This window comes from Pseudomonas sp. S3_G06, from assembly GCF_054667565.1.
On the sequence record NZ_CP162738.1, the window covers coordinates 2,329,811 to 2,387,481 of the forward strand.

At 60.9% G+C, this 57,671-nt stretch carries 42 protein-coding genes (2 of these 42 running past the window's edge); 27 read left to right on the top strand and 15 right to left on the bottom strand.

Going from position 1 to position 57,671, the window contains the following annotated elements:
- From AB4N47_RS10460 to AB4N47_RS10505, 10 genes are all read left to right on the top strand, one after another.
- Positions 1 to 569, top strand: partial view of a malto-oligosyltrehalose synthase gene (locus AB4N47_RS10460; RefSeq protein WP_341637604.1) — the 3' portion only. It extends 2,206 nt beyond the left edge of the window; 569 of the gene's 2,775 nt are visible here — the last part of the coding sequence; its start codon lies beyond the left edge, outside the window; the stop codon is at positions 567 to 569.
- A gap of 21 nt (positions 570 to 590) precedes the next feature.
- Complete coding sequence (locus AB4N47_RS10465; protein ID WP_336352695.1) at positions 591 to 929, top strand: DUF2934 domain-containing protein; 339 nt, start codon at positions 591 to 593, stop codon at positions 927 to 929.
- A 238-nt stretch (positions 930 to 1,167) separates the two neighbouring features.
- The gene (gene glgX / locus AB4N47_RS10470; protein ID WP_341637605.1) at positions 1,168 to 3,327 is read left to right on the top strand and encodes a glycogen debranching protein GlgX; all 2,160 of its coding nucleotides are present in this window, start codon (positions 1,168 to 1,170) and stop codon (positions 3,325 to 3,327) included.
- 1 nt (position 3,328) lies between these two features.
- Entirely contained in the window at positions 3,329 to 4,327 is a 999-nt protein-coding gene (locus AB4N47_RS10475; protein ID WP_136493399.1) for an acyl-CoA dehydrogenase family protein, read from the top strand.
- Positions 4,324 to 5,082 (top strand): PIG-L deacetylase family protein, encoded by a 759-nt coding sequence (locus AB4N47_RS10480; protein ID WP_016774641.1) that lies wholly within the window; start codon positions 4,324 to 4,326, stop codon positions 5,080 to 5,082. The genes AB4N47_RS10475 and AB4N47_RS10480 overlap by 4 nt, the downstream gene beginning before the upstream one ends.
- On the top strand, positions 5,079 to 5,678 hold the full coding sequence (locus AB4N47_RS10485; protein WP_341637607.1) for a class I SAM-dependent DNA methyltransferase: 600 nt from the start codon (positions 5,079 to 5,081) through the stop codon (positions 5,676 to 5,678). Before AB4N47_RS10480 ends, AB4N47_RS10485 begins: the two co-directional genes overlap by 4 nt.
- Positions 5,675 to 6,334 carry a glycosyltransferase family 2 protein gene (locus AB4N47_RS10490; protein ID WP_341637608.1) on the top strand — a complete coding sequence of 220 codons (660 nt, stop codon included), beginning with the start codon at positions 5,675 to 5,677 and terminating at the stop codon, positions 6,332 to 6,334. The genes AB4N47_RS10485 and AB4N47_RS10490 overlap by 4 nt, the downstream gene beginning before the upstream one ends.
- Before the next feature lie 178 nt (positions 6,335 to 6,512).
- Complete coding sequence (locus tag AB4N47_RS10495; RefSeq protein WP_122601767.1) at positions 6,513 to 7,271, top strand: PIG-L deacetylase family protein; 759 nt, start codon at positions 6,513 to 6,515, stop codon at positions 7,269 to 7,271.
- 198 nt (positions 7,272 to 7,469) lie between these two features.
- Positions 7,470 to 8,252, top strand: coding sequence for an endonuclease/exonuclease/phosphatase family protein (locus AB4N47_RS10500; protein ID WP_460154501.1), 783 nt, complete (start codon positions 7,470 to 7,472; stop codon positions 8,250 to 8,252).
- A gap of 379 nt (positions 8,253 to 8,631) precedes the next feature.
- Positions 8,632 to 9,684 carry an autotransporter outer membrane beta-barrel domain-containing protein gene (locus AB4N47_RS10505; protein WP_123442548.1) on the top strand — a complete coding sequence of 351 codons (1,053 nt, stop codon included), beginning with the start codon at positions 8,632 to 8,634 and terminating at the stop codon, positions 9,682 to 9,684.
- Positions 9,685 to 9,799: 115 nt separating this feature from the next.
- Here AB4N47_RS10505 and glgB read toward each other — a convergent pair whose 3' ends face one another.
- The 3 genes from glgB to AB4N47_RS10520 form a co-directional block, all read right to left on the bottom strand.
- Positions 9,800 to 12,031 (bottom strand): 1,4-alpha-glucan branching protein GlgB, encoded by a 2,232-nt coding sequence (gene glgB / locus AB4N47_RS10510; protein WP_460154502.1) that lies wholly within the window; start codon positions 12,029 to 12,031, stop codon positions 9,800 to 9,802.
- A 2-nt stretch (positions 12,032 to 12,033) separates the two neighbouring features.
- Entirely contained in the window at positions 12,034 to 15,375 is a 3,342-nt protein-coding gene (gene treS / locus AB4N47_RS10515; RefSeq protein ID WP_341637609.1) for a maltose alpha-D-glucosyltransferase, read from the bottom strand.
- 186 nt (positions 15,376 to 15,561) lie between these two features.
- The gene (locus AB4N47_RS10520) at positions 15,562 to 17,559 is read right to left on the bottom strand and encodes an alpha-1,4-glucan--maltose-1-phosphate maltosyltransferase (RefSeq protein WP_122507282.1); all 1,998 of its coding nucleotides are present in this window, start codon (positions 17,557 to 17,559) and stop codon (positions 15,562 to 15,564) included.
- A 218-nt stretch (positions 17,560 to 17,777) separates the two neighbouring features.
- Here AB4N47_RS10520 and AB4N47_RS10525 point away from each other — a divergent pair, with 218 nt between their 5' ends.
- On the top strand, positions 17,778 to 17,936 hold the full coding sequence (locus AB4N47_RS10525) for a hypothetical protein (protein ID WP_016774632.1): 159 nt from the start codon (positions 17,778 to 17,780) through the stop codon (positions 17,934 to 17,936).
- A gap of 150 nt (positions 17,937 to 18,086) precedes the next feature.
- Here the strand turns inward: AB4N47_RS10525 and AB4N47_RS10530 are convergent, their stop codons facing one another.
- Positions 18,087 to 18,599, bottom strand: a complete 513-nt coding sequence (locus tag AB4N47_RS10530) for an MgtC/SapB family protein (RefSeq protein WP_016774631.1) — start codon at positions 18,597 to 18,599, stop codon at positions 18,087 to 18,089.
- A gap of 123 nt (positions 18,600 to 18,722) precedes the next feature.
- On the opposite strand from AB4N47_RS10530, the gene AB4N47_RS10535 reads away from it, so the two are divergent.
- The 3 genes from AB4N47_RS10535 to mapR all read left to right on the top strand — a co-directional run bounded on the left by AB4N47_RS10535 (position 18,723) and on the right by mapR (position 22,245).
- Positions 18,723 to 18,971 (top strand): DUF3203 family protein, encoded by a 249-nt coding sequence (locus tag AB4N47_RS10535; RefSeq protein WP_016774630.1) that lies wholly within the window; start codon positions 18,723 to 18,725, stop codon positions 18,969 to 18,971.
- A gap of 195 nt (positions 18,972 to 19,166) precedes the next feature.
- Complete coding sequence (gene ccoG / locus AB4N47_RS10540; protein ID WP_341637610.1) at positions 19,167 to 20,597, top strand: cytochrome c oxidase accessory protein CcoG; 1,431 nt, start codon at positions 19,167 to 19,169, stop codon at positions 20,595 to 20,597.
- Between the two features lie 238 nt (positions 20,598 to 20,835).
- Positions 20,836 to 22,245, top strand: a complete 1,410-nt coding sequence (gene mapR, locus AB4N47_RS10545) for a GntR family transcriptional regulator MpaR (protein ID WP_460154503.1) — start codon at positions 20,836 to 20,838, stop codon at positions 22,243 to 22,245.
- A gap of 131 nt (positions 22,246 to 22,376) precedes the next feature.
- Here the strand turns inward: mapR and AB4N47_RS10550 are convergent, their stop codons facing one another.
- From AB4N47_RS10550 to tpx, 7 genes are all read right to left on the bottom strand, one after another.
- Positions 22,377 to 23,123, bottom strand: a complete 747-nt coding sequence (locus AB4N47_RS10550) for an SDR family oxidoreductase (RefSeq protein ID WP_024012870.1) — start codon at positions 23,121 to 23,123, stop codon at positions 22,377 to 22,379.
- 119 nt (positions 23,124 to 23,242) lie between these two features.
- A complete protein-coding gene (locus AB4N47_RS10555) occupies positions 23,243 to 25,324 on the bottom strand; it encodes an EAL domain-containing protein (RefSeq protein ID WP_122603675.1) in 2,082 nt (693 codons plus the stop codon).
- 299 nt (positions 25,325 to 25,623) lie between these two features.
- On the bottom strand, positions 25,624 to 27,096 hold the full coding sequence (locus AB4N47_RS10560; RefSeq protein ID WP_460154504.1) for an efflux transporter outer membrane subunit: 1,473 nt from the start codon (positions 27,094 to 27,096) through the stop codon (positions 25,624 to 25,626).
- Entirely contained in the window at positions 27,093 to 30,200 is a 3,108-nt protein-coding gene (locus AB4N47_RS10565; RefSeq protein ID WP_071172349.1) for an efflux RND transporter permease subunit, read from the bottom strand. The genes AB4N47_RS10560 and AB4N47_RS10565 overlap by 4 nt, the downstream gene beginning before the upstream one ends.
- A 112-nt stretch (positions 30,201 to 30,312) precedes the next feature.
- Positions 30,313 to 33,405 (bottom strand): MdtB/MuxB family multidrug efflux RND transporter permease subunit, encoded by a 3,093-nt coding sequence (locus tag AB4N47_RS10570; RefSeq protein WP_281881321.1) that lies wholly within the window; start codon positions 33,403 to 33,405, stop codon positions 30,313 to 30,315.
- Entirely contained in the window at positions 33,402 to 34,706 is a 1,305-nt protein-coding gene (locus tag AB4N47_RS10575; protein WP_024012866.1) for an MdtA/MuxA family multidrug efflux RND transporter periplasmic adaptor subunit, read from the bottom strand. Before AB4N47_RS10575 ends, AB4N47_RS10570 begins: the two co-directional genes overlap by 4 nt.
- Positions 34,707 to 34,880: 174 nt before the next feature.
- Entirely contained in the window at positions 34,881 to 35,381 is a 501-nt protein-coding gene (gene tpx / locus AB4N47_RS10580) for a thiol peroxidase (RefSeq protein ID WP_016774621.1), read from the bottom strand.
- A gap of 512 nt (positions 35,382 to 35,893) precedes the next feature.
- Here tpx and AB4N47_RS10585 point away from each other — a divergent pair.
- The 10 genes from AB4N47_RS10585 (at position 35,894) to AB4N47_RS10630 (ending at position 48,757) form a co-directional block, all read left to right on the top strand.
- The gene (locus AB4N47_RS10585) at positions 35,894 to 36,844 is read left to right on the top strand and encodes a SphA family protein (protein WP_341637613.1); all 951 of its coding nucleotides are present in this window, start codon (positions 35,894 to 35,896) and stop codon (positions 36,842 to 36,844) included.
- Positions 36,845 to 36,866: 22 nt separating this feature from the next.
- Positions 36,867 to 37,847 (top strand): AAA family ATPase, encoded by a 981-nt coding sequence (locus AB4N47_RS10590; protein ID WP_341637614.1) that lies wholly within the window; start codon positions 36,867 to 36,869, stop codon positions 37,845 to 37,847.
- Complete coding sequence (locus tag AB4N47_RS10595) at positions 37,844 to 38,779, top strand: DUF58 domain-containing protein (RefSeq protein WP_341637615.1); 936 nt, start codon at positions 37,844 to 37,846, stop codon at positions 38,777 to 38,779. The genes AB4N47_RS10590 and AB4N47_RS10595 overlap by 4 nt, the downstream gene beginning before the upstream one ends.
- Positions 38,776 to 39,375 (top strand): DUF4381 domain-containing protein, encoded by a 600-nt coding sequence (locus AB4N47_RS10600; protein ID WP_341637616.1) that lies wholly within the window; start codon positions 38,776 to 38,778, stop codon positions 39,373 to 39,375. The genes AB4N47_RS10595 and AB4N47_RS10600 overlap by 4 nt, the downstream gene beginning before the upstream one ends.
- Entirely contained in the window at positions 39,362 to 40,354 is a 993-nt protein-coding gene (locus AB4N47_RS10605) for a vWA domain-containing protein (protein ID WP_016774616.1), read from the top strand. Before AB4N47_RS10600 ends, AB4N47_RS10605 begins: the two co-directional genes overlap by 14 nt.
- A gap of 1 nt (position 40,355) precedes the next feature.
- Positions 40,356 to 41,936: a VWA domain-containing protein gene (locus tag AB4N47_RS10610; RefSeq protein ID WP_341637618.1), complete on the top strand. Its 1,581-nt coding sequence runs from the start codon at positions 40,356 to 40,358 to the stop codon at positions 41,934 to 41,936.
- A complete protein-coding gene (locus AB4N47_RS10615; RefSeq protein WP_341637619.1) occupies positions 41,933 to 43,339 on the top strand; it encodes a hypothetical protein in 1,407 nt (468 codons plus the stop codon). Before AB4N47_RS10610 ends, AB4N47_RS10615 begins: the two co-directional genes overlap by 4 nt.
- Entirely contained in the window at positions 43,336 to 44,358 is a 1,023-nt protein-coding gene (locus tag AB4N47_RS10620) for an HAD family hydrolase (protein WP_341637620.1), read from the top strand. Before AB4N47_RS10615 ends, AB4N47_RS10620 begins: the two co-directional genes overlap by 4 nt.
- A gap of 71 nt (positions 44,359 to 44,429) precedes the next feature.
- Complete coding sequence (locus AB4N47_RS10625; RefSeq protein ID WP_016774612.1) at positions 44,430 to 46,004, top strand: arylsulfatase; 1,575 nt, start codon at positions 44,430 to 44,432, stop codon at positions 46,002 to 46,004.
- Between the two features lie 248 nt (positions 46,005 to 46,252).
- The gene (locus tag AB4N47_RS10630) at positions 46,253 to 48,757 is read left to right on the top strand and encodes a fused MFS/spermidine synthase (RefSeq protein WP_341637621.1); all 2,505 of its coding nucleotides are present in this window, start codon (positions 46,253 to 46,255) and stop codon (positions 48,755 to 48,757) included.
- Positions 48,758 to 49,236: 479 nt separating this feature from the next.
- Here AB4N47_RS10630 and AB4N47_RS10635 read toward each other — a convergent pair whose 3' ends face one another.
- Positions 49,237 to 49,914 carry a DUF3313 domain-containing protein gene (locus tag AB4N47_RS10635; RefSeq protein WP_016774611.1) on the bottom strand — a complete coding sequence of 226 codons (678 nt, stop codon included), beginning with the start codon at positions 49,912 to 49,914 and terminating at the stop codon, positions 49,237 to 49,239.
- A gap of 211 nt (positions 49,915 to 50,125) precedes the next feature.
- Here AB4N47_RS10635 and AB4N47_RS10640 point away from each other — a divergent pair, with 211 nt between their 5' ends.
- Positions 50,126 to 52,492 (top strand): tetratricopeptide repeat protein, encoded by a 2,367-nt coding sequence (locus tag AB4N47_RS10640; protein WP_460154505.1) that lies wholly within the window; start codon positions 50,126 to 50,128, stop codon positions 52,490 to 52,492.
- Between the two features lie 133 nt (positions 52,493 to 52,625).
- Here the strand turns inward: AB4N47_RS10640 and AB4N47_RS10645 are convergent, their stop codons facing one another.
- The gene (locus tag AB4N47_RS10645) at positions 52,626 to 53,600 is read right to left on the bottom strand and encodes a hypothetical protein (protein WP_122612274.1); all 975 of its coding nucleotides are present in this window, start codon (positions 53,598 to 53,600) and stop codon (positions 52,626 to 52,628) included.
- A gap of 232 nt (positions 53,601 to 53,832) precedes the next feature.
- The gene (locus AB4N47_RS10650; protein WP_341637623.1) at positions 53,833 to 54,324 is read right to left on the bottom strand and encodes a hypothetical protein; all 492 of its coding nucleotides are present in this window, start codon (positions 54,322 to 54,324) and stop codon (positions 53,833 to 53,835) included.
- Between the two features lie 197 nt (positions 54,325 to 54,521).
- Here AB4N47_RS10650 and AB4N47_RS10655 point away from each other — a divergent pair, with 197 nt between their 5' ends.
- On the top strand, positions 54,522 to 55,217 hold the full coding sequence (locus tag AB4N47_RS10655; RefSeq protein WP_341637624.1) for an aspartate/glutamate racemase family protein: 696 nt from the start codon (positions 54,522 to 54,524) through the stop codon (positions 55,215 to 55,217).
- 1 nt (position 55,218) lies between these two features.
- Here AB4N47_RS10655 and AB4N47_RS10660 read toward each other — a convergent pair whose 3' ends face one another.
- On the bottom strand, positions 55,219 to 55,737 hold the full coding sequence (locus AB4N47_RS10660; RefSeq protein ID WP_460154506.1) for a GNAT family N-acetyltransferase: 519 nt from the start codon (positions 55,735 to 55,737) through the stop codon (positions 55,219 to 55,221).
- Positions 55,738 to 56,040: 303 nt separating this feature from the next.
- Between AB4N47_RS10660 and AB4N47_RS10665 the strand changes: the two genes are divergently transcribed.
- Positions 56,041 to 57,671, top strand: the 5' portion of a protein-coding gene (locus AB4N47_RS10665) for a hypothetical protein (protein WP_341637626.1). 715 nt of this gene lie beyond the right edge of the window; the window shows 1,631 of its 2,346 coding nt (coding positions 1-1,631); the start codon lies at positions 56,041 to 56,043; the stop codon falls past the right edge of the window.

Sequence of the window (57,671 nt, forward strand, 5' to 3'; positions counted from 1 at the left end):
TGGCGCAAACCTTGCTGCGCATGACTGTGCCGGGTGTGCCGGATCTGTACCAGGGCAACGAGTACTGGGACTTCAGTCTGGTCGACCCGGACAACCGCCGCCCGGTAGATTACGCCGCCCGCGAGCAAGCGTTGCAGGCATCCGTGCCGGGTACCGAACTGCTCAAGGATTGGCGTGACGGGCGCATCAAACAGGCGCTGATCAGTGAGGTGTTGAACCTGCGCAAGGAACACAGCGAGCTGTTCCGTCGTGGCGATTACCAGCCATTGGAAGTGCTGGGCAGTCAGGCACACAACGTCTTGGCATTCGCGCGTGAACACGAGGGCGTGCGAGCCATCGTGGTAGTGCCGGTGCGTTGCGCGACGTTGCTGGAAAACAGTGCCATGCCGCAGGTCGATGCGCTGCGCTGGGGCGATACGCGGGTGGTTTTACCGTCTGCCGCTTCGGATGCAAACCTGAAGGGACTTTTTGCCAGCAGCGTAGTCACACAAAACAGGGAGCTGAATGTCAGCGAAGCGCTGGGGGATGTCCCGGTCAATCTCTTTATCCAACACTTAACACAAGCATGAGTTCAGTTCAGGAGCATTGCGATGAGCACCGACGATAAACGCATTCGCGAATTCGCCTATCAGATCTGGGAGTCGGAAGGGAAACCTGAAGGCCACGAAGAACGTCATTGGGAAATGGCGCGCAAGCTGGCCGAGGCCGAAGCGCTGGCACCCAAGAAGCCACCGAAAGCGGCGGGCAGCAAAGTGGCTGGCAAGACTACAGCCGCTGCAGCGAAAAGCACCGACGGCAAAACACCGGCAGCCGCCAAAGCCAAACCGGCAGCGAAAGCCAAGCCGGCGGCCACGCCCAAAGTAGTCCCGCCGGGCGAAAAGGCTACCGAGAAAAAGCCGCGAGCAGCGAAGAAGCCTCCGGCGAACTGACCCGATCCATTTTTGAACTGAATGACTGTGTGGCGAGCGTGCTCGCCACAGGGGTTCTTGCGCCCCGAAGAAAGCCCATTTTTGGGAACAACACACAACCCTGTGGGAGCGAGCCTGCTCGCGAAAGCGCTAGGTCAGTTGGTGAAAATGTCGAATGTACCGACGCTTTCGCGAGCAGGCTCGCTCCCACAAGGAAATCTCATTGCCTGAACTGTCCCGTTTTTTTGCAGGAGCAATCATGACCCGTCCAAAGAAAGCCGAACCCGCTGCGCACGCCGAGCCGTCGAGAATCCGTGAAGGCCTGCCCTTCCCGCTCGGTGCGACCTGGGATGGTCTGGGGGTGAACTTTGCTCTGTTTTCCGCCAACGCCACCAAGGTCGAGCTGTGCATTTTCGACGATGCCGGCGAGGTCGAGCTCGAACGCATCGAGCTGCCGGAATACACCGATGAGATCTACCACGGCTACCTGCCGGATGCGCATCCTGGCTTGATCTACGGCTACCGCGTATATGGTCCTTATGACCCGGCCAATGGTCACCGCTTCAACCACAACAAACTGCTGATCGACCCGTACGCCAAGCAATTGGTCGGCGAGCTGAAATGGTCGGAGGCGCTGTTCGGCTACACCATCGGCCACCCCGACGCCGACCTCAGTTTCGACGAGCGTGACAGCGCGCCATTCGTGCCCAAGTGCAAGGTCATCGACCCGGCGCACACCTGGGGCAACGACCATCGCGTCAGCGTGCCGTGGGACAAGACCATCATCTATGAAACCCACGTGCGCGGCATCAGCATGCGGCACCCGTCGGTGCCGGAAAACCTGCGTGGCACCTTCGGCGGTCTGATGGTCGACGACGTGCTCGAGCACATTCGCAAGCTCGGTGTTTCGTCTGTCGAATTGCTGCCGATCCATGCTTTCGTCAACGATCAGCATCTGCTGCAAAAGGGCATGACCAACTACTGGGGCTACAACAGCATCGCGTTCTTCGCCCCGGACCCGCGTTATTTGGCCAGTGGCAAGATTGCCGAATTCAAGGAAATGGTCGCGCATCTGCACGATGCCAACCTCGAAGTGATTCTCGACGTGGTCTACAACCACACCGCCGAGGGCAACGAGCAAGGCCCGACCCTGTCGATGCGCGGTATCGACAACGCCTCCTACTACCGCTTGATGCCCGACGACAAGCGCTACTACATCAACGATTCCGGCACCGGTAACACACTGGACCTGAGCCACCCGTGCGTGCTGCAAATGGTCACTGACTCTCTGCGCTACTGGGCCAGTGAGATGCACGTCGATGGCTTCCGCTTCGACCTGGCAACCATTCTTGGCCGCTACCACGATGGTTTCGACGAGCGCCACAGCTTCCTCGTCGCCTGCCGTCAGGACCCGGTGCTGCGTCAGGTGAAAATGATCGCCGAACCCTGGGACTGCGGTCCCGGCGGTTATCAGGTGGGCAACTTTCCGCCGGGCTGGGTTGAATGGAACGACAAGTTCCGCGACACCGTGCGCGCGTTCTGGAAAGGCGACGACGCTCAGCTTGCGGATTTCGCCAGCCGCATGACCGCTTCCGGGGAGATGTTCAACCAGCGTGGGCGCCGGCCGTATTCGTCGGTGAACTTCATCACCGCCCACGACGGTTTCACCCTCAACGATCTGGTCTCGTACAACGACAAGCACAATGAAGCCAACGACGAGAACAACCAGGACGGCAGTAACAACAACCTGTCGTGGAACCACGGCGTCGAAGGTCCGACCGACGATCCTGAAATCAATGCACTGCGTCATCGGCAGATGCGCAATTTCTTCGCCACCCTGCTGCTGGCCCAGGGCACACCGATGATCGTTGCCGGTGACGAGTTCGCCCGCACCCAGGACGGCAACAACAACGCCTATTGCCAGGACAGCGAGATCGGCTGGGTCAACTGGGATCTGAGCGAAGACGGCAAGGCCCTGCTCAAGTTCGTCAAACGCCTGATCAAGCTGCGCCTGACTTATCCGATCCTGCGTCGCGGACGCTTCCTGGTCGGCGAGTACAACGAAGACATCGGCGTCAAGGACGTGACCTGGCTGGCACCGGACGCCACCGAGATGACCACCGAGCACTGGCACGATGCGCACAATCGCTGCCTCGGCATGCTGCTCGACGGACGCGCGCAGGAAACCGGCATCCGTCGTAAAGGTGCCGACGCGACGCTGCTGCTGGTGGTCAACGCCCATCACGACATCGTCAACTTTACCCTGCCGGAAGTGCCGAATGGCGGCTTCTGGACCTGCATGATCGACACCAATCAGCCGTCGATTCGCGGTCAGGAACGCTTCGACTTCGGCCATGAATATTCGGTGACCGGGCGTTCGTTGCTGCTGTTCGAACTGCAACGTGACGAAGAAGATTGATATGGACTTTCAACATTATCTGGCCCGCCGTCCGCCAGATTACGCCGACACCAATGCCCTCGGCCGTTGCCTGCGGGCAATGGTCGAGGCCGGCCTCGACCGCTTGCCGTTGCCCGGCAGCGGTCACACGCTGGAGCGCTTTCAGCGTCTCTCGGAAGTCGGTGGACACGATTTAGGCCTGTGCAAACTCTATGAAGGCCACACGGATGCGCTGGCGATCATCGAGCAACTGGGCGGTACGCCAACCCCGGGCAGTACGTGGGGCATGTGGGCCGCCGAACCGCCGCAGGCACGGGTGAAAGTCACGCCGTCAGGGCATATGGTGACGCTGAACGGACGCAAGGCCTGGTGCTCTGGCGCTGCGGTGCTCAGCCACGCCTTGCTCACCGCATGGGACGCGGACGGTCAGCAGCAATTGGTTGCAGTCGCACTCGATCAACCTGGCGTGACCATCACCGATCAAGGCTGGCAAGCGGTGGGCATGGCGGCCACCGGCAGCGTTGAAGTGCTGTTCGACAACGCTGAAGCGCAGGCCATTGGCAACCCCGGTGATTACCTGCAACGACCGGGGTTCTGGCAGGGCGGGATCGGTATCGCGGCTTGCTGGTATGGCGCTTCACGGCGGATTGCCGAAGGGCTGCGTCAGCATTGCGCGCAACGCGATGAACCGCACGCCCTCGCCCATCTCGGTGCGACTGACACAGCACTGCAAGCGGCAGCCGATGTGTTGCGCTTCAGCGCGCTGCAAATCGATGCGCAGCCCGAGGCCGACGCTGAATTGCTCGCCCGCCGCGCCCGCGCCGTGGTCGAACAGTCTGCCGAACAGGTGATGCGCGAAGTCGGTCGCGCGTTGGGTGCCGGGCCGTTTTGTCAGGATCGGCATTTCGCCCGGTTGAGCGCCGACCTGCCGGTGTTTCTGCGCCAGAGTCACGCTGAACGCGACCTTGCTGCATTGGGCCAACAGATTGCTGGTCAGTCCTGCGAGGTCTGGGCGTTATGAAAGCCAACCCGATCGTTGGCCAGGGCACTTCATTGCAGCAATGGCAGGCTTCGCGGCGTCTGGCCGAGCTGCCCGCCATCGATATTCTTGACTTGGTACCGCTGGGTTCGCGAGCGGTGATCATCGCGCCGCACCCGGATGACGAAGTACTCGGTTGCGGCGGCATCATGCAGTTGCTGGCGGCAGCCGGAAGGCCGTTGCAGTTGATTTCGGTCACCGATGGCAGCGCCAGTCACCCCGGCTCGCAGCGCTGGACAGTCGAGCGTTTGAGTGTGGTGCGTCCGCAGGAGTCTGCCGAAGCCTTGCGGCGCCTCGGTCTGCCGATGCACAGTCTGAAATGGCTGCGCGGCGGTTTTACCGACACCCAAGTGGCGGCGCAAGAAACCGAGTTGAGCGAATTCATCGCCGGTTATCTGCATGCCAGTGACGTGGTTTTCACTACCTGGCGCCAAGACGGTCACAGCGATCACGAGGCCGTCGGCCGCGCCAGTGTCGAAGCGGCGCGACGCGTTGGTGCGACCTGCCATGAACTGCCGGTCTGGACCTGGCACTGGGCAACCCCGGAAGACGCTTCCGTACCATGGGAGCGGGCGCGCAAGATTCTCCTTTCACCGACGCACATCGCACGTAAACGTCACGCCGCGCACGCGTTCGCCAGCCAGTTGGAAGGCGACCGCGACGTCGGCCTCGGGCCAGTGCTCGCGCCCTATGTGCTAGATCGTTTGCTGCAACCTTTTGAAGTGGTGTTCCTGTGAGCGTCGATGACCGCTATTTCGACGGCCTGTTCGCGGGCAATGACGACCCATGGGCGTTTCGCCAGCGCTGGTACGAACAGCGCAAGCGCGCGATCACCCTCGCCGCCCTGCCCCGTCCGCGCTATAGGTCGGTATTCGAACCGGGTTGCGCCAACGGCGAACTGAGTGCAGAGCTGGCTCCGCGCTGCGACCGCCTGTTGTGCTGCGACACGGCGAGCGCGGCGGTGAAGCTGGCGCGTACGCGCTTGAGCGTGTTCGAGCATGCCGAAGTCCGTCAGGGCCGCCTTCCGGCTGACTGGCCCGAGGAAAAATTCGACCTGATCGTATTCAGCGAAATCGGCTACTACCTCGACGAAAAAGATCTGACAGAAATGATCCGCCGGATCAGTGAATCGCTGACCGCCGGCGGCCAATTGCTGGCCTGCCACTGGCGCCCGCCGATCGAGGGCTGTCCGTTGAATGCACGTCAGGTCCACGATCAGATCCACGATCAATTGGCTTTGCCGCGTCTGGTGCTGCATCAGGAAGCGGATTTCATTCTCGAACTGTGGAGCCGCGAGCCACGCTCGGTGGCGGCCCTGGAGGGCTTGCGTTGATCGGTATCGTGATTCCCGCGCACAACGAAGAGGCGCTGCTTGATGAATGCCTGCGTGCAGCGTTGCGCGCCAGCCAGCATGCACAACTGGCCGGCGAGCCGGTGGAAATACTGGTCGTGCTCGACAGTTGCAGCGATGGCTCGGCGCGGATCGTCAGCGCTTATCCGGTGCTCAGCTTGCAGATTGATGCACGCAACGTTGGCGAAGCCCGCGCCGCCGGTGCGCGCCTGTTGCTCGAGCGTGGTGCCCGCTGGATCGCCTGCACCGACGCCGACAGCCGCGTCGCCGATGACTGGCTGGCGGCGCAACTGGGACTGGAGGCGGACGCAGTGTGCGGCACGGTCACCGTCGAGCACTGGCACGAGTCGATTGATGAGGCGGCGCAGATTCGCTATCACCATCATTATCAGGCCCGCGATGGCCATCGACACATTCACGGCGCCAACCTGGGTGTCAGTGCCGAGGCTTATCGTCTGGCCGGCGGTTTCAAGCCGCTGACCTGTGACGAGGATGTGCAACTGGTGCTTGCACTGGAGCGCAGCGGCGCGAATATCGCCTGGAGTCACCGTCCGCAAGTGCACACCAGCGCCCGAATCGACAGCCGGGCCAAGGGCGGGTTCGGTGACTTTCTGCGCAATCTGGCACAGCTGGAATAAAAAATTACGGATCAGATTGATCTGTGACGCGACGAATCGGCTGTCTTGAGCAATACTCTGCCTCGCAGTAATCCAAGGGTTGGAGCACTGCACCGTTGCTATTCATTTGCCTTCACGGGCCGCGATCAGCGTTGGCTGCTCACGACTGAGGGCGAGATACCACAAGGACGTCGCACTCATGAAATCGTCATTACTCAACGAACACGGCCTGCCGGCACAGATCTGGAACAGCGCGCCGCAACTCGACAATATTCCCGTCATCAACACCCACAGCCTGGTACCCGCCGGCGCCCGCGCCGTGGTCATCGCCCCGCATCCGGGCGATGAAGTGGTCACTTGCGGCGGTCTGCTGCAACTGCTCTCCAGCCTTGGCCATCCCCTGCAATTGCTCTCGATTACCGACGGTAGCGCCAGCCACCCCGGCTCGCGCCAGTGGTCGGAACAGCGCCTGAGCGTATTCCGTCCGCAGGAAAGCGTCGAAGCCCTGCGCCGCCTCGGCCTGCCCATGCACAGCCTGAAGTGGGTGCGCGGCGGCTTTACCGACAACGCACTGAGTGATCAGCAAAGCCAGCTCACCGAGTTCATCGGCCGTTACCTGCGACCGGGCGACGTAGTGTTCAGTACCTGGCGCAAGGATGGCCCACCGGACCATGAAGTGGTTGGCCGGGCCAGTTTCGACGCGGCGCAGAAAGCCGGGGCGACCTACCACGATGTGCCGGTGTGGGCCTGGCACTGGCCGGAGCGCGAGCAGCAAATGATTCCCTGGGAACGCGCGCGCAAGCTGCGTCTCGACACCTGGACAGTCGCGCGCAAGAGCCACGCCACCCACGCCTATGCCAGCCAGCTCAAAGGCGAACCGGCCATCGGCATCGCCCCGCTGCTGCCACCGGTGCTGCTGGAGCGGATGCGCCTGCCGTATGAAATCGTCTTCCTCTGAACGGCGGAAGCTCACCATACCTGTGGGAGCGAGCCTGCTCGCGAAAGCGGTGTGTCATGTGTCAGATGTATTGAATGTGATGAAGTCTTCGCGAGCAGGCTCGCTCCCACATTAGCCCAGCAGTGAATCATCGGAAGGAACTGCCACCCCCTCGAACCAGTCGCATGAACAGGCATGGCCCAATTCAGAGGAGTGAACGTGTCCAGCGATCCCAAGCGTCAAGCGTTCGACGCGCCAGTCATTCATCGCCTGCGGGTACTCACGGTCAACACCCACAAGGGCTTCACCGCGCTGAATCGGCGGTTCGTTCTACCGGAGCTGCGCGAAGCGATGCGCAGTACCTCGGCCGATCTGGTGTTTCTGCAGGAAGTGGTGGGTGAGCACGAACGCCACTCCAGTCGTTACAACGACTGGCCGCAGACGTCGCAGTACGAATTCCTCGCCGACAGTATGTGGAGCGATTTTGCCTACGGCCGCAACGCCGTTTACCCGGATGGCCACCACGGCAACGCGCTGCTGTCGAAATACCCGATCCGCGAATATCGCAACCTTGACGTGTCGATCACCGGGCCTGAACGGCGCGGGCTGTTGCACTGCATTCTTGATGTCCCCGGGCATGCCGAGGTGCATGCGATCTGTGTGCATTTGAGTCTGCTGGAAAGCCATCGGCAATTGCAGTTGCAACTGCTCTGTCAGCTGCTTGAATCTCTACCCGACGATGCGCCGGTGATCATCGCCGGCGATTTCAATGACTGGCAGTTGCAAGGCAACGCCGCCCTCGCCCGTCGCGATTATCTGCATGAAGCCTTTGAGCGCCATCATGGGCGCCCGGCGAAAACCTATCCCGCGCGGTTTCCCTTGCTGAGGCTTGACCGGATCTACCTGCGCAATGCCAGTAGCCACGATCCAAGGATTCTTGGCAACAAGCCGTGGACGCATCTTTCGGATCACCTGCCGTTAGCAGTTGAAGTACACCTGTAGCTGCGTTTTTGACAGCAATTAAATGACAGGCCTTCCCGGCAACCAACGCTCGGAAGGACCTTTCGTCGGCGGCAAAAAACCGTCAGCCGCCTGCTTCGCAAGCGTTTTTCCATGCAAACAACCACTTAGTTATGAGCAGAAAAACAAACGCTTACAAAGGCTGATTTAAGCACGCCATTCATCGTGCATTTTCTTGACGCGCAGGCGTCACTCTTCTTATCTCTACCTTACTACCCCCGGAATCACTACTGGGGCTGACCTTCCGGCACTCGCGAAATCGAGCAGCCGCGGTTCGCCCCGCTCTATTCGGTCGCCCCTCGTTCGGGGTAGGAGAGGCGCCAAACACGAGATGACGCATGCGCTTGCAAGGTAGACCTCCATGAAAACTTCACTGACCCCACACGAACTGAAAATCACTCTTTGCACAGTGTCAGGTTCACTGCTGCTGTGCTCGTCCATGGAGGCGCATGCGGGATCTGCGGCGGACGAACCCGCGTGGTATCACGCCGACGTACCGGTGCTGACCCTGCCAGCAACCGTGATAACACCCGGACCGCTGCCATTGAGTCAGCAGAGTTCGCGCCTGATCACTGAGGATCTTGCCCCATCTGCCTGGGACGAGCTGTACGGCAAAAGCGCTCGGCAAGCACAGACCGACGCACTTTCATCCGGTTATGCGATGGCCGCTGGTGAGTTCAAAGGTCCGGCCGTGGTCACGTTGAAAAGCGCTAACGGGACCACTCAGACCCTTGGTCTCATAGGTGGCGACAATCAGGTCCAGCTGAATGCCGATGGTGCGCTGACCCGACGTGCCCTCGCCGACCGCAACACTGACAGCCTCAACCTGCAAGGCCAGAGCCTCGGCGCCTATTACAGTCTGGTGGGTGCGCAAGGCTGGCACGTCGACCTGTCGGCCAGCGGCGGTCGGGTCAGCGGTTTCAGTCGCACTGCGCAAGGCAATCGGCAAGCCACCGAGGGCAATGCGATGACCTTTTCCGTCGAAGGCGGTTACCCGATCGGCCTGAGTGAAAACTGGGTGGTCGAGCCGCAGGCACAACTGATCAACCAGCGCATCAGTCTCGACGCTCCGTACGCCGGCTCGGGCAATGCCTCTTCCACCGACCTGACCGCGTGGAGTGGCCGCGTCGGTGCGCGATTGAAAGGCAGTTATGACTTGAACGGGCTGCCTGTCGAACCCTACGTGCGCACCAACCTTTGGCACACCGTTTACACCGGCAGCACGGTGACCCTCGATCAGGTCGACAAGATCAGCAGCAGCCGCAAGTCTTCAACAGTGGAGTTGGGTTTGGGACTGGTGGCGCGGGTCACACCTGCGGTAAGCCTGTACATGAGCGCCGATTACAGCAGCGATGTGGATGACAATGATTTGAACGGCATTATCGGCAGCCTCGGCGTGCGGATGCGTTGGTGATCTGCTGAACGCTGAAGAACCTTGTGGGAGCGAGCCTGCTCGCGAAGCGGTGCCACCTTCAACATCATTGTTGACTGACATGGCGCCTTCGCGAGCAGGCTCGCTCCCACAGCTGCTAGCCCTGCGGCTTGAGAATCAACACCGCCAAAGGCGGAAGATTCAGCTCCAGCGACAACGATTGACCATGACTCGGTACTTCATCGGTCAATGCCCCGCCACCATTGCCATAGTTGGAGCCGGCATAAATGTCGGCGTCACTGTTGAACAGCTCGGTCCAGCGTCCGGCAAACGGCACGCCGACCCGATACGACTGGCGCGGTACCGGCGTGAAATTGGCGACGACCAAAACCGGCGAGCCGTCCTTGCTCCAGCGTAGCCATGCGTAAACGCTGTTGATCGCATCATCGCCAATCAACCACTGGAAGCCTTGCGGCGCGTCGTCCTGGTCGTGCAGCGCCGGCTCTTCGCGATACAGCCGATTGAGATCGCCCACCAGTTTCTGCACACCTTTGTGCTCGGAGTACTGCAGCAGGTACCAGTCCAGTTGCTGATCGTGGTTCCACTCGCGCCACTGGCCAAACTCGCAGCCCATGAACAACAGCTTCTTGCCCGGATGCGTCCACATGAAACTCAGATAGGCGCGCAGGTTGGCGAACTTCTGCCAGCGGTCGCCGGGCATCTTGTCGATCAGCGAGTGCTTGCCGTGCACCACTTCGTCGTGGGAAATCGGCAGGATGAAGCGCTCGGACCAGGCGTAGACCAGACCAAAGCTCAACTCGTTGTGGTGATGGGCGCGGTACACCGGGTCCTGCTGGATGTAGTGCAGCGAATCGTGCATCCAGCCCATGTTCCATTTGTAGGAAAAGCCCAGGCCGCCCTGCTGGGTGCTCTGGCTGACGCCCGGCCACGCAGTGGATTCCTCGGCGATTACCAGTGCACCCGGCGCTTCCAGTTCAACCACGTCATTCAAGTGGCGCAGGAAGTCGATGGCCTCCAGGTTCTCGCGACCACCGTGGCGGTTCGGCACCCATTCGCCAGCCTTGCGCGAATAGTCGCGATACAGCATCGACGCCACCGCATCGACACGCAGGCCATCGATATGGAAGTGTTTCAGCCAGTGCAGCGCCGAGGCCAGCATGTAGCCGTGCACTTCGGTGCGACCGAGGTTGTAGATCAGCGTGTCCCAATCCTGGTGGAAGCCTTCCAGCGGATTGCCGTATTCGTACAGCGCGGTGCCGTCGAACTGGGCCAGGCCGTGGGTATCGGTGGGGAAATGCGCCGGTACCCAGTCGAGGATCACACCGATGTCGGCCTGATGGCAGGCGTTGACGAACGCGGCGAACTGATCCGGCGTGCCGTAACGCGCACTCGGCGCGAATTGCGAAAGCAACTGATAGCCCCAGGAACCGCCGAACGGGTGCTCCATGATCGGCATCAGTTCGATGTGGGTGAATCCCAGCTCTTTCACATAAGGAATCAGCCGCTCGGCCAGTTCCTGCCAGGTGTACTGGCGCGCGACTTCGCCGAGATCATCCAGCTCGCACTGCCAGGAACCGGCGTGCAACTCGTAGATCGACAGAGGCTTGGAGCGCTGCTGGCGATCCTGACGGGAATTCATCCACTCGTGATCCTGCCAGTCGATCTGTAATGGCGAGGCGACTTTCGAGGCGGTATCCGGCGGCAGGCTGGTAGCCAGCGCCATCGGGTCGGCCTTGAGCGGCAGAATGCCGTGAGCGCCGAGGATTTCGTACTTGTACAACTCCCCCGCTTGCAGGCGAGGGATGAACAACTCCCACACGCCCGAAGGATGGCGCAGGCGCATCGGGTGACGACGACCGTCCCAGACGTTGAAATCGCCAACCACCGAGACACGGCGGGCATTCGGTGCCCACACGGCAAAGCGCACACCGTCGACACCATCAACGGTTTTCAGCTGCGCACCGAGGCAAGCGCTGAGGTCACGGTGATTGCCTTCGGCGAACAGATACAAATCCATTTCGCCCAGCAGCTGGCCAAAGCTGTACGGATCTTCGGCGACCTGCTCGCCACCGGCCCAGCGCGTGCGCAACAGGTACGGTCGCGCCTGATCGAAATGGCCGACAAACAGCCCCGGCGTCTCGGTCATCTCCAGCGGGCCAAGCTCTTCGCCGCTGTCCTTGTCCAGCACCGCGACACTCAGCGCACCCGGCAGATAAGCGCGGATGAACTGCCCGCCAGCGCCATCGCCGTGCGGGCCGAGAATGGAAAACGGGTCCTGATGTTCGGCGCGTACCAAGGCATCAATGTCGCGTGCCGAGGGTAACAATGCTTCCTTTACCACACCCTGTTCCTTGTTCGAGAAACTCATGACTACTCTCCACCAAGATCGGAAAAGGGTTTAAGCCCTGTCAATAATCCATACAAGCCGTGCAATGGCACGGGCAGCCACGTTGGGCGGTTTTCCGCCTCGTAGGCCACTTCATAAGCGGCTTTTTCCAGGCCGAACAACGCCAGCGCGGCGTCGGCACCCTGAGGATCCTGCCAGGCATGCTCAAGACTAGCTGCTGCCTCGCGGTATGCCTGGACAAATGCCTCGCGTGCTTCGCGCAGATAACGCTCGGCGACCCGTTTACGCGCCGCTTCGGCTTCGGTGCTGTTATCAACGTTGTGTACGTTGATGGTCATCGCCGCTGCGTAATCGAACGAACGCAGTACGCCGCTGACATCCTTGTACGGGCTGTGCTTGCCGCGACGCTCACTCAACGGCCGCGCCGGTTCGCCCTCGAAGTCGATCAGGTAGGCATCGCCCTTGATCACCAGCACCTGACCCAAATGCAAGTCGCCATGCACCCGGATGCGCAAGCCGCCAGTGGCTTTCTTCGCCAGATCCTGCACATGGGCAAGAATGGTTTTCTTCTCGTCGAGCAGACGCTTGACCAGTTTCTGGTCCGCCGCGTTCAACTCGCCTTGATGCTGCTTGAGCAATTTCAAGGCATGTTCGACCTGGGCGGTGACATCCTTGGCCGTCGCGGCCATGTCCTTGCTCGACGACACTTGCGGCGCAAAGTCGGCGTTGTCGGTTGGCGCAGCGAGCACCTGATGCATCTCGCCCAGACGTTGGCCGAGCATGCCGGCGAAGTCCTTCAGCTCGCCGAGCGCGTTGTAATGCTGCTCCTGCTCGGACATGGCGTCGGCCAGTTCATCACGGAGCGCCCGTTCCAGGTTGTTCTGCGTCCATTCCCACGCGTCGCCCTGATTGCTCAGGTAACCCTGGGCGATCATCAGCAAGTTGTCCTCACCCTGCGCGTCACGGCGAATCACCGAACCCAGCAGTGGCGAGATATTGGCAAACCCGGCCTCGGTCAGGTAAGCGCTCATCTCCAGTTCCGGGTGTACGCCAGAAGCCACTTTGCGTATCAGCTTAAGCACCAGGCTGTTGCCGACAACCACGGAGCTGTTCGATTGCTCGGCCGACAGGTAGCGCACATCCGACTCGGCGCCGAGGCCGAGTTTTTCCAGATGATCTGTCTGTTCGAAGCGGATTTCGCCTTCAATCGACTCCAGTACGGTGTTGTTCTGCATGCCTTGCAGAACGGCGCGGACGAAAGTCTCCAGGCTGAACGCATCAGTAATCAGACCGACCTGACGCACACGGCGTACACGCGATAGCGCCAATTGCTGCGGCAACGGCGGGCCGACATGGTCTTCGGCAATGAAGCCGAACGGCAGTTGATAACGGTTGGTCTGGCCACCGCTGGTGACTTCGATTTCGCTGAGCAGCACTGGATGCTGGGCATCACCGAAACGCACGCCGTAAGCCAGATTGACCTTCTCGATCGCCGCATCCTTGCCGGCGAACCAGCGACGGTTCTGCAGCCAGCTCGGCAGAATGCTTTGCTCCAGCGTGTTGCGCGACGGCGCTTCGAGCAGTTCTTCCATGCGTTTTTTCAGCACCAGCGTGGTGAAGTCCGGCAGGCTCTGCGCCGGTTCGACGTGCCAGCTCGGCATCTGGTTTTCCGTCGCGAGTGCGAACCAATAGAAGCCATAAGGCGCCAGGGTCAGAAGGAAATTCAACTGACCGATCGGCGGGAACGCGTTACCGCCGAGCATTTCCACCGGCACCATGCCGACGTACGCCGACAGATCCAGCTCCACTGCTTGCGCACTGCGCGAGACGTTGGCCACGCACAGGATGATTTCGTGCTTGCCATCGACATCGGTGTATTCGCGGGTATAAGCCAGCACGCGACGGTTGGCCGGCGAGAGCATTTTCAACGTGCCACGGCCGAACGCTTTCGATTGCTTGCGCACGGCTAGCAGGCGCCGCGTCCAGTTCAATAGCGAATGCGGATCGCCGGACTGGGTTTCGACGTTGACCGACTGATAGCCATACTGCGGGTCCATGATCGGCGGCAGTACCAGACTGGCCGGATCGGCGCGGGAGAAACCGCCGTTGCGGTCGATCGACCACTGCATCGGCGTACGCACGCCGTCGCGGTCGCCGAGATAGATGTTGTCGCCCATGCCGATTTCGTCGCCGTAGTACAGGGTCGGCGTGCCAGGCATCGACAGCAGCAGGCTGTTGAGCAGTTCGATGCGGCGACGGTCGCGTTCCATCAACGGTGCGAGACGACGGCGAATACCGAGGTTGATCCGCGCGCGACGGTCAGCGGCGTAGTAGTTCCATAGGTAATCGCGCTCACGATCGGTGACCATTTCCAGGGTCAGCTCATCGTGGTTACGCAGGAAAATTGCCCACTGGCAATTCGCCGGAATTTCCGGGGTCTGCCGGAGAATGTCGGTAATCGGGAAGCGATCTTCCTGCGCCAGCGCCATGTACATGCGCGGCATCAGCGGGAAGTGGAAGGCCATGTGGCATTCGTCGCCATTGACGCCAGCGGCATCGGTGTCACCGAAATACAACTGAGTGTCTTCCGGCCACTGATTGGCCTCGGCCAGCAGCATGCGGTCGGGGTAGTTGGCGTCGATCTCGGCACGGATCTGCTTGAGGACGTCGTGGGTCTCGGGCAGGTTTTCGTTGTTGGTGCCGTCGCGCTCGATCAGGTACGGAATCGCGTCGAGACGCAGACCGTCGATGCCCATGTCCAGCCAGTAGCGCATCACCGACAGCACGGCTTTCATCACTTGCGGGTTGTCGAAGTTCAAATCCGGCTGGTGCGAATAGAAGCGGTGCCAGAAGTACTGACCGGCGACCGGGTCCCAGGTCCAGTTGGACTTCTCGGTATCGAGGAAGATGATCCGCGTGCCGTCGTATTTCTGATCGTCATCGGACCAGACGTAGAAATCCCGCGCTGCCGAACCGGGTTTGGCCTTGCGCGCACGCTGGAACCACGGGTGCTGGTCGGAGGTGTGGTTGATGACCAGCTCGGTGATCACCCGTAGACCGCGCTTGTGCGCTTCGGCGATAAAGCGCTTGGCGTCGGCCATGGTCCCGTAGTCGCTGTGCACGCCACGGTATTCGGCGATGTCGTAACCATCGTCGCGACGAGGCGAAGGATAGAACGGCAGCAGCCAGATGGTGTTGACGCCGAGGTCGGCAATGTAATCGAGTTTGGCGATAAGCCCGGGAAAGTCGCCGATCCCGTCATTGTTGGAGTCGAAAAACGATTTGACGTGAACCTGATAGATCACCGCGTCCTTGTACCAGAGCGGGTCTTTGATGAAGGCGGCTGCCTTGGGTTTCTTCGCCATGTGGAACTCCTGAAAAATTCTCTGATACACCGAGGGACTCGCAGTGATGAGCCCCTGTGGCGAGGGGATTTATCCCCGTTCGGCTGCGCAGCAGTCGCAAATTGTTAACGCGGTGCAGCTTGAAAAAAGGGGCTGCTGCGCGCCCCGGCGGGGATAAATCCCCTCTCCACAAGTGCGGTGCAAATGTTACGAAGCTGTAATCCGCCAAATCCCGAACGGCTGATACGCCGGGTCAATACGCATGAACTGATATTTGCCGTGCCAGTCCCAGCGATGGCCGTTCATCAAATCTTCGCCATGGGTGGTGGCATCATCCGGCAGGCCCATTTCCCACAGCGGCAGTTCGAAATTCGCTTCCTGCACGTTATGCGGATCGAGGCTGACCGCGACCAGAATGAAATTGCTGCCATCGGCGCTGCGCTTGCCGAAGTACAGAATGTTGTCGTTCCAGGCGTTGTAGATTTTCAGCCCCAGATGGGTGTGCAGCGCCGGGTTCTGCCGGCGGATGCGGTTGAGCTGGGCGATCTCGGCAATGATGTTGCCGGGCGCGGTGAAATCGCGGACACGAATCTCGTATTTCTCCGAGTCGAGGTATTCCTCTTTGCCCGGCACCGGCGCCGATTCGCACAATTCGAAACCGGAATACATGCCCCACAGCCCCGAGCCCATAGTCGCCAGCGCCGCGCGAATGAGGAAACCGGGACGCCCCGACTCATGCAAAAACGCCGGATTGATGTCCGGGGTATTGACGAAGAAATTCGGCCGGTAGCATTCGCGCCACGGCGACTGATTCAGCTCGGTGAAATATTCCGCCAGCTCGGCCTTGGTATTGCGCCAGGTGAAATAGGTGTAGCTCTGCGAATACCCGACCTTGCCCAGACGCGCCATCATCGCCGGCGTGGTGAAGGCCTCGGCGAGGAAAATCACTTCCGGATACAGCGTGCGCACATCGGCGATCAGCCATTGCCAGAACGGCAGCGGTTTGGTGTGCGGGTTGTCAACGCGGAAGATTTTCACGCCTTCCTTGACCCAGCCAACGACGATGTCGCGCAACTCGACCCACAGGCTCGGAATCGCGTCCGGTGCATAGAAGTCGACGTTAACGATGTCCTGGTATTTCTTCGGCGGGTTTTCGGCGTATTTGATCGTGCCGTCCGGGCGCCAGTTGAACCAGCCCGGATGTTCCTTGAGCCACGGGTGGTCTTGGGAACACTGGATGGCGAAGTCGAGAGCGATTTCCAGGCCATGGTCGGCGGCGGCGGCCACCAAACGGCGGAAATCTTCACGGGTGCCGAGTTGCGAGTGAATCGCTTCGTGGCCACCCTCCTCGCTGCCGATCGCGTACGGACTGCCGGGATCGTCCGGGCCAGCGGTCAGGGAATTGTTGCGGCCCTTGCGGTGGGCGCGGCCGATCGGGTGAATCGGCGTGAAATACAGCACGTCGAAGCCCATGTCCTGAATCATCGGCAGACGCGAGTGCACGTCGTTAAAAGTGCCGTGACGCTGAGGATCGTCGGTGATCGAGCGCGGAAACAGCTCGTACCAACTGGCGAACTCGGCGAGTTCGCGCTCGACGTCCATAGGGAATTCGGCGCTGATGCTCAGATAGGCACGGTGATCGGCCTGAGCCATCAGCTCTGCACTGCGCGAGTGCAGAAACAGGGCGACCTGCTCGGTTTCGAGCAGGCCCGACAATTCATGGTGCAGCGCCGCGAGCTGCTCGCTGAGCTGCCCTTCGCTGCGTTCGGCGGCCTGTTGCACCATCGTGCGGCCTTCCTGCAGCTCCAGAGAAACCGGCACCGCCGCGCTGTGCTTCTTTTCCAGTTCGTACTGGAAGCTGGCGAAATGGTCGATCCACGCTTCGATGCAATACAGGTAGCGGCCCTGTTCCTCGGGGCGGAACTGGCCTTGCCAAGTGTTGTTGCCCTGATCGGACATGACCTCGGTCTGCCAGGTTTCCTGGCCTTCCTCGCGCCAGCGGATGCGCACGGCGAGCTTGTCATGGCCGTCGGCAAAGACTTTGCTGGTGACCACCACTTCGCGCCCGGCAATCGATTTGGCGGCGAACTGGCCGCCGTCGAGAGTCGGCATGGTGTTTTCGATGACGATACGTGGCAGCAGCAACGCCTGCGACAGCGGCATGTGCGGGTTGTAACTCAGCTCTGAAGGTCTTTCAGCAGTCATTGAGCATCTCTCCTTAACGCCCCAAGGACGCTCTTGTGCCGGAACAGTATTCGCGACAAAGCGCCGGCCCTGTCATGAACTCACTTAGGTTCCGAGCAACCGGCGCGGGGAAAAGTTCAGATGAAATTAACAAGACAAACCTGCGGATCGAATTTGTCGTGGCCGGGTCAACTCACTTAAGCACGTCCCACGCCATGTGCCATACGGAGGTCACAATGATGAGTATCCCGATCCCGGCGGAAACGCCCGATCCGAACATCGACAAACCCACCCTGCCGGAAACCGAGCCGCCACCGGTGCCCGAGCAAGAGCCGCCAGGCACCACGCCACCACCGAAAGAAGAGCCACCGAGCACGATGCCGCCGGTGATCGTCTGACCCCTGTCCCCCCCTGATCGTCTGATCGTTCCCACGCTCCGCGTGGGAATGCAGCCCGGGACGCTCTGCGTCCCATCCAGAGCCGAACGCGGAGCGTCCGTTGAAGCAATCCCACGCGGAGCGTGGGAACGATCATCAGCCGGCGGGGAGTCAGAGGTGGTCGTTCTTGTCGACATCCTTTTCGAACACCCTCACCACGTACGGCATCACGCTGAAGATCGCCAGCGCCAGGATGGTACTGAGCAATGCCGTCGCTTCCTTGCCCAGCCCCGCCGCCACGCCGATCGCTGCCGTCATCCATAAACCCGCCGCCGTGGTCAGGCCTTTGACATGGGCCTCGTCGCCCTGCTGATTTTTCAGAATGGTGCCGGCGCCGAGAAAGCCGATCCCGGCAATCACGCCCTGCAAGACCCGACTCATGGCATCGGATTCTGCGCCCGAGGTCTGTGGCACCAATACGAATAGCGCAGCACCCAATGCCACCAGCATGTGCGTGCGCACGCCCGCTGCCTTGCCTTTATGCTCGCGCTCGAAACCGAGTATCCCGCCGAGAATCGCCGCCATCACCAGGCGTACGGTGATCCGGGTCATTTGCGAGGCATCACCGATATCGGCGAACTCGGCTTGCATCGTAGCCCACACTTCATCCCACCAGTCTTCCATCGTGCCTCCCTTGTAATTGGCTTGATAAGCGATGGACAACAGCGACCATTAATCGGTTGCGCAGAACGATCGGCGCGCTGCGCTTCCTAATATGCAGACCTCCCTGGAACAAGGACTGCCGCCATGCCCGTTCGAATCGATGAATCCAACCCCGAGCAGAAAGTGTGTTTTTTTACCGTCGAGCATGGTGAGGAAATTCGCATCTGCGACACCCTCGAAGTCCTGACCGATAGCGACAAAGCCATGTCGTTCGTGGAAATCGAAGGCAAACGCACCTACATCACCGAAGCAGAAGCCGATGCCTTGACCGTCGCCGGGGCCAAGGATGGGCGCAAACATCTGAAGGCTGATGACAGTGATTCGGTGGTTTGATTGACCTCGATCAACATCCGCCGCAGACGCCTGCAATAGGCGTTTGCGCCGCGCCTGGCAGGTTGCTTCAAGTTGTCGCAGGCACTGCGCCAAACCTCATCTGATCCGCTTTTTATTGCCAAACCTGAGTCTGTTCTGCAAACAGATCGGCGCTCATAGTGCATCGGCCTGATGGAGGCTGATGAGCGAACGAACATGAGCGAGCAAATCCCCGTCCGAACCGTAGAAGCATCGCCAACGATAAAAAGCGTACCCGCGCGCCCACTGAAAGCGACCGCCGGATCCACCGACAAGCAGATCCACACTCGCAGTTTCACCGGCCTGTTCCGCAACCTGCGTATGAGCGGTGCCGGACTTCTGTTCGTGCTGTTCTTCGGCACCGTGTGGTTGAACTGGGGCGGTCGGCAGGCCGTACTTTGGGATCTGGCGGAAAGCAAATTCCACATCTTTGGCGCGACGTTCTGGCCGCAGGATTTCATTCTGCTCTCGGCCCTGCTGATCATTGCTGCGTTCGGACTCTTCGCCATCACCGTGTTTGCCGGTCGCGTCTGGTGCGGTTACACCTGCCCGCAGAGTTCGTGGACGTGGATCTTCATGTGGTGCGAGAAGATCACCGAAGGCGAGCGCAACCAGCGCATCAAACTGCAAGCGGCGCCATGGAGCCTGAACAAACTGGCGCGGCGTGCCGCCAAACACACGTTGTGGCTGGCAATTAGCGTGATGACCGGCCTGACCTTCGTCGGCTATTTCACCCCGATCCGGCCGCTGGCCGAAGAGCTGCTGACCCTGCAGATCGGTGGCGTCAGTCTGTTCTGGGTGCTGTTCTTCGCCGCCGCCACCTACATCAACGCCGGTTGGCTGCGTGAGGCGGTGTGCATGCACATGTGCCCGTATGCGCGGTTCCAGAGTGTGATGTTCGACAAGGACACGCTGACCATTGCCTACAACGCCGCACGCGGCGAAAACCGCGGCCCGCGCAGGCGTGACGTGCGCCCGGTCGAAGCCGGCCTGGGTGATTGCATCGACTGCCAGTTGTGCGTGCAGGTCTGCCCGACCGGCATCGATATCCGCGATGGCTTGCAAATGGAATGCATCGGCTGCGCAGCATGCATCGACGCCTGCGATTCGATCATGGACAAAATGCATTACCCGCGCGGCCTGATCCGCTACAGTTCCGAGCGCGAATTGCAGGGCGGCAAGACTCATCTGCTGCGTCCGCGTTTGATTGGCTATACGGCGGTGTTACTGGTGATGATCGGCGCGTTGGCGCTGGCATTGATCGAGCGACCGATGGTGTCGCTGGACGTGACCAAGGATCGCGGGTTGTTCCGCGAGAACGCTCAAGGCCAGATCGAGAATATTTATTCGCTGAAAGTGATCAACAAGACTCAGCAACGGCAGGATTACCGGTTGAGTCTGGTTGATGGCGACGGGTTTGAGTTGCAGGGCAAAACAGCATTGAGCCTGGCGCCCGGGGAGATTGTCGATGTGCCGGTGTCGGTGGCGATGACCACCGAGCGCCCGGCGAGCAGTTCGCAGACATTGAGTTTCAGGATTGAAGACAGTGACGAGCCGCAGGTATACAGCGTGGCGAACAGCCGGTTTGTGGCGCCGATGAATCGTTGAGGAGATGGCACTGCTGCCCTCACCCCAGCCCTCTCCCGGAGGGAGAGGGAGCCGACCGAGGTGTCTGTCGCTATGCATCGACCTGAAAGACCGAGTCGATTGTGGATTCGGCAAAGCACTGTCAGGTCGGCGTATTTCATCAGCATCCTCCAATCAGTCCCCTCTCCCTCTGGGAGAGGGCTAGGGTGAGGGCTCCTTCCCTGACACCCCACAAAATCACGTCCACCAAGGCCCACCGATGAAACGCTACGAAAAATTCGCCGACGACATCGCTGAACTGATCCGCTCCGGCGTCCTCGGCCCTGGCCAGCGGGTACCGTCGGTGCGCTATGCCAGCCAGGCTTACGGGGTTAGCCCGTCGACAGTATTCCAGGCCTATTACCTGCTCGAACGCCGCGGCCTGATCCGCGCCCGGCCGCGCTCCGGATACTTCGTCAACGCCCATACGCCGAGCACATTTTCCGAGCCGGTGATCAGCAACCAGGTCAACGAATCCACCGAGGTCGACGTCAGCGAACTGGTGTTCTCGGTGCTCGATTCGATCAAAGACCCCAACACCGTGCCCTTCGGCTCGGCCTTCCCCAGCCCGACGCTGTTCCCGCTGCAACGCCTGTCGCGTTCGCTGGCCAGCGCCGCGCGGGAGATGGACCCGCGCATGGTCGTCACCGATATGTCCCCGGGCAACCCGCAACTGCGCCGGCAGATTGCCCTGCGCTACATGGTCGGCGGGCTGATGCTGCCGATGGAAGAGCTACTGATCACCAACGGCGCTCTCGAAGCGCTGAACCTGTGCCTGCAAGCGGTGACCGAGCCCGGTGACCTGGTGGCCATCGAAGCCCCGGCGTTCTACGCCAGCCTGCAAGTGCTCGAACGCTTAAAGCTCAAAGCCGTGGAGATACCCGTGCACCCGCGTGACGGCATAGACCTCGGCGTGCTCGCGCAGACTCTGGAACGCCATCCGATCAAGGCCTGCTGGTGCATGACCAGTTTCCAGAACCCGATGGGCGCGACCGTGCCCGAGGCGAAGAAACAGGAACTGGTCGAACTGCTGCGTCAGCATCAGGTACCGTTGATCGAGGACGACGTCTACGCCGAGCTTTATTACGGGCAACAGGCGCCAAAACCGGCCAAGGCTTTTGATACTGAAGGATTGGTCATGCATTGCGGCTCGTTCGCCAAAAGTCTCGCCCCCGGCTACCGCATCGGCTGGGTGGCGGCCGGGCGTTTCGCGCAGAAGATCGAGCGACTGAAGCTGATGACCTCGCTGTGCGCTTCGATGCCGGCGCAAGCGGCGATTGCCGATTATCTGCAACACGGCGGCTACGATCGGCATCTGCGCAAACTGCGTTATGCCCTGGAAGAACAGCAGAGCGCGATGCTCGCGGCGATTGCCCGTTACTTTCCGGCACAGACCCGCGTCAGCCAGCCGGCGGGCGGCTACTTTCTGTGGCTGGAATTGCCGGAGCGGATGGATTCGCTGAAGCTGTTTCAAATGGCATGGGCGCAAGGCATCAGTATCGCGCCGGGGCCGATTTTCTCACCGACCCAGCGTTTCAGAAATTGCATTCGCTTGAATTACGGCAGCCCGTGGACCGAGGAATCGGAAAAGGCCATGGAGACGTTGGGGCGGATTGTGCGGTCGTTCTGAGGGATAGATGTTGTCGGGACTGGCCCCTTCGCGAGCAGGCTCGCTCCCACAGTTGATTTGTGAATACAGAACCAATGTGGGAGCGAGCCTGCTCGCGAAGAGGCCGGCGTTAACACCGCAAATCCACCGGCTTAACGCCCACCCCCCAAATCCACAAACGTCCCGGTCGCATACGAAGCCTTGTCCGACAGCAACCAGACAATCGCTTCCGCCACTTCATCCGGCCGCCCGCCCCGGGCCATGGGAATCGCCGATTCGAGCTTGCTGACCCGATCCGGGTCGCCGCTCAGGGCATGGAAGTCGGTGTAGATGTAGCCCGGACGCACGGCATTGACGCGAATGCCCTCACCCGCCACTTCTTTCGACAGACCGATGGTGAACGTGTCGAGCGCCCCCTTGGATGCGGCGTAATCAACGTACTCGTTCGGCGAACCGAGGCGTGCCGCGACCGAGGAGACGTTGACGATGCTGCCGCCCTGCCCGCCGTGTTTGGGCGACATGCGCAGGATCGCGTGCTTGGCGCAGAGGATCGGCGCCAGCACGTTGGTTTTCATGATTTTGAGGATGCGGAATTCGGACATTTCATCGACCCGCGACTTCTGCCCGACGGTGCCGGCGTTGTTGACCAGCGCGGTAACCCGGCCCAGTTCGGCGTCGACGCGCTGAAACATCGCGATCACTTCGTCTTCGATACTGACATCGGCGCGAACCGCGATGGCCTGTGCGCCCAAGGCTCGAACCTGCTCAAGCACGCTGTGTGCGGCCTGTTCATCCGACTGGTAGTTGATGCAGATCCGGTAGCCCTGTTCGGCTGCCAACAATGCCGTAGCCGCGCCGATTCCGCGCCCGCCACCGGTGATAACAATGACTTTATCCATGCTGGCCTTCCCCCACGTGCACACGTAACAGTCGGGGGAAGAATAACTGCGATTGGCGGGTTTTGCATGTGGCGCCTATCCGGGCGCCTTCGCGAGCAAGCTCGCTCCCACAGGGTCTCTCAGACCACCGCCAGCCGTTGCCCACGCACGATGTCCTGCATGAAGCGCTCCGCCGGCATCGGATGGCCAAGCAGATAACCCTGCAGCGAGTCACAGCCCAGTTTGGTCAGGAAATCCTGTTGCGCGCCGGTCTCGACACCCTCGGCGACAATCCGCAAGTCCAGCGCCTGCCCCAGCGCGACAATCGCCGAGACGATCGCCGCATCATCGCTGTCGTGCTCCAGATCACGGACGAAACCGCGATCGATCTTCAATTCATTGGCCGGCAGGCGCTTGAGGTACATCAGGCTGGAATAACCGGTGCCGAAGTCGTCGATCGACAGGTCGACGCCCATGTCCGACAGCTCTTGCAGCACAGTCATGCTCGCATCGGCGTCGCTCATGGCCGTGGTTTCAGTGATTTCCAGAGTCAGGCTGTTGGCCGGCAAGTGGTGGGTTGCCAGCGCCTTGGCCACGCTTTGCACCAGCCCGGCATGGCAGAACTGCAAGGCCGAGAGGTTCACGGCAATGCGCCAGTCGGTGTAACCGAGCACGTACCATTCGCGCATCTGCCGGCAGGCTTCGTTGAGCACCCATTCGCCCATCGGAATGATCAGCCCGGTTTTCTCCGCCAGATCGATGAACTTGTCCGGCATCAGCATGCCGTGCAGCGGATGCTTCCAACGCAGCAGTGCTTCGGCACCGACCGGACGGCCATTGGCGGCGTCGAATTTGGGTTGGTAATGCAGGCAGAACTGGTTGTGCTCGATGGCCGCGCGCAGGTCCTGCAACAGTTGCAGTTGTTTGCGCGCGTTGGTGTTCATCGACGCATCGAAGAAGCTGTAGCCGTTCTTGCCACCGCCCTTGGCGTGGTACATCGCGGCGTCGGCGTTCATCAGCAGTTCCTGGGCGTTGGCGCCGTTGCCCGGATACAGGGCAATGCCGACGCTGGCGGAAATCTGCAGATCATGCTCGGCGACGCGGAACGTGCGACCGATCAGGCCGACCTGACGCGCGGCCAGGCCCAAGGCGTCATTGGGCTCGCTCAAGCGCACCAGCAAAACGAACTCATCGCCGCCGATTCGCGCCAGGGTGTCCTGGCTGCGCAAATCCTCACGCAGACGCGCGCCGACTTCGCGCAGCAATTGGTCGCCCATGTGATGGCCGAATGCGTCGTTGACCGGTTTGAAGCCGTCGAGGTCGATGAACATCAAGGCGAAGCAGCCGCCCTGCTCTTCAACTTTTCTGATTGCCTGATTGATGCGGTCGTCGAGCAACATGCGATTGGGCAGGCTGGTCAGCGGATCGTGCAAGGCCAATTGGGTGAGTTCGCGATTGGCCACCGTCAGCGAGTGCGCCAGATCAGCGGTGCGCGCTTCGAGGCGGGCGTCGAGGATCGAGGTCAACAGGGCAATCGACAGCACCGCCAGCGTGGTGACCACGACCAGGCTGTCGAGGCCGTTGCCCTTCAAGCCATTGAGTGTCGCGCCGCAGAAACTGCCGTCAGGAAATTGCGCCGCCGCCATGCCGGTGTAGTGCATGCCGACAATCGCCACCCCCATGATCACCGCCGCGCCAGCACGAATCAGCCGGACATAGGGCGAATGCTGGCGCAGGCGAAAGGCAATCCACAATGCCGCTGCCGAGGCGCCGACGGCAATCAGCAGGGAGGCACTGAACAGCGTCGGGTCGTAATCGATGCCCGGTGTCATGCGCAGCGCGGCCATACCGGTGTAATGCATGGCGCTGATGCCCGCTCCCATGATCAGCGCACCGAAGGCCAGTTGCGCCAGGGGCAGCTTCGGCTGGCTGACCAGCCACAACGCAAAGCCGCAGGACAGCACCGCGATCAGCAGCGACAGCGCAGTGAGGGCGAAGTCATAGCCCAGGTCGATCGGCAATTTGAAGGCGAGCATGCCGATGAAATGCATCGACCAGACGCCAACGCCCATCGCCAACGCCCCGCCCGCCGTCCAGAAATGCACGGCCCGGCCTTTCGCCGTGGCGATGCGCCCGGTGAGATCGAGCGCCGTGTAGGAAGCCAGAATGGCCACGCACAACGAAATGAAAACCAGGGTGAAGGAGTAGCTGCCGATGAGCATGGACGTTCTCGTGACAAGCCGAAACCGTACTGCTTCCATTCTCGGTCGGGCAAATGCGGCGATTGTACTGATTGCGCGAAATAACGCACTGACAAAGTAACCAAATTGCCATCAAGCCGATGAAACGCTTGTTCGATCGTCCTACAAGGCTCTGCGGTGGGCTTTAACCTAAGCTGAACTGGCTGATGACGATCGTTCCCACGCTCTGCGTGGGAATGCAGCCGGGGACGCTCCGCGTCCCTTTCAAAGCTGAACGCGGAGCGTCCGGTGAGGCATTCCCACGCAGAGCGTGGGAATGATCATCGGGTGTTGTCGCTGACATCCAGTTGGCCGTCCCAGCCGCCGCCCAGTGCGGCGATCAGTTGCACGCTGGCAATCAATCGACTCTGCAGAATATTCAGCACACTGCGTTCGTTGCTCAGCGCCGTGGCCTGCACAACGACTACGTCGATATAAGCAATCAGGCCCGCCTTGTACTGGTTTTCCGTCAGGCGCAGGGAATCGCGGGCGGCATCCAGCGCTTCCTGGCGTACCGCCGCTTCGTCTTCATACACCTTGAGCTGGACCAGGTAGTTTTCCACTTCGCGGAAACCGTCGAGCACGGTCTGGCGGTAGCGGGCGACGGTTTCGTCGTAGGCGGCTTCGCTGCGGTCGACCTCGGCCGAACGAATGCCGCCGTCGAACAGCGGCAAGGAAAGCTGCGGGCCGACCGACCAGAAACGGTTCGGCAGGCTGATCAGGTTTTTCGAGGTACTGCTGCTGTAGCCGCCGCTCAGGCTCAGGGTCAGGTCCGGGTAATACGCGGCTTTCGCCACGCCGATGTTGGCATTGGCGGCAATCACCGAGCGCTCTGCAGAAGCGATGTCAGGACGGCGTTCCAGCAGTTGTGAAGGCAAGCTCAGCGGTACCTGCGGCAGATTCGGGATGCTCTGGCTCTCGGCAATGCTGAAGTTGGCCGGTGCTTCGCCGGTCAGTACGGCGATGGCGTTTTCAAACTGTGCGCGCTGCCAGATCAGATCGACCAGATCGGCCTGGGTGCTTTTCAACTGGGTTTGCGCCTGCGCCACCGCATCACGCCCGGAAACCCCGGCACGATACTGGTTCTGGGTCATTTTCAGCGAGCGTTCATAAGCGGCAACGGTGGCCTCGAGCAGACGCTTCTGCTGATCGATGACGCGCAGTTGCAGGTAGTTCTGCACCAGTTCCGATTGCTGACTCAGACGCATCGCTGCCAGATCGGCAAAGCTCGCCTGGGCGTTGGCCTCGTCGGCCTCCAGGCCACGGCGCAGCTTGCCCCAGACATCGGCTTCCCAACTGACGCCCAGTTGCGCGGTGTAGGTATCACGAATACCGCTTGAGGAACTGCTCAGGCTCGAACTGCTGCTGCCGGTGCCCTGACTCGAGCGGTTCTTGCCCAGACTCAGGTCGACACTGGGGTAAAACGCGCCGCGTGCACTGCGCACCAAAGCCTGCGCCTGACGAAACTGCGCTTCAGACTGGGCGACGGTCTGGTTGGAGCTGTTGAGTTTTTCGATCAAGGCGTTGAGCTGTTGGTCGCCGTACAACTCCCACCAGGCGCCACGGGCCAGCGAGTCGCTGGGATTGGCCTGACGCCAGCCCTCGGCTTCCTTGAACTGAGCGATTTCGGCAGTTTGCGGGCGCTGGTAGTCCGGGCCGACTGCGCAAGCGCTGAGCAGCGCCACGCACAGTGACAGGCTCAACAGGCGCGAGCCGCGAACGGTGGCCAATTGGATAAGCGAACGGTCAGTCATAGCGGAGTTTCCAGAGCGGCATCAGTGCGCACGCCACGCCATTTGTTGAAGCGATGGCGCAGCTTGTCGAGATAAAGGTAAACCACCGGGGTGGTGTAAAGGGTCAGGACCTGGCTGAACACCAGGCCGCCAATGATCGTCAGTCCCAGCGGCTGGCGCATTTCCGCACCCTCGGCACGGCCGAGCAGCAAGGGCAAGGCGCCGAGGATCGCGGCCAGCGTGGTCATCAGAATCGGTCGCAGGCGTTGCAGGCAGGCGCTGCGGATCGACTCCAGCGGCGACAGGCCCTGATGACGCTCCAATTGCAGCGCCAGATCGATCATCAGAATGGCGTTTTTCTTCACCACGCCGATCAGCAGGAATATCCCCAGCAGGGAAATCAGGCTGAACTCGCCCCCCAATGCATAGATCGACAGCAACGCGCCAACCCCGGCCGAGGGCAAGGTCGAAAGAATGGTCAGCGGGTGGATGTAGCTTTCATACAGCACGCCGAGCACCAGATACACGGCCAGCAACGCACCGAGGATCATGAACGGCTGGCTCTTCTGCGTCGCGGCGAAGGCGTCAGCAGTGCCGGCCATTTTCGCAATCACATCCTCCGGCAGGCCGACCTTGGCGATCGCCCGTTCAATGGCAGCACTGCCCTGCTCTACGGTCACGCCTTCGGCCATGTCAAAGGAAATGCTTTCGGACGCGAACTGGCCTTCATGGCTGACCCGGTCGTTTTCCAGGCTGTTTTCGTAATGGGCGAACGTCGACAGCGGCACCCGCGCACCGTCAGCGGTAATCACCTCGACTTGCTTGAGCGTCACCGGATCCTGGGCGTATTTCGGATTGACCTCCATCACCACCTGGTACTGGTTGAGGCTGTCGTAGATCGTCGAAATCTGCCGCTGGCTGTAAGCGTTATTGAGCACCGCGGTGACCATGTTCATGTCGACCCCCAGGCGTTTGGCCTGATCCCGGTCGACAATCAGCGTCACCTGTTGCGCCCCGGCACCTTCGCGGGCATCGATGGCGGTCAGCTCGGGCAAGGCACGCAACGCGGTGACCACTTTCGGGAACCACTTGCGCAGCTCGGCGAGGTCGCCGCTCTGCAGGATGTAGGTGTATTGCGAACTGGTCTGCTCGCGGCCGCCACCAAACTGCAGATCCTGGTCGGCCATCAGCATCAACTGCGCCCCGGGCACTTTGGGCATTTCCTTGCGCAGGCGTTCTATGACCTTCTGCGCTGAAAGCTGGCGCTCCTTGATCGGCTTCAGGCGCACGATCATGAACGCGTTGTTGGTGCCGTTGTTGCCGCCGATGAACCCGGCCACGCTTTCCACCGCTTCATCCTTGAGCACGGCGCGGCGGAAGGTTTCCATTTTCGGCTGCATGACGTTGAACGACAGACCGTCGTCGCCACGCACGAAACCGATCAACTGGCCGGTGTCCTGCTGCGGCAGGAAGGTTTTCGGCACCACCACATAAAGCGCGATGTTGACGCCAACGGTGAGCAGCAGACTGAACAAGGTCAGACGGCGATGACGCAATACCCAGTCGAGGCTGGTGGCGTATTTGCCGACCATCCAGTCGTTGGTCTTGTGGCTCCAGCGTTGCAGGCGGTTTTCCTGGCCCGGCGTGTGCGGCTTGAGCCAGCGCGCGCAGAGCATCGGTGTCAGTGTCAGGGACACCACCAGCGACACCACGATTGCCGCCGCCAGGGTGATGGAAAATTCGCGAAACAGGCTCTCGACCAGCCCGCCCATGAACAGGATCGACAGGAACACCGCCACCAGCGAGACGTTCATCGACAGCAGGGTAAAGCCGACTTCCTTGGCCCCGAGGTACGCCGCCTGCATCGGTTTGACGCCTTCGTCGATGTGCCGGGAAATGTTTTCCAGCACCACGATGGCGTCGTCCACCACTAGACCCGTGGCGAGAATCAGCGCCATCAGCGACAGGTTGTTCAGCGAGAACCCGTACAGGTACATCACCGCAAAGGTACCGACCAGCGACACCGGCACCGCCAGGGTCGGGATCAGCGAGGCGCGGAAGTTACCCAGAAACAGGTAAACCACCAACACCACCAGCGCGACGGCGATCAGCAAGGTCATTTCGGCTTCGTGCAGCGTGGCCTTGATCACTGGCGAGCGATCCATGGCCAGATTGAGTTTGACGCTGGCCGGCAGCACCGCTTGCAGCGCGGGCAACTGTGCCTTGATCTCGTTGACCGTCTCGATGATGTTGGCGCCGGCCTGACGGTTGATCACCAGCAATACCGCCGCGTCGTCGTTGAAGAAACCGCTGTTGTAACGGTCTTCGACGCCATCGCTGACTTTCGCCACATCCTTGAGACGCAATGCGGCGCCGTCGGCGTAGTGAATGATCAGCGACTCATAATCCTTGGCTTTCTCCAACTGGTCGTTGGCCTGGATCTGCCACAAGCGCTCGCCGTCCTCGACCGAACCCTTGGGCCGCCGTACGTTAGCGTCGGCAATGGTCTTGCGCACATCGTCGAGGGCCACGCCGTACTGGTTCAGCGCCTGCGGCTCGAGTTCGATGCGCACCGCCGGCAGCGAACTGCCACCGATCTGCACTTCACCGACGCCCTGCACTTGCGACAGGCTTTGCGAGAGGATGGTCGAGGCCAGGTCGTAGAGCTGGCCTTTTTCCAGCACATCCGAGGTCAGCGACAGCACCATGATCGGCGCCTGCGACGGGTTGACCTTTTTATACGTCGGCATGCTGCGCATCCCGCTCGGCAGCAGATTGCGCGAAGCATTGATCGCCGCCTGCACCTCCCGCGCCGCGCCGTTGATGTCGCGGTCGAGGTCAAATTGCAGAATCACCCGCGTCGAACCCTGACTGGAACGGCTGCTCATGGTGTTGACGCCGGCAATCGCACCGAACGAACGCTCCAGCGGCGTCGCCACCGTCGAAGCCATCACCTCGGGACTGGCGCCCGGCAGACTGGCCTGAACCACGATCACCGGGAAATCCATCTGCGGCAATGGCGATACCGGCAACAGACCGAAGCTGACACCGCCGAGCAACATGATGGCCAGCGAGAGCAGCATGGTTGCCACGGGGCGTTTGATGAAAGGGCCGGAGAGGTTCATAGCGTCGAGCTCCAAGCTGCAAGCTGCGAGCTACAAGCTGTTCCTGCGCGCGCAGGCTGCTGTTTTCTTGCAGCTTGAAGCTTGCAGCTTGAAGCTGCTTTCACCACGCCGCTCACACCACCTCTCCCGCGACAGGCTTGGTCCAACGCCGCCCCAACCGATCAAAAGCCAGGTAAATCACCGGCGTGGTGAACAGCGTCAACACCTGGCTCACCAACAAACCGCCAACCATCACCAGCCCCAACGGCTGACGCAATTCAGCGCCAGACCCGGTGGCCAGCATCAGCGGCACTGCGCCGAACAACGCGGCCAGTGTAGTCATCAGAATCGGCCGGAAGCGCAGCAACGCCGCTTGATAGATCGCCTCCGCCGGGGCCATGCCCTGGGTGCGTTCGGCGTCGAGGGCGAAGTCGATCATCATGATCGCGTTCTTCTTGACGATACCGATCAACAGAATGATGCCGATGATCGCGATCATGCCCAAATCGTTGCCACTGAGCAGCAACGCCAGCAAGGCACCGACCGCTGCCGACGGCAAGGTCGAAAGAATGGTAATCGGGTGGATGTAGCTCTCGTAGAGCACGCCGAGGACGATATACATGGTCACCACCGCCGCCAGAATCAGCAGCAAGGTGCTCGACAGCGAAGCCTGGAACGCCTGCGCCGCGCCTTGGAACTGAGTCTGCACGCCGACCGGCATGCCGATGTCCTGCTGCACTTGCTCGATGATGTCCACGGCATGCCCCAACGCCACGCCCGGCGCGAGGTTGAACGACATCATCACTGCCGGAAACTGGCCGATGTGGGTGATCGCCAATTGCGCCTGACGCTCTTCGACATGCGCCAGACTCGACAGACGCACCTGCGCGCCGTCGGTAGTCTTGACGTGAATCTGATCCAGCGCCTGCGGGCCGATCTTCTCCCCGGCCTGGGCTTGCAGCACCACGCGGTACTGGCTGGCCTGGGTGTAAATGGTCGAAATCTGCCGCTGGCCGAACGCGTCGTAAAGCGCATCGGTGATATTCGCCACCGACACGCCGAGGCGCGATGCGGCGTCACGGTCGATCACCAGATAGACCTGCAAGCCTTTGTCCTGTAAGTCACTGGCAACGTCGGTCAACTCCGGACGCTGCGCCAGGGCTTCGACCAGACGTCCGCTCCACTGGCTGAGCAATTCCGAGTCCGGCGAAGACATGCTGAACTGATACTGGGTGCGGCTGACCCGATCCTCGATGGTCAGATCCTGCACCGGCTGCATGAACAAACGAATGCCGACCAGTTTGTCCAGTTGCGGTTGCAGGCGGGAAATCACTTCACTGGCCGTCAGATCGCGCTCGCCGTGGGGCTTGAGGTTGATCAGCAAGCGGCCGCTGTTGAGCGTGGCGTTGTCGCCGTCGACGCCAATGTAGGACGACAGGCTCTGCACCGCCGGATCTTCAAGAATGATCTTCGCCAGTTGCTGCTGCCGCTCGCCCATCGCCGCGAAGGAGATCGACTGCGGCGCTTCGGAAATACCCTGAATCACCCCGGTGTCCTGCACCGGAAAGAAACCCTTCGGCACGATCACGTACAGGAACACGGTCAACGCCAGTGTGCCGATGGCGACCAGCAAGGTCAGCGGCTGATGCTTGAGCACCCAGCGCAGCATCCGCCCGTATTCCTTGATCATCCAGTCAATGAACGCACCGCTGGCGCGATAGAAACGGCCTTGCTCGTGCTCCTGCGGTTCACGCTTGAGCAGACGCGCGCACATCATCGGCGTCAGGGTCAGCGACACCACCAGGGAAATCAGGATTGCCACCGCCAGGGTAATGGCGAACTCGCGGAACAGGCGCCCCACTACATCGGCCATGAACAGCAGCGGAATCAGGACGGCGATCAGCGACAGGGTCAGGGAAATCAGGGTGAAGCCGATCTGTTTCGCGCCCTTGAGCGCGGCCTGCATCGGGCTGTCACCCTCTTCGATGAATCGCGAAATGTTCTCGAGCATGACGATGGCGTCGTCGACCACGAAGCCGGTGGCAATAGTCAGCGCCATCAACGTCAGGTTGTTCACCGAGAAACCGGCGAGGTACATCACGCCAAAGGTGCCGATCAACGACAGCGGTACGGCCACCGAGGGAATGATCGTCGCACTGGCGCGGCGCAGAAACAGGAACGTGACCATGACCACCAGCGCAATGGCAATCAGCAGCTCGTGTTGCACGTCGGTGACCGAGGCACGGATGGTCTGGGTGCGGTCTGTGAGCACAGTGACGTCGAGGCCGGCCGGAAGGTTGTCGGTGATGCTTGGCAGCAAGGCCTTGATACGATCGACCACTTCGATGACGTTGGCGCCGGGTTGGCGCTGGATGTTGAGCAGCACCGCCTGATTCTGGTTGGCCCACGCGGCCAGACGCTCGTTCTCGGCGCCATCGACGATTTCCGCGACGTCCTTGAGCCGCAACGGCGCGCCGTTCTTGTAGGTCAGGATCAGGTTCGCGTAATCCTCGGGCGAGGTCAGTTGGTCGTTGGCATCGAGCATCGACACCCGGGTCGGGCCATCGAAGTTGCCTTTCGGCTGGTTGACGTTGGAGGCACCGATCAGCGTGCGCACGTCCGACAGGTTTAGGCTGTTGGCCGCGAGCGCTTCGGGGTTGACCTTGATTCGTACCGCCTGACGCTGGCCACCAGCGATGCTGACCATGCCGACGCCGCTGATCTGGGCGATCTTCTGCGCCATGCGCGTATCGACCAAGTCATTGAGCTTGGGTAGCAGCATGGTTTTCGAAGTGATGGCCAGGGTCAGCACCGGGGTGTCCGCCGGGTTGACCTTGTTGTACACCGGCGGTGCCGGCAGGTCGGTCGGCAGCAGGTTGGTCGCGGCGTTGATCGCGGCCTGCACCTGCTGTTCGGCGACGTCCATGTTGATGTCGAGGCTGAAACGCAGGGTCAGCACCGAAGCGCCGCCGGAGCTGGTCGAGGCCATTTGCGTCAGGCCCGGCATCTGCCCGAACTGGCGTTCAAGCGGCGCGGTGACGGCGCTGGTCATTACGTCCGGACTGGCGCCGGGGTACAGGGTCATGACGCGGATGGTCGGGTAATCGACCTGCGGCAAGGCCGAAACCGGCAGCAGGCGATAAGCGATCAGGCCGGCCAGGACAATGGCCAGCATGCTCAGGGTGGTGGCTACCGGACGGAGGATGAACAGCCGCGAAATGTTCATGCGCCCTTCTTGGCCTTTTCAGCGGTGGTCGCATCGGGATTGGCGGCGGATTTGCCTTGCAGGTGTTCGGTCGGCGAGGTCGGCACTTCGCTGCTGTCATTGACCACTTCGACTTCGCTGCCCTCCTTCAGGCGATCGGTGCCTTCAAGCACAACGCGATCACCTGCGGCGAGGCCTTCGGTGACCACGGTGTTGTCACCGTCGCTGGCACCGATTTTCAGTTGGCGAATGGTGACTTTCCTGTCGCCGTCCAGCGCATAGACGAAGGTGCCGTTGGTACCGAACTGGATCGCTGCCGACGGCGCCAGCACTACACCTTTCAGCGTGTCTGCCAGTAAATGGACGTTGACGAACTGATTGGGAAACAGCGACTGGTCGCGGTTATCGTAACGGGCCTTGAATTTCAAAGTGCCGGTAGCGACGTCGATCTGGTTGTCGAGGCTTTGCAGCACGCCGGTGGCTTGCAGCTTGGTGTCGCCGCGATCCCAGGCTTCGGCAGGCAGTTTGGCGCCACTGCGGTAACGGGCCAGCACGGTGTCGAGGCTGTTCTCCGGCAAGGTGAAGGCCACGCTGATCGGTTGCGTCTGGGTGATCACCGCGAGGAACGTGGTGTCGTTGGCGGCGACGAGGTTGCCGACGTCGACCTGACGCAGACCGACGCGGCCGGCAATTGGCGCGCGGATCTTGGTGAATTCGAGATTGAGCTTGGCGTCGTTGACCGCTGCCTGATTGGTCTTGACCGTGCCCAAGTATTGGCCGACCAGCGCTTCGGCGGTGTCGAGGGTCTGTTTGGCGATGCTGTCTTCTTTATACAGACCGCGGTAGCGCTCGACGTCGACCTGGGCGTTTTTCAGTTGCGCCTGATTTTGCAGCAACGTGCCTTCTGCCTGGAGCAAAGCATTCTGGTAAGGACGCGGATCGATCTCGGCCAGCAGGTCGCCCGCCTTGACCATCTGCCCTTCTTCGAAATGAATCTTCACCAGTTCGCCGCCTACCCGGCTGCGCACGTTGATAGTATTGAGCGCGGTGACCGTGCCCAGTGCCTTGTAATACAGCGGGAAGTCACCCTTCACCGCCGGCGCCACACGCACCGGAATCGGCCCGGTACCGCCGCCGAAGCCCGGCCGCATCATCCCCGAGCGCCCGGTATGCCCGGCGGCCGCTTTGTCGCCGCCCGCCTTGTCAGCAGAGCCGGCGGGCCAGAATTTCCAGCACAGGACGGCGATGACCAACAGGACCAGCAGGCTGATCAGCCAGCGACGGGATTTGCGGGGGGACGATTGCATGGAGTTATTGACCATTGGGCGCGTGGGCTTCTATTACGGGAGGCTGAACGATAAGCACTGAGTGGATTTAAGCAAAGCAGCTTTACCGGCAATTTACCTTCCACTTACGTTTCAAGGTGTGAGGCAAAACCCTGATACACAAATAAAAACGGCCTGGACAGGGCCAGGCCGTTAACAATTGTAAAAGCCTTACTTGAGAACGGACAGTGCCGCTTCGTAGTTAGGCTCTTCGGCGATTTCCTTGACCAGTTCGCTGTGCAGGACGGTGTCGTTTTCGTCCAGCACCACAACGGCGCGAGCGGTCAGGCCTTTCAGCGGGCCGTCAGCGATGGCCACGCCGTAGTTTTCGATGAACTCGCTGCCGCGCAGGGTCGACAGGTTCTGTACGTTTTCCAGACCTTCGGCGCCGCAGAAGCGCGCCTGGGCGAACGGCAGGTCAGCGGAGATGCACAGCACCACGGTGTTGCTGATGTCGTTGGCCTGGGCGTTGAACTTGCGCACGGAAGTGGCGCAGGTCGGGGTGTCGACGCTTGGGAAGATGTTCAGGACTTTGCGCTTGCCGGCGAAGTCTTTCAGGGTGACGTCGGACAGATTGCCGGCTACCAGGGAAAAGGCTGGCGCCTTGGAACCGGCTTGTGGCAACTGGCCGTTGACTTGAACCGGATTGCCTTTGAGGGTGACTTGAGCCATGACTTGAGTCCTTCTGTTTTTTGATTGGAAAGCATGCAAGAGGCGGAAGTTAACCACGAAATCGGCTGGCGACCTATGCCCCGTTGGAAATTGTTGGGCGCTCGGCTGCGAGATTGTATACAAGTCCTGTGGGAGCGAGCCTGCTCGCGAAATCAGGTATCGATATCAGAAACGTGTGTCAACTGGACTACCGCTTTCGCGAGCAGGCTCGCTTCCACAGAGTTTGCAGTGCCGCCCCAACCACCTTCGATCAAGCCCGGCTCCGACGATTAGAGGTGTGATGTGTGCACCCTGCCGCCCGCACCAACGAATTAATTCCTTCGACTGGCTAACCCCCGATTAGCTGCTAGTTTCAGAAGGACGTGTCCTACAGGCTTGATAAGCAAAGGGATAACGCAGTAGCGGCGCAACAGTGCTCAGTTGTCCGGAAAAACACCATGGAATCGGGAATGATCTGCAGTCGAGCCGGGAATAGAGGATTTCTGAAGGGGCCGGGTGGCGCGGCGTTCGCCATGCTCAAGCCACGGAGCGGGCGTCTCCTCATCTTGCTGTGCCTGGGCGTCAGTCCATCGCTGTTCGCCGCGGAAGGTGGCGTCGGCCGGCCGATCACGGGCCAGCAAGTGTTCGCCAATGCTGGCATCGTGCCGACGGAGCCGGGCTGGGTAATGTCGTTGACCAGCATCTGGTACGACGGCTCGCTCAAGGGCAGCGACGGCGCACCGATTTCCGGCGCGATCAGTGGCGGGATCGACATGAAAGTCTCCTACACCATGGCCAACTTCACCCATGTCTGGAACACCGGCAAGGGCCGCTGGAATTTCGCTTCGGCAATGGGCCTGCCGGTGCAATACACCGACATCAAGGCGAGCATCACCGGCCCGCGCGGGCGCACTTTGGGTGACAGCGATTCCGGCACGCAGTTTGCCGATGCGCTGATCACCCCGATCGCCGCTGGTTATCACTTCGACGAACTCAATCATCTCTCGCTGTCGCTACCGATCTACGTGCCGACCGGCGCCTATAACAAGGACCGCCTGGCCAATCCCGGACAGAACAATTACACGTTCATGCCGACCGTGGCCTTTACCCACCTCGACGGCAAGGGCGGCGAGTTCACTTTGTCCAGCGGGCTGGAGTTCTACACCGAGAACGACGCTACCGACTATCGCAACGGCAACATCTTCACCCTCGACGCCCTCTGGACTCACGGCTTGGGCAATGGCTGGAACGCCGGACTTGCCGCCGGCTACGTGCAGCAACTGACCGACGACAAAGGCCAGACCGCCGATGTCTTCAATGGCTATCGCGGCCGTTCGGTCGGCGCCGGCCCGGTGATTGGCTGGGCCGGAAAGTTCGCCGATGCCCAGGCCAATATCAGCGCGCGCTGGGTGCCGGAGTTCGACACCAAAAACCGTCCCGAAGGCAATGGTTTCAGCGTAAATCTGACCCTGGCGTTTTTCTAGACCCGGACACAAAGGACTGCCCATGACAGCGCTCACCGACCTCAACGCCCTGCAAGCCAGCATCGCCGAAGCGGTGCTCGGCCAGGATCAAGTCATCCGGCAGATTCTGCTCGGGCTGTTGGCCAATGGTCATTTGCTCCTGGAGAGCCTGCCCGGGCTGGCGAAGACACGCACGGTCAAGGCACTGGCAAAACACCTTGATGCCAAGATGAGCCGCATCCAGTTCACCCCCGACCTGTTGCCCTCGGACATCACTGGCGCCGAGGTGCTGCACCAGGTCGAGGGCAAGAACGAGATCCGATTCCAGCCCGGCCCGCTGTTCGGCAATCTGATCCTCGCCGACGAAATCAACCGCGCCCCGGCCAAGGTCCAGGCGGCGCTGCTCGAAGCCATGGAGGAACGCCAGATCACCGTCGCCGGCAACAGCCATGCGCTACCGGAGCTGTTCATCGTGGTGGCGACGCAGAACCCGATCGAGCAGGAAGGCACCTACCCACTGCCGGAAGCGCAGATGGACCGTTTTCTGATGAAGGTGCTGCTCGATTACCCCAGCGCCGAAAACGAAAGCCAGGTGCTGCGCCTGCTGCGCAACGAAGAGTTTGCCCAAGGTGCGAGCACCACGCCGGTGAAGAATTTCACTTTGCCGCAAGAGGTGATTTTTGCTGCGCGCAAGGAAGTCAGCGCGGTGCACGTTTCACCGGCCATCGACACGTACCTGATCGACCTGATCAACGCCACCCGGCACCCCGCCGAATACGACGAAGACCTCGCACGCTGGATCGCCATTGGTGCCAGTCCCCGTGGCGGCATTGGCCTGGACCGCTGCGCCCGCGCCGATGCGTGGCTGCAGGGGCAGGATTTCGTTTCGCCGGACAACGTCCGCGCCGTGGTCCATCCGGTGTTGCGCCACCGTTTGCAGCTGAGTTACGACGCCGTAGCCGATGGCGTCAGCGCCGATGAGGTGCTCGACCGGATTCTCGACAAAGTGGCGATTCCCGCATGAACGACGAAGGTCTGGTCTACGTCTCTCTCGCGCAATTGATGGCGCTGGAGTTCAAGGCCCGTGACTTGAGTTTTCTTGCCCGGCAGCCGCAGGGCAGCATCCTCGCCGGCAACCACGCCTCGCGGCTGCGCGGTCGCGGGCTGAATTTCGACGAGTTGCGCCGCTATCAACCGGGCGATGACCTGCGCCACCTCGACTGGCGCGCCTCGTTGCGTACCGGCAAACCGGTGGTGCGCACTTTCACCGAAGAACGCGACCGCCCGGCCCTGATCGTGGTCGACCAGCGCATGTCGATGTTCTTCGGCTCGCAGCGCAGCTTCAAATCGGCAGTCGCCGCTGAACTCGCCGCGCTGGCGGCGTGGATGGTTTTTCACGCCGGGGATCGGGTCGGCGGTCTGGTCTTCAACGACCAGCGTATCGACAGCATCGCGCCGTTGCGCAGTCGCAAGCGTGTCGAAGCGCTGCTCAGCCGCGTAGTGCAGCAAAACCGCGCGCTGAACGCCGGTATTCCCGACGCCGAAGATGAGGACCAACTGGACAAAGCCTTGCAGCGCTGCCTCGGTGTGGCCGGGCACGACCACTTGATCTGCATCGTCAGCGACTTTGCCGGCGCCGGTGAACGCACCTTGCAATTGATGCGGCAGCTGTCGGCGCACAACGATGTGATTGCCTTGCAGGTCTATGATCCGCTGGCGCTGAAACTGCCGAACAACGGTCGCCTGCTGGTCACCCAGGGCGAGTTGCAGGTCGAACTGGCGATCGAGAAACGTAACGTGCATCAGCCGCTGGGGGATTTTCTCAGCGGGCGGCTCAAGGACGTCGCCACCCTGCTGCGCCGCAGTCAGGTGCCGCTGATGATGATCAGCACCGCCGAGGACGCCCATGGGCAACTGCGCGCCGAACTCGGCAAAAGCGCCGGGGGCGCGCGATGAACCCGAATATCCCCAGTATCGATCAGCTCAAGGAGCTGGCCCTGCCCGCGCCCGTCAGCTATGCGCCGCAAACCTGGGGCTGGTGGCTGTTGCTGGCGGTGCTGATATTCGCCGCGCTGTTGATCGGCCTGCGCAGGTACTGGCAATGGCGCCGCGACCGCTATCGCCGTGAAGCCCTTGCCCGACTCGCACAGTTGCGCGGCCGCAGTGACGATCTCAATGCCCTGCGCGAATTGCCTGAGCTGCTCAAACGCACGGCCCTGTCCATGCCCACTCGATCGCGGCGCTGGAATGCATTCCCTGTGGGAGCGAGCCTGCTCGCGAAGACGTCAGCGCATGCAATACCTCGATCCACTGACACGGCGCTTTCGCGAGCAGGCTCGCTCTCACAATCGCCGGCGGCGCTTGGCAAAGATGACTGGCAGGAATTTCTGCAACGGCACTGCAAAAACAGAATGCCCGCCGACTTCAGTACTCAACTGGCCCAATTCGCCTACGCGCCGGACCCCGTATTGCGCGCCCTCCCCGCAGCGCAACGGCAAATGCTCTTCGACAGCTGCCAATACTGGGTGGAGCATCACCATGTGGCAGCTTGATTACCCCTGGCTGTTACTCCTGCTGCCGCTGCCCTGGCTGGCTTACCGCTTTCTGCCCGCCTACAACGAAGCCCGCAGTGCCGTGCGCGTACCGTTTTTCGGCGCGATGAGCCGCGCGGTCGGCGAAGCGCCAGGCACCGCGGGCAGTCGGCGCAATCGCTGGCAACTGCTGCTCAATGTGCTGGTGTGGGCGCTGATTCTGTTGGCCGTGTCGCGTCCGGTGTATGTCGAAAAGCCGATCGAACGCCAGCAACCGGTGCGCGATCTGATGCTCGCCATCGACCTGTCGCAGTCGATGGAAACCGAGGATTTCACCAATGCTCAGGGCGAAAAAATCAATCGCCTGGCAGCGGTCAAAGGCGTGGTGCAAGGCTTCATCGACAAACGCAAGGACGACCGCATCGGCCTGATCGTATTTGGCAGCGGTGCCTATCCACAGGCTCCACTGACCCTCGATCACGCCAGCCTGTCGTTGTTGCTGGCGGATACCGGGATCGGCATGGCCGGCCCTAACACAGCGATCGGCGATGCGATCGGGCTCAGCCTGAAATTGCTCGACAAGGCCCATGAGCAGGAAAAAGTCCTGATTCTGCTGACCGATGGCAACGACACCAGCAGCGCGATCACCCCAGATCACGCCGCCGAAATGGCGGCCAACAAAGGCGTGGTCATTCATACCATCGGCATCGGCGACCCCGACGCTTCCGGCGAAGCGAAGGTCAATCTGCAAGGCCTCGAACAGATCGCCAATACCACCGGCGGCCGCTTCTTCCGCGCCGAAGATCGCGCGGCACTGGATCAGGTCTACACCACCCTCGACCAGCTCACTCCGCATCAGGTGAAAACCCTTAGCCATCAACCGCAGCGGGAATTGTTCTACTGGCCGCTGGGCGCAGCATTGCTGCTGTTGGCGCTGTATCAGCTCGGCGCCCTCTTACGCCCGAACCTGACGGTTGCGCGGCAGCGGCAGGAGGCCTGAAATGGAGATCAACCTGAGCGATTTCCACTTTCTGCGCCCGCTGTGGCTGTTGCTTGCGCTGTTCGGCGCAATGCTGCCACTGATCTGGCGTCGCAGCCGCGACCTGCAAAAACGCCTGCGCGGCAATATCGCCGAACACTTGCTGCCGCACTTGTTGATCACCCCGCAGGATCACCAGCGCTGGCGCCCGGTGCACCTGCTCTGTGCGCTGCTGATCCTCGGCGCACTCGCCGCGGCCGGGCCGACGTGGGAACAGGATCGCCCGGACTTTCTCGAGAACCGCGCACCGTTGATCGTTGCCGTCGACCTTTCGCCGTCGATGGACGCCAACGATGTGCAGCCGACGCGGCTGGAGGCGGTCAAGCACAAGCTGCATGATCTGATGCAACGTCGCGCCGCTGCGCGGACCGCACTGATCGCCTATGCCGGCAGCGCGCATCTGGTGTTGCCACCGACCGACGATCCGGCGCTGCTCGACAGTTTCATCCAGGCCCTGGGCACGGGCTTGATCGACAAACCCGGCAAAAACGTCGCCGCCGTGATCGATCAAGCGAAACGCTTGCTCAGCGCCGAGAACACCCCGGGCAGTCTGCTGCTGGTAACTGACGGGGCCGATACCACGCAACTCGATGATCTGCAAAAACACCTCGACGGCAGTGCCTTGCAGGTTCTGGTTCTGGCGGTGGGCAGCGAAGACTCGGGCGTCATCACTACCGCCAGCGGCCAGCCGAAAATCGACAGCAGCGGACGACCGGTGCTCGGCAGTTTCGATCAGGCGGCCCTCAAGCAATTGGCCTCGGCCGTCGACGCGCCGCTCGGCAGCCTGACCCTGAATAACGATGACCTGGAGTGGATCGAGTTGCACGCCCGCCAACACTTCCAGAGCGCCAGCGCCGAACAGCGCGAATTGCACTGGAAGGACGCCGGTTACTGGCTCTGCTGGCCGTTGCTGTTACTGGCGCTGTTCAGCGTACGCAAAGGCTGGAGCGTCAACTGGATGCCGGCGCTGTTTTTGGCCGCAGGGTTGGGCTGGCCTGCGGCGCCGGCGCAGGCCAACGCCCTCACCGATGCGTTTTTCACCCGCGACCAACAAGGCCGCTGGGCGTTTGAGCATGATCGTTTGCCCGAAGCCGCGGCGCTGTTCGTCGACCCGTACTGGAAAGGCGTCGCGGCCTATCACGCTGCCGATTACGACTTGGCAATGGCGACCTTTGCCCGCCTGGACACGCCGCAGGCGTATTTCTACTTGGGCAATATTTACGTGCGCCGCTTCAAGTTCGAGCAGGCGATTGCCGCCTACAGCGAGGCGTTGAAACTGCAGCCGCAATTTGCCGAAGCGAGCGCCAATCTGGCCTTGGCTCGGGCACTGCTCAAGGACACCGAAAGCGCAGAGAAAAACGCTCCGCAAACCAAACCCGATGAAGTCAGATTCGACAAGGCACCCGGTAAAGGTCAGAGCAAAAAGGTCGAGACCCAGCAAGCGGCGTCCGACGCGCTGTGGCTGGAGAACCTGACCACCTCGCCGGCGAAGTTTCTACGGCAGAAATTCAGTCTGCAGGATCAGCAGGGAGATCGGCCATGAACCGTATTGCGGCCTTCGCGAGCAGGCTCGCTCCCACAGGAAAACCGTGGACTCCAAGTGGGAGCGAGCCTGCTCGCGAAGAGGCCCGGACGCTCAGCGCAAAGCTCAGCGCCCTGCTGCTGACCAGCCTGCTGTCTCTGAATGTTTTTGCCGCCCCAGCGCAACTGAAAGTCCAGGCTCACCTCGACCCCAGCGAAGGCGCGATGGTCGGCGGGCTGGTCGAACTGCAACTCGACGTGCTCACCGACACCTGGTTCACCAGCGCCGCCGCCCTGCCCAGTCTGCAACTCGACGGTGCGCTGGTGATGCCGCCGAACGGCCAGGCGCAGCATCTGAACCAGACCATCGATGGCCAATCGTTCAATGGCTTGCGCTATAGCTATCTGATCACGCCCAACGTCGCGCGCAGTTTCGATATCCCGGCGCTGACCGTACGCGCCACACTGGGCCAGGCCACTGAAGAAATCAGCGCACAAAGCCAACCGCTGAGTTTCAGTGCAGCCCAGCCGCCCGGTTTCGCGGCCGGGGAGACGCCTCTGGTCGCCAGTGGGTTGCGCTTGAAACAGATCATTACCAATTCGGCCACGCCGCTGAAAGTCGGCGATAGCATCACCCGTGAGCTCACCCTGCAAGCCGATGGCGCGCTGGCGATGGCGCTGCCGATTCCGACCTTCAGTGATGTCGCCGGCTTGAGTCGCTACGCGAAGACGCCACAAGTCAAAGCGCTGGATGACGGTCGCGGCAATATCCTCGGCGGCCAACGTGTCGACAGCGCCAGCTATCGCATCGACAGCGCCGGTACTTACACGCTGCCAGCCATCCGCGTGAAATGGTGGGATTCCGCTGCGAAGCAGATCCGTAGCGCTGAGGTGCCGGCCGTGAGCTTCGAGGCCGCAGCCAACAACGCCTATAAACCGGTGTTTTCGCTCGCCGAAGACCTCAGGCAACTGCAACAGAAGCACTTGCACTTCTCCAGCCGCTGGCTCCTCTGGCTGGCGCTGGCGGTCGGCCTCGCCGTCGGTGTGTATTTGCTGCGGCCCGTCGCCGTTCGCGCCCATCAACGCTGGCTCGCACATAAACGGGCGAAGCAATTGGCCTGGCAGCATTCGCCCGCTTTCGCCTGGCAACAGATCGCCCCGCAACTGCAAGCCAGGCCGGCGCAACTGACCGCGCTGTACCTGTGGCTGCGGCGTAGTCGTCTGGGCTTGAAACTCACGGGCGCCGGTCCGCGCTTGCAGGGATTGTTACGCGGGCTTTACGGCCGTCAGTCTGCCGCCGATCAAACACTTGTTCAGCTTCGCCAATCGTTGTCTACGCTTCAAAGTCAGGTCGCCCGGCAACAGGCGAAACCCGCACCGGCCCTGCGCCCGCTCAACCCTGTGCATGAGAAGGACTTCACATGATCAACCCGTTGCTGCGTCGCCAACGTTTCGGTTTCGCCCTGCTGTTGACACTGGTTCTGCCCCTGCTGGCACAGGCGAATGAACCGCTGCCGTCATGGAACGAGGGCCCGGCCAAAAAGAGCATCATCGAGTTCGTCCAGGCCGTGACCGACCAGAGCAGCAAGGACTTCGTCAAACCGGCCGATCGCATCGCCGTGTTCGACAATGACGGCACCTTGTGGAGCGAACAACCGGCGTACTTCGAATTGCTGTTTGCCTTCGACGAGGTCAAGCGCACCGCCGCACAACACCCGGAATGGAAAACCACACAGCCGTTCAAAGCGGTGCTGGAAAATGATCACAAAGCCCTCGCCGCGTCGGGCATGGAGGGTTTGCTGAAGATCGTCGGCGCCACCCACAGCGGCATGACCACCGAAGCCTTCGATGACTACGCGAAAACCTGGTTCAGCCAGGCCCGCCACCCGAAAACCGGCAAGCCCTACACGGAAATGATCTTCCAGCCGATGCTGGAAATGCTCGACTACCTGCGCAGCCAGAACTTCAAGACCTACATCGTTTCCGGCGGCGATACCGGCTTCATGCGCGCCTTCGCCGAGAAGGTCTACGGCATCCCGCCGGAACAGGTGATCGGTACCACGTTCGTCACCTCTTACCAGTTCAAGGACGGCAAAGCGTCGATCGTGCGCACGCCGAAAGTTGCGCACAACGATGACGGTCCGGGCAAACCGGTCAGCATCGATGCGGTCATCGGTCGGCGGCCGATCCTCGCCTTTGGCAACTCCGACGGCGACCTGCAAATGCTGCTGTGGACCGCCGCCGGGCCGGGCAAGCGCCTGATGGGGCTGGTGCACCACACCGATGCCAAGCGCGAGTGGGCTTATGACCGGCAATCGAATATCGGCCGACTCGACAAGGCCCTCGATGAAGCGAATTCCCGTGGCTGGACGGTGGTGGACATGGCGTCGGAATGGCGCCGGATCTATCCGTTCGATCCGCCGGCAACCGAGCAAGTGCAATAAGAAAGCGTGATGCAGGAGAGCAGTAAACGTTTGTCGCAAAAAACGACCCCCGTGCAAAAGGAGCAAGTCAGATGACTCGCATACGCAAGTGGCTACCGAAACTCGCCCTGGTGGCAACCTCGGTGATGGCGCTGTCGGCAACCGCCACAGCGGCTGAAAAACCCAACATTCTCGTGATCTTCGGCGACGACATCGGCCAGACCAACATCAGTGCCTATTCCATGGGCGTGGTCGGATACAAGACGCCGAATATCGACCGTATCGCCAAAGAAGGCATGATCTTCACCGATTACTATGCCGAAAACAGTTGCACGGCCGGACGCTCGTCGTTCATCACCGGGCAGACGCCATTGCGGACCGGCTTGTCGAAAGTCGGCATGCCGGGGGTTCCGGTGGGCTTGCAGCCACGCGATGTGACCATTGCCCAAGCGCTGAAAGCCCAGGGCTATGCCACGGGTCAATTCGGCAAGAACCACTTGGGCGACAAAGACGAATATCTGCCGACCAACCATGGTTTCGACGAGTTTTTCGGCAACCTGTATCACCTCAACGCCGAAGAGGAACCGGAGCGTCCGTACTGGCCCAAGGATGATGCCGAGTTCGTCAAGGCCGCCTCGCCTCGTGGCGTGATCCACAGTTTTGCCGACGGCAAGATTGAAGACACCGGCGCGCTGACCAAGAAACGCATGGAGACCATCGACGACGAAACCACTGCGGCAGCGCAAGCGTTCATCGAGAAACAGGCCAAGGCGGACAAACCGTTCTTTGTCTGGATGAACACCACACGCATGCATGCCTTCACTCACGTGCGCGAATCCATGCAAGGCCAAAGCGGCATGGTCGGCAACGAATATGCCGATGGCATGCTCGAGCATGACGGCGACGTCGGCAAGCTGCTCAAGACACTGGATGACTTGAAGCTGACCGAGAACACCATCGTTGTCTACACCACCGACAACGGCCCGAACCAATGGTCGTGGCCTGACGCTGCAACGACGCCGTTCCGCAACGAGAAAAACTCGAACTGGGAAGGCGCGTACCGGGTACCGGCGATGATTCGCTGGCCGGGCAAAGTCAAAGCAGGCGAAGTCTCCACGCAGATGTTCTCCGGTCTGGACTGGTTCCCGACACTGTTGGCCGCCGTGGGCGACACCGACATCAAGGACCGCTTGCTCAAGGGCGCCGACATCGGCGGCAAGAACTTCAAAGTGCACCTGGACGGCTATAACCAGCTGGACTACCTGACGGGTAAAACCGACAAGAGCGCGCGCAAGGAGTTCTACTACTTCAACGATGACGGTGCGTTGGTCAGCATGCGTTTCAATGATTGGAAACTGGTGTTCTGTGAGCAGCGCGCGCCCGGCGGACTGCAGGTGTGGAGCGAACCGTTCACCTGCCTGCGTGTGCCGAAAATGTTCAACCTGCGCATGGACCCGTACGAACGCGCCGATGTCGTGTCTGACCAGTACTATGACTGGCTGACGAAAAACGATTATCTGATTTTCGACGGTACCCGCCGCGCGGCGAAGTTCCTGCAGACGTTCGTCGACTATCCACCTAGCCAGCGTCCGGCGAGCTTCAGCATCGACCAGATCCGCGAGGATGTGGACCGCCGTATCGAAGAAAAAATGAAGAAAGCCCAGTAATAGTGCTGTACCGCCGCTCGCCTTCATCGGCGGGCGGCCCTGTTTTCAACAAGCGACCGGGTCGGTTTCGTTCGCGAGCAGGCTCGCTCCCACAAGGTTTTCTGCGATCGTTCCCACGCTCTGCGTGGTAACGCAGCCCGGGACGCTCTGCGTCCAATGCCGAAGCGGACGCGGAGCGTCCAGTGAGGCATTCCCACGCAGAGCGTGGGAACGATCAACATCAGCCAATCCATAACAAGGCTCACCGCATGTCCTCACGTATCGCCAGCAAGCCGTCGGCCATACCCGTTCCGCAAGCCGCGTCCGCCACCTCAATGATCCCTGCCCTGCTGCTATGCATCTCCGGCGCGGCGGCGTTGGTCTATCAGGTGTTGTGGATCAAACAGCTATCGCTGGTAGTCGGCGTCGAGGTCTATGCGATCACCACCGGCATCAGCGCGTTTTTCGCCGGGCTCGCCCTCGGCGGCTGGCTGTTCGGGCGCTGGGCCGATCGCTTGCAACAGCCGGTTCTGCTGTATGCCGGGCTGGAGGTACTGGTGGCGATACTCGGTGTTGGCGCGACAGTGGCCATGAGTCTGGCGGCGAGTCCTTTCGCTTGGTTGCAAGGTCATGTCGGCGTCATGGCGTGGCTGTTGCCGTTTGCGCTGGTGGGCATTCCGGCGGTGTTGATGGGCGGGACGCTGCCGGTGCTGGTGCGCTCACTGGCGGCTGAGCCGGGCAAGGCCGGCGGTCAGTTGTATGCGGCGAATACGCTGGGCGCGATCGTTGGCACTTTGCTCGCCGCGTTCGTACTGATCGCCAGCCTCGGCGTGCGCGGCAGTGCGCTGTTCGCCGCGATGCTCAACCTGCTCGCCGCGGCCGGTGCGCTGTGGTTGCAGCGCCAGCAGCCAGTGGCGCTGGCCACGCCGGTCAAACACGGCAACGCCAAAGCAGCCGACCGCACTGCGCTGTGGCTTTACGCGATCGCCGGGGGCGTGGCGTTGGGTTATGAGGTGGTCTGGTCGCAATCGATCGTGCAGTTCATGAGCACGCGCACCTACGCGTTCGCCGTGGTGCTGGCGACTTACCTGACCGGGCTGTTTATCGGCAGCGCCCTGCTCGCCCGTCGCGTCGAGCGCATTCGCGACCCATGGGGCGTATTCGGCTTGTTGATTGCCGGTGCAGGTTTGATTGCGCTGCTGGAGATCGCCGTGCTGGGTCGTTGGCTGGTGCTCGCGCAGAGCCATGCGGAAACCTGGCTGCTGAGTCTGGGCGTCAGTGAGCTGGCGGGTATGAGCGCGCGCTTTGCCGTGGCGGCGCTGAGCATCGTGTTTGTGCCGACCCTGCTGCTCGGCGCGGCGTTTCCTCTGGCGTTGCGCCTGAGTGTCGGCAGCGAACGTGTGGGCCGCGATGTCGGCGCCGTTGTCGCGTTCAACACCTTGGGCGGGATCATCGGTGTGATGCTTTGCGGCTTCGTATTGATTCCTTTGCTGGGACTTGTGCGCACCCTCGGTCTACTGGCGCTCGTCGCAGCGACAATTGGTTATCTGGCGGTGCGCAAGGGCCATGGCGTGGCGAAAGGTCGGCGCCAGGCCGTGGTCGCACTAGGTCTGGTTTGCGTTGCAGTGGCGGTACTGACGCCCGTCGACAAACTGGCCAGCCTGTTGCCCGGCGCACGCAATGGCACGCTGGCCTTCTACGAGGAAGGACGCGGCGGCACGGTCGCGGTGGTCACTCAGGGACGTGGCGAAAACACCTTCCACCGTTTGTACATCCAGGGCGTGTCGAACACCGGCGATGCCATGCCGTCGCTGCGCTACATGCGCATTCAGGCGCTGCTGCCGCTGCTGATCCACAACGGTGTACCGCGCTCGACCCTGGTGATCGGCTTCGGCACCGGCATCACCGCAGGCGCCATGCTGCGCTATCCGGGGCTGGAACATCGCGTGGTTGCCGAATTGCTGCCATCGGTGGTGAAAGCGGCGCACCTGTTCAAGGGCAACTTCAATGCGGCCACCGATCCCGGCGTCGACGTACGCCTGCGCGACGGCCGCCAGGAACTGCTGCGCAGTGCACAGACCTACGACGTGATCACCCTGGAACCGCCACCGCCCTCCGCCGCTGGCGTGGTCAATTTGTATTCGCGGGACTTCTACCAGCTGGCCGCCAGTCGCTTGCAGGACCAGGGCATCGTTGCCCAGTGGCTGCCGCTGCCGACGCAGAATATCGACGACTCGCGCTCACTGGTGCGCAGCTTCCTCGATGTCTTCCCGCATGCCTCGCTGTGGACCAGCGAGTTCCACGAAATGCTGCTGGTTGGCTCAATGAACCCGATGCAACTGGACGCCGCGAAAATCACCGCGCGCTTCCAGCAGGACAGCGTACGCAACACCTTGCAGGACGTCGGCATCGGCTCGGCGGCGGCGCTGCTGGCCACCTGGGTCACCGATCGCACCGGCCTGGAGCGCTTCGCCGCCGACGCGCCGGCAGTGACCGATGATCAGCCGCGCATCGAATACGCGCCCTGGGTACGCAGCAAGGAAATCACCCGCGTGCTACCGGCGCTGCTGGACTTGTATCAGCCACCGACACTGGTCAATGCCGATGCTGGGTTCAGTGAACGGATGGAAACGCATCGGCAGCGGTTGATGCAATTTTATCGGGCAAGCCTGCACGCCTACGACGGCGATCGGGACGCCTGGGGTCGGGATATCCGGGAAGTGATGCAAGGGGATCGGGCGAACCCATATTTTCGCTGGTTTGTCGGGCAGTAAGGCGGGGCTGACAGAATGCCTTCGCGAGCAGGCTCGCTCCCACAGAAAAGCAAAAGCAAAAGATCGCAGCCTTCGGCAGCTCCTACACAATGAGCGCAAGCTCGAGTGCTTTTGATCTTGATCCACCGGCGACGTCGGAAGGCTGAGCGGAGGGATTGATCCGGGGGTGGGAGCGTAGCGACCGTCTGGCGCAGCCAGACACAGCGGAAGGAGGTGCAGCGAAGCAAACCGTAGCCGCTGCGCCCGGATCAGTCCCGCAGCGAAGGAACCCGAGCCTGCGAGGGCCGAACGTAGGAGCAAGCCTTTTGGGTTACCTTTTTGGCGTTTGAAAAAGGTGACCCGCCGTAAGGGCGGAACCCTAAGCCGCCGTTACCGCAGCAACGGATATGTACCCCAAAACCCCAAGCAGACAAGCCCCCAAACCAAACTGCAATCAATGGGAGCGAGTCTGCTTACGAAAAGGCCCAAGCCTCACGACATCACTTGGCCTCGGACTTCAGCTTCAGATACGTCTGATGCATGTCACTCGCCCAGCCATCGATCACCGCTTTGACGTCAGTGGCTTTCATCACCTGCGAGGAGTTTTCCAGCGGCTGACCTGTGCCCTTGCGCACCACTTGAGCCACCACCTTGTTACTGCTGCCATCAAGGAAAACCGCCTCGGTGGCCAACGTGGTTTCCTGATCGCGAATACCAGTGGCCGTACTCACCGCAGCAGCCACCAAGGCAATCGGAATCACCTCATACACATGCAGGCCCTCGGTCTTGCTGCTCACCGCAGTGATCGCCGGCCGGATCACGATGACGCCAGGCCCCGGGCCGGTGGCCAGCGGCAGCGACTTGCTCAGCTCACGCTTGAGCGCCTGATCGTAATAACTGGTGATGCCATTGAGGGTCTGCTGGGGGATTTTTTCCGTCGCTTGCGGCTTCGGATACAACTGGCTCGGTTCGACATAGACGCTGCTGAATTTGTTGATGTCGAGTTTCGGGTCCATCCAGCGCATCACCTCGGCACCCGACGGTGATTTGGTCTCCTTCAGTTGACTGTAATCCTTGAGAAAACCGGAGTACTGGTCTGGCTCGACGGTTTTGCTGGAACAACCCACCACACCCAGGGTGGCGATGCACAGCGTGCCCATCATTACGGCTAGCTTCATGCTGTAACTCCTGTCAGAAGGCCAAATCGTTTGCATAGGGGGAGTTACAGGTATAGCTAAAACCGCAGCAATTGCGATTGCAAATTACAAAATTCACACGGCGCTGCGCAGCAAGTCACAGCGCTTATTTGACAGACGCGCTGCATGCGGCAAAGCTGCATCCAGATGTATGCACGCCAGAAGGCCAACGCACCGGACTACGGAAGTCGCAATGCCCAAGCACAAAAACAAAGCGGTGCAACCTCAGCCTGACGCGTCACCCTCCTCTTTTTCACGTTACCTGTTTCCAATCACCATCGGTGTGCTGCTGGCGGCCGTGGCGGGCATTGGCTGGTTCCTGTTCAGCCCGGCGCCGGCCCCCGTCAAACCCGCAGCGATCAGCATGCCTGTAGCACCGCCAGCCAAGCCGCAACCGACTGTGGCAAACAAACCGGCAAGCATGGTCGATGAGCAGCAATGCCAGGGCTGCCACAGCGAACAGGTCAAGGACTGGCAAGGCTCGCATCACCAGCTCGCCATGCAGCCGGCGACCGCCGAAACCACCCTTGGCGACTTTAACAACGTGACCTTCAAGGCCGAGAACGAGACCACAAAGTTCACCCGCAAGGGCGATGAATTCTGGGTCAATGCGCCCGGCATCGACGGCAAGAATGCCGACTTCAAAGTGGCCTACACCTTCGGCATCGCGCCGCTACAGCAATATCTGATCGAGGTCGGTCAGGGGCGTTTGCAAGCCCTCGGCGTGGCGTGGGATACCGAGAAAAATCGCTGGTTTCATCTGTACGCCGGCCAGGGCGTGAACTTCAAGAATCCGCTGCACTGGAGCAAACCGAGCCAGAACGCCAATTTCATGTGCGTCGAATGCCACACCACCGGTTTCAAGCGCAATTTCGATGCGGCCAGCAACAGCTTCGACAGTCAGTGGAACAGCCTCGGAGTCGGCTGTCAGGCCTGTCATGGCCCGGCGTCGAATCACCTGGAGTGGGCGCAGAAAAAAGGCGTTTTGATCCATAAGGGCTTCGACGTCGATCTCAAGGACAAGAACGCCACGGTAGAAATCGAAACCTGCGCGCGCTGCCATTCCCGCCGCGCGCCGCTGGGCGATGGCTTTACCGTCGGCAAGCGGCTGATGGACGATTACCTGCCCAGCGCCCTGACCCGCGAACTCTATGCGCTGGACGGCAAAATCAAGGACGAAGTGTTCGAACACGGCTCGTTCCTCCAAAGCAAGATGTTCGACAAGGGCGTGCGCTGCAGCAATTGCCATAACCCGCACAGCAACGAGCTGAAGGCACCGGGCAACGCCGTGTGTCTGCAATGCCACAACACGGCGGGCAAGACCTCGGTCGCTGGCGTCGACGGCACGGGTCTGCAAGCGAAGAATTACGACTCCATCGAACACACCCGCCACGCCATGGGCCAGCCCGGCTCGCAGTGCGTCGATTGCCACATGCCTGGCAAGTTCTACATGGGCAACGACTTTCGGCATGACCACAGTTTCAGTATTCCCAACCCGGAGCGTGCGCAGAAACTCGGCACGCCAGACGCCTGCCTGACCTGTCACCAGGGCAAGGCCGGCGACAAGGTTACCGCGCAGTTCAAATTGTGGAACGCCACCGCCTCCCCGGCTCAGCAGGCGCCACGCTATGACGAAAGCCTGTGGCTGATCCGCAATGGCCAGCCCGGCGCCGCCGACGCGCTGTACCAGCAATTGCAGCGCAGCAACCTGCCGGCGATCCAGCGCGCGACGTTGCTGGCGGAATTGCCGCTGTACCCGAGCGAACAGGCGCTGAAACTGGCCACTCAGGATCTGAAACATCCAGAGCCACAGGTGCGTGACAGTGCGGTGCGGGCAATCAGCGCATTCCTGCCACCGCCTGAGCGTGCGCCATTATTGGCGCCGTTGCTCAATGATCCAGTGAAAGCCGTGCGCATCGTCGCCGCGCGGGATCTGCTAGGTGCCTCGCGCAACAATGGCCTGGGTGCGGCGCAAGCCAGCTGGAACGCGGCGATCGGCGAGTATGAGGCCGTGCAGAAGAGCCTGCTGGAGCGTGCCGAGGCCAATCTCAATCTAGCCATGCTGTACCAGGCCAGCGGGCGCAGTGTCGAGGTCGAACCGTTGCTGCGCAGCGCCCTGCAACGTGACCCGGACTTCTACCCGGCGCTGGTCACGCTGGCACAGTGGCTGGAAGCGAATGGTCGCGCCACCGAAGCCCAGAAGCTATTGGATGACAGCCTCAAGCAGCATCCGGATGCGGCGCTGTTACAGCACACGCGCGGGTTGTCGCTGATCCGTGCCGGCCAGTCCGCCGAAGCCATGTCCTACCTGCGCAAAGCCGCGCAACTGGAACCGGACAATGCGCAATACGGCTATGTACTGGCGGTGGCGCTGCATGAGAGCGGCAAGGTTGATGAGGCGTGCGCGATTCTGGAAAGTTTGCTCAAGGTACAACCGGCCAACCGCAATGCGCGGCTGTCGCTGATTCAGTACTACCTCGATAGCGGCCAGGAACCCAAGGCGCAGGTGCTGCTGCAGGGCTGGAAGAAAATGAATATGGGGGATCCGGCGCTCAAGTGATCGATGGGATGCCCCCCGATCACCTGTGGGAGCGAGCCTGCTCGCGAATGCAATCTGTCAGTGACATCGCAGTCGGCTGACGTAGCGTTTTCGCGAGCAGGCTCGCTCCCACAGGGCTACCACCGCGCTTGCTTCACCAGGACGATGTTTCGCCACTGCGCAAAGCCATCTCCCGCCGGCTATTAGCACGCATCGCCTTGATCAGCGACACCGTACCCACCAGCAGAATCGCCGCACCAAACAAAAAGTCGATGTTGTACAGCTGGAAATCCTCCACCGGCCCGATCAGCAATGTGCGCACCACCGCAATCCCCACCAGCGTCGCGAGAAAGTCGATCCCCGGTTCATCGCGGTAGAACACCAGCATCAGCGGCAGGCACAGCACCAGCAGAAGCAACAGCACCACCACCTTGAACGAGCCTTTGCGCTCGACGCTGAACGCGCACTCATGCGCGCCGTAAGGCTTGTAGTCCTCATCGCGAATCATCGAGTTTTTCTCGTTGATGTAGTCGGCGCGGTTGTACTTCTGGATCGGCGTGAAGGTGTTGGACATCTCCATCAGCGTGGTGATGTTCTTGAAGCGCAGATCGATGCGCTCGCTGCCCTTGAGGTAATACAGCACCGGTTTGTAGCCGTAGCGATAAGTGTCGAACGGGAACGCCGCGGTCTGGGCGTGCACGCCGATCGGCCGTGGTTCGAGTTCAGCGAAGGCGCTTTTGTTGGTCGACGAGAGGTTGCGGCTCAGCGGCTGCACCTTGATCTGCTCGAGGAAGATCGGCGTCACGCCGAACGACCACTGCAACGGTTCCAGACGCAGGCGCAGTTCGTTGCGGCCCAGGTCGTAGCGGTTGAAGGTGCGTTCGGAAACCACCAGCGAACCGCCGACCATGAACTCGCCGCGCAGGTTGTTGGTGACGCGCAAGGTCAGTTGATCCTTGCCCAGCAACGCCGCTTCACTGCTCGGTGGCGTGCCGCACCACGCGGTGCTTTCACCGACACCGCCAAGCTGGCCGTCGCGGTTTTCCTTGAATACGTAAAAGTAACTGGCCCACAGCGTCAGCAGCAAAAGCGACGCCGTGAGACCGAGGATTTTTTTGCCCGGACTCACTGATCAGACTCCCTTCTTCGGTTCCATCGTCCAGCCGAAAACCCGCTGGCGACGGCGACTCTACCAAAAGGCCATCAGTGACCCAAGGGAAAATGCCGGATTGGCACCGAACCTAAGGGTTTCCCCGGTACTCGCCTCACCCCCCCAAGGAGCGAGCCTGCTCGCGATAGCGGTGTTTGATCGTTCCCACGCTCTGCGTGGGAATGCAGCCCGGGACGCTCTGCGTCCCAATCTAGGTGCGATCGCGAGGAATCAGGCCTTGCAGTTGCTGAGCAAGGAAATCGGCGTCGAAGGCAAACGTATCCGGATCCTTCAAGCCATTAGTCTTGCGCCACTGCCACGCACCATCCGCCAAGCCAACTAGGGAAATGCTCCCGTACCGCGCCGCCGTCAGCCCCATCACTGCCAGGGAAATCTGCCCGCCGCTGCCCATCACATCCGGCACAAACTCCACCGGTTTGCCGGCAATCACAATGCTCAATTTTTCCGTCTTGAATGTCGAGGTTTCCACCGGCACGCTCGGCCCCGACGCGAGATACGCCTCGCGACTGACCTCCAGCAGATTCGGCGCCTTGACCGGTTCAAGCCATTGCTCGATCTGGTCGAACAGCGCGCCAATCCGAGCCGCCCAAGCGGCCGATTGGGTGGTGAACAGTTGCTTCTTGTGCGCTTCGCTTTCGGCATAGTGGCGAAGCATCTCGCCCAGTTGCTGTACGTCGTTCATTGCGGTGTTCCTCGGAAAGGACCTGCGAAGGGTGATAGTGGCAGATCCCCGGCGCGGCGTACGTTTAGTTCTTGCAGATGCACAGTTGCGGGAAAGATCGGCGGTACAGTCAGTCGGTACTGGCGTCGACTCTCGAACAGAAGGAAACTTCGGGCACACCTGAATGCCCGACACTGACATTTGCTTGAGGAAATCCAATGCGCACCATCGGCCTTATCGGCGGCATGAGCTGGGAGTCCAGCGCCGAATACTATCGCCTGATCAACCAACAGGTTCGCGAGCGCCTCGGCCCTTTGCGCTCGGCGCAGTTGCTGATGTACAGCGTCGATTTCGGCCCGGTCGAACAGGCCCAGCACGCCGGGCGCTGGGACGATGCAGCGGCGATTCTGGTGGACGCCGCGCGCCGGCTCGAAGCTGGCGGCGCCGATTGCGTGGTGTTGTGTACCAACACCATGCACAAGGTCGCCGAGCAGATTCAGGCGGCGATCAGTATTCCGTTTTTGCACATTGCTGAACCGGCGGCGCGAGCGGCGCTGGAAATCGACGCGCTGACGGTCGGGCTGCTCGGCACGGCATTCACTATGGAGCAGGACTTCGTCAAGCAGCGTCTTGTCGCACAAGGACTGACGGTGCTGGTGCCCGACGAAGCCGAGCGCAAGGACGTGCACCGGATCATCTACGACGAGCTCTGCGTCGGTGTGATCAGCGAACAATCGCGTCAGATCTACCAAGGCGTCATCGAATCCCTGACCGCCCGTGGCGCTCAGGCAATTATCCTCGGCTGCACCGAAATCGGCCTCCTGGTCAAACCCGAACACAGCGCCCTGCCCTTGCTCGACACCACCGAGCTGCATGCGCAATCGGCGGTGGCGTTCGCGCTGGAAACTGACTGATTCAGGATTTTGACGAACCGCGCAGACGGGCCATGCTCAGGGTGTCGACCCACTGCCCGTCGCGCACCGCGTAATCACGCAACAGCCCTTCAGCCTCGAAACCGAACTTGCGGTAGAGGCCGATGGCTGCCTCGTTATCGGCGTAGACCGTGAGTTCGACGCGGTGCAGGTTCATCCAGTTATCGGCAACCTCCAGCGCCGCCGCCAACAACTGCGAACCCACACCTTTGCCCTGCCACGCGACCGCGACGGCCATGCCGAAACTGCCGGCGTGAGCGCGGCGCATGCGTGAACAGGCTTCCAGACCAAGATTGCCAATCACCACGCCTTGGTGTAGAGCAACCAGTTTCAGCGCGCGCTCGCTGTCGGCCTGCAGTCGCTGACGCCAGACCTCGATGGATTGAAACCGCATCTGCAGCACCTGCCGCGCAACGGCGGGATCGTTGTAAAGCGCAGTGATGCCTTCGAGGTGGGATTCGTTGGAGCGTTCGAGATGGATCGTGGGGGTTGGCTCTGACATGGGATCGGTCCGTGATCAGCGTGTGGCTGGTCACTCTAAACCGCTGATCTCGAGTCTGGCGAGATGAAATTGTGGCAGCGAGCCTGCTCGCGAAAGCGGCGTGTCGGTCAATGAATTCGTAGCTCGGGTTGTCGCATTTGCGATGCAGGCTTACTCCCGTCAACGGACGCATAAACAACGGGTAACAAGACCGCTCGTCTGAAAAACGCTTTTACCTGTCAGATCTGACAGGTGTTTTTTTCTTCAGATTGGCGTCAGATGGGTCACGCCTCAGCCAATGCAAAACTCTCAAGGAGTGACCTCATGGATATCCAGTCTTCGGCGTTCGACAAGCTTTTTGTTTTATACCCGATCATCATTCAAGGCTGGGTAACCCCCGTGAAACCAGACGGCGTTGCTGACGGCGGTATCCCCAAGTCGCTTTACGATGATCAGCCGCAAGGCCTGGAAATCCTGATCGACCCCTGGACAGAGATGAAACACGCCGGCTGGACCATGGCGATCGATGACCGTGTGGATCTGTATATCAATGACAGTCCAACTCCCATAACCGGCACAACAATAAAGCCCGGTGAAGAAAATCAGCGCTGCCGCCTACTCCTGGTCCACGGACGGCTGATTCAGGGCCCCAATCGCATTTATTACATCGTCACCCGTGCGGGCAGCGGCAATGAACAACAGTCTCGGGATCTGTTCGTGCTGTACCACCGAAACCTGCCTGATACGCTAAAGCTGGTCATTCCGCCCCATGTAATCGAAAACGGGGTCGGGCCAGAGCAAGCGGCGCAGGGTGTCAAGTTCGGTTTCAGTTACAACAATCGGCGGCAGTTTGATCGCATCGAATTTGCTATAGGCGATACAACAGTTTACTTCGACACGCCTACCCCGCCGACCGCCATCACTCACACACTGTTTACCGACGCCTTTCTGCGTGCAGGGGATAATCCCAGTGCGATTCTGAAATTCAATGTGTTTGACCAACTGGGCAATTTTGTCGATTCTTCGGATGAACGTCTGGATATCCACCTCGGACGCCTGACCCTCGAACCACCGACCGTGCGGGGCATGAATGGCAACCAATTCAGTCCCACCAATCCAGAGATCCGTATGCTCGTGCCGCAGGGGTCGTTACTGCCCACTGACACATTGTGGGTGAAGTGGCAAGGCGCGACGGCTGTGCCGGAGGGCTCTCACACCAGCCCCGCAAGATTGGTCAGTGCCGGTCTGGAATTCGCAGTACCGCGCTCGGTGCTCGCATACAGCCTTGGCCAGCAGATCAAATGCACTTATTTCACAGAGCGTGACGGCAAGCCCATAGAATCGGCGGCCTTGCTGCTGGACATCCTGCCTCTACCGGCAACCGCTTTGATTACTCCAAAAATCGTCGAGGCCGACACCAATAACTTTCTGGACATCACAGCACTGGGAACCAAAGACGCAACCATTCATGCGCTGCTGCACACCTTGATTGAAGCCGAACAGCCTTGCTGGTTACGGCTTGAGGGTAAAAAAGCTGACGGCACCGCGCATAACCTGACGGTCTGGGAGGGGTTGCCGGCAAGGGTTAATAGTGTATGGATCAACCAGGGATTCTGGCCTCAGACGCTGGCGAACAGTTATCTATTGGAGTTGGGCCATGATACGACGCTAACCATCAAATACCTGGTTGCGATGGACAAGAGCAATATCGAAGCCAACGCTGTGAAATTCCCGGATCGGGTATACACGGTCAAGGCTGTGGAATTGGTTGTGCCTACACTGGAAGAGGTGTTGGACTCGAATGGAGAAAAAGTGCTGCAGGACGGCTGGACGGTCAGCACTGAGCTGACGTTGTCAGGCAAAGCCAGCCTCGGGCTGGAAGTTGAAATCTTCGATGATGATGGTTCGACGATCCTTTCCAAAGGGCCGGCGACGGCTGACCCAGTATCGGGTCG

Excerpts from the sequence above, each read along its gene's own strand:
- AB4N47_RS10465 (WP_336352695.1), top strand. The coding sequence starts at position 591 with ATGAGCACCGACGATAAACGCATTCGCGAATTCGCCTATCAGATCTGG.
- glgX (WP_341637605.1), top strand. The coding sequence starts at position 1,168 with ATGACCCGTCCAAAGAAAGCCGAACCCGCTGCGCACGCCGAGCCGTCG.
- AB4N47_RS10475 (WP_136493399.1), top strand. The coding sequence starts at position 3,329 with ATGGACTTTCAACATTATCTGGCCCGCCGTCCGCCAGATTACGCCGAC.
- AB4N47_RS10480 (WP_016774641.1), top strand. The coding sequence starts at position 4,324 with ATGAAAGCCAACCCGATCGTTGGCCAGGGCACTTCATTGCAGCAATGG.
- AB4N47_RS10495 (WP_122601767.1), top strand. The coding sequence starts at position 6,513 with ATGAAATCGTCATTACTCAACGAACACGGCCTGCCGGCACAGATCTGG.
- AB4N47_RS10505 (WP_123442548.1), top strand. The coding sequence starts at position 8,632 with ATGAAAACTTCACTGACCCCACACGAACTGAAAATCACTCTTTGCACA.
- glgB (WP_460154502.1), bottom strand. The coding sequence starts at position 12,031 with ATGAGTTTCTCGAACAAGGAACAGGGTGTGGTAAAGGAAGCATTGTTA.
- treS (WP_341637609.1), bottom strand. The coding sequence starts at position 15,375 with ATGGCGAAGAAACCCAAGGCAGCCGCCTTCATCAAAGACCCGCTCTGG.
- AB4N47_RS10520 (WP_122507282.1), bottom strand. The coding sequence starts at position 17,559 with ATGACTGCTGAAAGACCTTCAGAGCTGAGTTACAACCCGCACATGCCG.
- AB4N47_RS10525 (WP_016774632.1), top strand. The coding sequence starts at position 17,778 with ATGAGTATCCCGATCCCGGCGGAAACGCCCGATCCGAACATCGACAAA.
- AB4N47_RS10530 (WP_016774631.1), bottom strand. The coding sequence starts at position 18,599 with ATGGAAGACTGGTGGGATGAAGTGTGGGCTACGATGCAAGCCGAGTTC.
- AB4N47_RS10535 (WP_016774630.1), top strand. The coding sequence starts at position 18,723 with ATGCCCGTTCGAATCGATGAATCCAACCCCGAGCAGAAAGTGTGTTTT.
- ccoG (WP_341637610.1), top strand. The coding sequence starts at position 19,167 with ATGAGCGAGCAAATCCCCGTCCGAACCGTAGAAGCATCGCCAACGATA.
- mapR (WP_460154503.1), top strand. The coding sequence starts at position 20,836 with ATGAAACGCTACGAAAAATTCGCCGACGACATCGCTGAACTGATCCGC.
- AB4N47_RS10550 (WP_024012870.1), bottom strand. The coding sequence starts at position 23,123 with ATGGATAAAGTCATTGTTATCACCGGTGGCGGGCGCGGAATCGGCGCG.
- AB4N47_RS10555 (WP_122603675.1), bottom strand. The coding sequence starts at position 25,324 with ATGCTCATCGGCAGCTACTCCTTCACCCTGGTTTTCATTTCGTTGTGC.
- AB4N47_RS10560 (WP_460154504.1), bottom strand. The coding sequence starts at position 27,096 with ATGACTGACCGTTCGCTTATCCAATTGGCCACCGTTCGCGGCTCGCGC.
- AB4N47_RS10565 (WP_071172349.1), bottom strand. The coding sequence starts at position 30,200 with ATGAACCTCTCCGGCCCTTTCATCAAACGCCCCGTGGCAACCATGCTG.
- AB4N47_RS10570 (WP_281881321.1), bottom strand. The coding sequence starts at position 33,405 with ATGAACATTTCGCGGCTGTTCATCCTCCGTCCGGTAGCCACCACCCTG.
- AB4N47_RS10575 (WP_024012866.1), bottom strand. The coding sequence starts at position 34,706 with ATGGTCAATAACTCCATGCAATCGTCCCCCCGCAAATCCCGTCGCTGG.
- tpx (WP_016774621.1), bottom strand. The coding sequence starts at position 35,381 with ATGGCTCAAGTCACCCTCAAAGGCAATCCGGTTCAAGTCAACGGCCAG.
- AB4N47_RS10585 (WP_341637613.1), top strand. The coding sequence starts at position 35,894 with ATGCTCAAGCCACGGAGCGGGCGTCTCCTCATCTTGCTGTGCCTGGGC.
- AB4N47_RS10590 (WP_341637614.1), top strand. The coding sequence starts at position 36,867 with ATGACAGCGCTCACCGACCTCAACGCCCTGCAAGCCAGCATCGCCGAA.
- AB4N47_RS10595 (WP_341637615.1), top strand. The coding sequence starts at position 37,844 with ATGAACGACGAAGGTCTGGTCTACGTCTCTCTCGCGCAATTGATGGCG.
- AB4N47_RS10600 (WP_341637616.1), top strand. The coding sequence starts at position 38,776 with ATGAACCCGAATATCCCCAGTATCGATCAGCTCAAGGAGCTGGCCCTG.
- AB4N47_RS10605 (WP_016774616.1), top strand. The coding sequence starts at position 39,362 with ATGTGGCAGCTTGATTACCCCTGGCTGTTACTCCTGCTGCCGCTGCCC.
- AB4N47_RS10610 (WP_341637618.1), top strand. The coding sequence starts at position 40,356 with ATGGAGATCAACCTGAGCGATTTCCACTTTCTGCGCCCGCTGTGGCTG.
- AB4N47_RS10615 (WP_341637619.1), top strand. The coding sequence starts at position 41,933 with ATGAACCGTATTGCGGCCTTCGCGAGCAGGCTCGCTCCCACAGGAAAA.
- AB4N47_RS10620 (WP_341637620.1), top strand. The coding sequence starts at position 43,336 with ATGATCAACCCGTTGCTGCGTCGCCAACGTTTCGGTTTCGCCCTGCTG.
- AB4N47_RS10625 (WP_016774612.1), top strand. The coding sequence starts at position 44,430 with ATGACTCGCATACGCAAGTGGCTACCGAAACTCGCCCTGGTGGCAACC.
- AB4N47_RS10630 (WP_341637621.1), top strand. The coding sequence starts at position 46,253 with ATGTCCTCACGTATCGCCAGCAAGCCGTCGGCCATACCCGTTCCGCAA.
- AB4N47_RS10635 (WP_016774611.1), bottom strand. The coding sequence starts at position 49,914 with ATGAAGCTAGCCGTAATGATGGGCACGCTGTGCATCGCCACCCTGGGT.
- AB4N47_RS10640 (WP_460154505.1), top strand. The coding sequence starts at position 50,126 with ATGCCCAAGCACAAAAACAAAGCGGTGCAACCTCAGCCTGACGCGTCA.
- AB4N47_RS10650 (WP_341637623.1), bottom strand. The coding sequence starts at position 54,324 with ATGAACGACGTACAGCAACTGGGCGAGATGCTTCGCCACTATGCCGAA.
- AB4N47_RS10655 (WP_341637624.1), top strand. The coding sequence starts at position 54,522 with ATGCGCACCATCGGCCTTATCGGCGGCATGAGCTGGGAGTCCAGCGCC.
- AB4N47_RS10660 (WP_460154506.1), bottom strand. The coding sequence starts at position 55,737 with ATGTCAGAGCCAACCCCCACGATCCATCTCGAACGCTCCAACGAATCC.